This is a genomic window from Mesorhizobium captivum (assembly GCF_033977165.1).
Lineage (GTDB): Bacteria > Pseudomonadota > Alphaproteobacteria > Rhizobiales > Rhizobiaceae > Mesorhizobium > Mesorhizobium captivum.
Genome location: NZ_JAVIJB010000001.1, coordinates 56,282 through 112,027 on the forward strand (window position 1 = coordinate 56,282; position 55,746 = coordinate 112,027).

A 55,746-nucleotide genomic window follows, 5' to 3' on the forward strand; every position below is an offset into this window, starting at 1 on the left:
TCGCCTTCAACCGGTCGGCGCGTTTTCCCCGCCATTACACCATTTGGCAGGTGACGATCATCCTGTGGCTCATTGTGCGCCAGGCCTACACGCTTCTGGTGCCCGACTTCGTCTTTTCCGCCGAGGCGCTGGGCTTCACGGCCGCCGAGATCGCTATCGGCATGCTTTGCATCTACCTGTTGCGGCGCGGCGCCGGCGCCGAGGCCGTTTATGCCAATCCCGAGACCGAACGCCCGCCGCTGCTGGTCTCGCTGCTTGCGGCGCTGCTCGGCATTATCCTCGGCGGCGCCATCGGCGCCTGCGCCGGATTCTTTGCCGGGTCGCTGATCGCCGACGCCACCCATATGAGCTGCTTCGAGGGCGCCTGCGGGTTTTTCGCCGCTTTCATCGGCCTCGCAGGCCTGATCGTCGGAGCCATCGCCGGCGGAATCTTCGCCATCTGGCGGGTCAACCGGCGCAAAACGGCAAAAACAGTCTAACCTCAAAATCACGTGTCGCGATTGCCTGGCGATTGCGCTCGCTCTATGTCGGTTGCGGGGCAAACGGGAGCGTTCCCGGGGAGTGCGTTGGATGTTGCGTTTCATCTTTCGGCTGGCGGCCATGGTTGCATTGTCGATTTCCGTCATCATGGCGGTGATCGACACCACGCGCTCGGTGGCGGCGTCGGCGCTGGTCATGACGCCGCTCAACGCAAGCTGGCTGGCGGTATCGCCCGACACCCGCGCCGCCTTCGAGACCTATGTGCGCGCCAAGGCCAGTCCGCTGGTCTGGGACGGCGCCATCGCCTGGGTGCTCGGCCAGCCTGGGTTCGCGGTGTTCGCCGCGCTGGCGTTCCTGCTCTACGCCCTCGGCTACCGGCGTCGACGCCACGAATTCGCCCCGACCAACTGACGCGGACGTTTCGCTCCGCCCGGAAACGGGCATGTTGGTCGCTTTTTCCAACAGGTCAAAATTCCACGTGAATTTTGTTTCGGGCCGTGCCAGATTGGCCGCCAGCGGGGAGGGGCATACACTTCCTGCCTGACGTCGCGTGCCTGCCGGAGAACCGGGCGGGAATGCGGTGCAACGGAAAAAATAACCGACAGGGTGTGGATCACATGAAACGTATCGTTCTCGGCCTCCTGGCCGCAACCGCAATGGTTCTTCCGGCTTTCGCCGCGGATGTCCAGCCGGCCATCCTCTACGATCTCGGCGGCAAGTTCGACAAATCCTTCAACGAGGCCGCCTTTCACGGCGCCGAGAAATTCAAGACCGAAACCGGTGTGGCTTACGTCGAATTCGAAGTCTCCAACGCCTCGCAGCGCGAGCAGGCTCTGCGCCGCTTCGCCGAGGACGGCCGCAACCCGATCGTGATGGCCGGCTTTGCCTGGGAGGATGCGCTGAAGAAGGTCGCGGCCGAATATACCGACCTCAACTTCGCCATCATCGACGATGCCGTCGACCTGCCCAATGTCCGCTCGCTGGTATTCAAGGAGAACGAAGGCTCCTACCTCGTCGGCATCATGGCCGCGATGGCGTCGAAGTCGAAGAAGGTCGGCTTCGTCGGCGGCATGGACATCCCGCTGATCCGAAAGTTCGAGTGCGGCTATGTCGGCGGCGCCAAGTCGGCCGGCGCCACCGACGTCATCCAGAACATGACCGGCGACACGCCGGCCGCCTGGAACGACCCGGCCAAGGGCGGTGAAATCGCCAAGACGCAGATCGACCAGGGCGCGGACGTGGTCTACGCCGCCGCCGGCGGCACCGGCGTCGGCGTGCTGCAGGCCGCAGCGGATGCCGGCAAGCTCGGCATCGGCGTCGATTCCAATCAGAACGGCCTGCAGCCCGGCAAGGTGCTGACCTCGATGCTGAAGCGCGTCGACGTTGCCGTCTACACCGCCTTCATGGACGGCAAGAACGGCACCTTCAAGGGCGGCGTCCAGAATCTCGGCCTCAAGGAAGGCGGCGTCGATTACGCCATGGACGACAACAACAAGGCGCTGGTGACCGACGAGATGAAGGCGGCGGTCGAAAAGGCCAAGGCCGATATCATCGCCGGCAAGACCGAGGTGCACGACTACACCGCCGACAACAAGTGCCCGTATTGATCGGCAACTGAATCAAGTTTTTGGACCGCCGGGCGAAGTCCCGGCGGTTTCATTTTGGGCGAGCGCGATGCTGCCGATTATCGAAACAATGGCCGAGCGTGACGTCGAGGCCATCGCAAGGCTGCGCCTCGCCGCTTTTTTCGAGGGCACCGGCCGCACGCTCGAAGAGGACATGGCCGGGCTTCGCGGACTGATCGCGAGCGGCGGGTTCGAGGCGGCCTTCGTCGCTCGCCTCGGCGGTTCGCCGATCGGCAGCTGCCTGTTTGTCTGCAACGAGATCGATCCGGCGCATGATCTGACGCCCTGGCTTGCGGGGCTGATCGTGGACCAAAATTATCGGGGTCGGGGTGTCGGCGCGGCGCTTCTCAAGGCCGTTGAGGCCCATGCGGCGTCTGTCGGCGTGGACAAGCTCTATCTCTACACTTGGCAGGCGCGATGCTTCTACCAAGCCCTCGGCTGGACTGCGATCGAGACCTTCGAGCAGGGCGGCGAACCGATGGTGCTGATGGAACGATCTCTATAGGGTACCGGCGAGATAGCCGAGCGCAAACGCCGCCAAGAGCGCCATCGCGATGACAAATCCAAGCCGGCCACCCAGGGAATGCAGGCCGACGCCGTAAGGCTTGCGCTCAAGCCGGTGGATCACGATCGGCTGCGGTTTCGCCTCCCCATTGGTCAAGCCGGCAAGCCGCATCTGCGGCAGTTCGCCGAGGCGGCGCTGGACGAGCTGCCAACGTTGGTCCGAAGCGGCATTCGACGCTCCCGCCGGCTCCAGGGCGCGCATACGTTCGGCGAGCCGCAGCACCGTGTCGCGAAAGGCGGGATCGATCTCAAGGTCGCGCTCGGCGCGGGCGCGCTCCCTTTCGTCCATCAGGCCAAAAACGTAGTCGCCGGCCCTTGCGATGCGTTCTCCTTCACCGGCCATGACCGTTCTCCCTCATGGCTCGCCCCAATGCCCGCTCACCAATGCGGCGGCTTGGTCACCGGCACATCGGGAGCAGCCTGCTCCTCAAGGGCCAGGAACCGGTCGGTCAGGGCAGCGAGCTTGCGTTCCATGCGCTCGATCACCTTCCACTGCTCGGCGATCTGGCCGGACAGCTCCTCGATCGTCTTTTCCTGCTCGGCGGCGCGGATTTCCAGCGTCGTCAGCCGGTCGTCAGATTTGGTCATTCAAAACCCGGGTTCTGTGAATGTGAAGCTCTCGGCCACCTTCGAAATTGACAAGCGCGCGGGGATTTGTCGAGAGTGAATGACGTTCCGTGCCAATTGGCACGGGCGGGGCATCATGCTAGGCACTTTGACCAAGCGATAAAAAAACTGAGTGGGACAGGCTGCATGGCGCTAGCCGCAATCGAGCTCATAGGCATCAACAAGAGTTTTGGCGCCGTGCGCGCCAACCGCGACATCAACCTGGAAGTCGCGCGCGGCACCATCCACGGCATTGTCGGCGAGAACGGCGCCGGCAAGTCGACGCTGATGTCGATCCTCTATGGCTTCTACCAGGCCGACAGCGGCGAGATCCGCGTCGGCGGCAAGCCGGTGTCGATCAACACCTCCAACGACGCCATCGCGCTCGGCATCGGCATGGTGCACCAGCATTTCATGCTGGTCGACAATTTCACGGTGCTGGAAAACGTCATTCTCGGCGCCGAGAGCGACGCGCTGTTGAAGAAAAGCATCGCCAAGGCGCGTTCGGAACTCGAGCGGCTGGAGCGCGAATACGGCCTCGAGGTCGATCCCGACGCCATCATCGAAGAACTGCCGGTCGGCCTGCAGCAGCGCGTCGAAATCCTCAAGGCGCTGTATCGCGGCGCCGAGATCCTGATCCTCGACGAGCCGACCGGGGTTCTGACGCCGGCCGAGGCGGACCATCTGTTCCGCATCCTCAAGCAATTGAAGGAGCAGGGCAAAACGGTGGTGCTGATCACCCACAAGCTGCGCGAGATCATGGCCATCACCGACACCGTCTCGGTCATGCGCCAGGGCACGATGGTGGCAACCAGGGCGACGAAGGAAACCACGGTCGGCGAATTGGCCGAGCTGATGGTCGGCCGGCGCGTGCTCTTGCGGGTCGAGAAGGGCCAGTCGGAAGCCGGCGCCGTGAAGCTCTCGGTCAAGAACCTGACGGTCAAGGATTCACGCGGCGTCACCATGGTCGACGACGTCTCCTTCGACCTGCGCGGCGGCGAGATCGTCGGCATCGCCGGCGTGGCCGGCAACGGCCAGTCGGAGCTGCTCGAGGCGATTTCCGGTATCCGGCACGCCGTCTCGGGTGAAGTCATGCTCGAAGGCAAGCCGGTCGACCTGACCGGCAAGGCCGACCCAGGCGAGTTGCGCGACCGGGGTCTCGCCCATGTGCCGGAGGACCGCCACCATGTCGGGCTGGTGCTCGCCTTCGAAGAGAACGAGAATTCGATCCTCGGCTATCACGACGACGAGCGGTATCTAAAGGGACCGTTCCTCAACGTCGATGCCATCCGCAACGATGCCAAGGACAAGATCGGCAAATACGACATCCGTCCGGCCGACTGCAGGCTGAGGACGGCCAATTTCTCCGGCGGCAACCAGCAGAAGATCGTACTGGCGCGGGAGATGGAGCAGGACCCAGGCGTGCTGATCGTCGGCCAGCCGACGCGCGGCGTCGATGTCGGCGCCATCGAATTCATCCACAAGCGGCTGATCGCCATGCGCGACCAGGGCAAGGCGGTCCTGGTGGTGTCGGTCGAACTCGACGAGATCCGTTCGCTCTCCGACCGCATCCTGGTGATGTTTGCCGGCCGTATCGTCGGCGAACGCGGGCCGGAGGCGACCGAAGGCGAGCTTGGCCTCTTGATGGCCGGTGTCGAACACCAGGAGGCGGCCGAATGAGCACGCCTTACGCAAAACTGCCGGCCTGGGCCGACTACGGACTGATCCCGCTGATCAATCTGTCGGTGGCCTTCATCGTCGCCGGCTTCGTCGTCATGCTGGTCGGCGAAAATCCGTTCCGCGCCGCCGTCATCCTGGTTGAGGGCGCTTTCGGCAAGGGCACGGGCATCGCCTTCACCTTGTTCTACGCCACCACCTTCATCTTCACCGGTCTGTCGGTGGCGGTGGCGGCGCATTGCAGCCTGTTCAACATCGGCACCGAGGGCCAGGCCTATATCGGCGGCCTCGGCATCGCGCTCGTCTGCCTGAGCTTCGACAGCGTGTTGCCCTGGTGGGTGATCTTTCCAATCGCGATCGTTGCCGCGGCGGTGTTCGGCGCGCTCTGGGGTTTCATCCCCGCCTACCTGCAGGCCAAGCGCGGCTCGCACATCGTCATCACCACCATCATGTTCAACTTCATCGCCGCCTCGGTGATGGTCTATCTGCTGGTCGGTCCGCTGAAGCCGGCCGGATCGCAGGCGCCGCAGACGCGTAATTTCCTCGCCGGCGCGGAATTGCCGAAGCTCAACTGGATCATCGAATTGTTCGGCGCCAAGATCCGCTCGGCGCCGCTTAACATCTGCTTCCTGCTGGCGCTGGCGATGGCGTTCCTGGTCTGGCTGCTGATTTGGCGCACCAGGCTCGGCTACGAGATGCGCACCTATGGTCATAGCCCGAAGGCGGCGCGATATGCCGGCATTTCGGAAACCCGCATCATCCTCACCGCGATGATGATCTCGGGCGCGCTGGCCGGCATGATGGCGCTCAATCCGGTGATGGGCGACCAGCACAATGTGGCGATCGATTTCGTCTCGGGCGCCGGCTATGTCGGCATTGCGGTGGCGCTGATGGGCCGGCTACATCCGGTCGGCATCGTGCTGGCGGCGATCCTGTTCGGCATGCTCTACCAGGGCGGCGCCGAGCTTGCCTTCGAGATGCCGGCGATCAGCCGCGACATGATCGTCATCATTCAAGGGTTGGTGATCCTGTTCGCCGGCGCGCTGGAGCATATGTTCAGGCCCTATATTCAGGCGCTGTTCGCCTCGTTCAGCCCGAAATCGGTCGGCATGCAGGCGGTCAAGGGGACGGGGGCCTGAGATGGATAGCTTCAACGCAATCGTCCAGGTTCTGGACTCCACCATCCGCCTCTCGGTGCCGCTGCTGCTTGCCTGTCTCGCCGGCCTCTATTCCGAGCGGGCCGGCATCTTCGACATCGGTCTCGAAGGCAAGATGCTGGTCGGCGCTTTCGCCGGCGCTGCCGCTGCCTCGGTCTTCCATTCGGCCTTCATCGGCCTCGGTATGGCCATCCTGATCTCGGTCGCCTTCGCCATGGTGCACGGCTTCGCCTCGATCACGCATCGCGGCAACCAGATCGTCTCCGGCGTCGCCATCAACTTCGTCGCCGCCGGCTCGACCATCATCCTCGGCCAGGCCTGGTTCCAGCAGGGCGGCCGTACGCCGGCGCTGCAGCCGGGCGAGCGTTTCGAGGCGATCGTCTGGCCCGCTGCCGAAGCCGTCCGCAACGTGCCGATCCTCGGGCCGATCTACGCCGAGCTGATCTCCGGCCATTCGATCCTGGTCTACTTCGCCTTCGCGATGGTGCCGTTCACCTGGTGGGTGCTGTTTCGCACCCGCTTCGGCCTCAGGATGCGCGCCGTGGGCGAAAACCCGGCCGCCGTCGACACCGCCGGCATCTCGGTCGCCTGGCTGCGCTACCGCGCGCTGATCTGCACCGGCATCCTCACCGGCGTCGCCGGCGCGTATCTCTCGATGGTGCAGAATGGCGGCTTCGTGAAGGACATGACCGCGGGCAAGGGCTATATCGCTCTTGCCGCGCTGATCTTCGCCAAATGGAAGCCGGTCAACGCCATGTTCGCCTGCCTGCTGTTCGGCTTCCTCGACGCGGCGTCGATCCGCCTGCAGGGCTCGCCGCTGCCGATCATCGGCAAGGTGCCGGTGCAGTTCATGCAGGCGCTGCCCTATGTGCTGACCGTCATCCTGCTCGCCGGCTTCATCGGCAAGGCGATCCCGCCGCGCGCCGGCGGCGTGCCCTACGTCAAGGAACGCTGAGGCTCGGACAGCTTCGGCAACCGGCATTTGAACAGGATCGTGGGAGAGAAGAACTGAATGTCGCATGATCTGTTCGAGGCGGCGAAGACGGCGATGGCCAAGGCCTATGCGCCCTATTCCAAGTTTCCCGTCGGTGCGGCGCTGCGCACCGAGGACGGCCGTGTCTTCACCGGCGCCAATATCGAGGTGGCCTCCTATCCCGAGGGCTGGTGCGCCGAGACCACGGCGCTCGGCCACTACGTCATGGGCGGCGGCGGCAAGATCACCGAGATCGCGGTGATCGCCGAGCGCATGGCCAAATGCTCGCCCTGCGGCGGCTGCCGACAGCGGCTGGCGGAGTTCTGCCGGCCGGAAACGAAGCTCTATCTCTGCGACAATACCGGCGTGGTCGAGACGGTCACCATGGGCGACATGCTGCCTTACGGCTTCAGGGGCGACATTTTGAAATGAAGAGCGGGTTGAAATGAAGGGCGGGTTGGAATGAAGGAAGCGCTGGATCATCTGGTCGAGAAGCTGGACGGCTTGGCCCCGACCGCGGCGCTCGTGCTGGGCTCCGGCCTCGGCGGGCTCGTCGACCAGGTCGAGGACGCAAGGCGCATCTCCTATGCCGAGTTACCGGGCTTCCCGCGCAGCGGCGTTTCCGGCCATGCCGGCGAGGTCGTGGCAGGGCATTTCGCCGGCACGCCGGTGCTGATGCTTTCCGGCCGCGCGCATTACTACGAGCACGGCAACGCTGCCGCGATGCGCCCGGCGCTGGAGGTGCTTGCCGGCATCGGCATCTCGCATCTCATCCTCACCAACGCCGCCGGCTCCGTCGACCCGGACATGGGGCCTGGCTCGGTGATGCTGATCACCGACCACATCAACTTCTCTGGCTCCAACCCGTTGATCGGCGAGCCGAGCGATCGCCGCTTCGTCGGTCTCACCGAGGCCTATGATGCCGGCCTGCGCAAGGCGATCGAGAAGGCGGCGAACGAGACCGGCACGGCGCTGCACAAAGGCGTCTATATGTGGTTTTCCGGCCCGTGTTTCGAAACGCCGGCCGAGATCCGCATGGCGCGCGTCATGGGCGCCAATGCCGTCGGCATGTCGACGGTGCCGGAAGTCATCCTTGCCCGCTTCCTCGGCCTCAAGGTCGCCGCCTGCTCGGTCATCACCAACCTGGCGGCCGGCATGACCGGGGCGGAACTCTCGCACCAGGAAACCAAGGACATGGCGCCGGTCGGCGGCGCGCGGCTGGCGACGATCCTCGAGCATGTGTTCCGGGAAGGTTTGCCGGATGTCTGAGGCGGTCTTTACCCTCCCCCTTGTGGGGAGGGTCGACGAGCGGACCTTGCGAAGCAAGGTCAGCGAGACGGGGCGGGGGGACTTCATTCGCACCGCCGCTGCCCCCACCCCGCTCCGCTTTGCGGAGCGACCCTCCCCACAAGGGGGAGGGTAGGGTCGTGCTCCCCCAGGAAATCATCCGCCGCAAGCGCGACGGCCACAAGCTCTCGGCGGCCGAGATCGCGGCCTTCATCGAGGGGATAACGGCCGGCACGCTGTCGGAGGGCCAGATCGGCGCCTTCGCGATGGCCGTGTTCCTCAAAGGCATGAGCCGCGAGGAGGCTGTGGCGCTGACCACCGCCATGCGCGATTCCGGCGATGTGCTCGACTGGTCCGACCTGCCGGGTCCGGTCACCGACAAGCACTCGACGGGCGGCGTCGGCGACAACGTCTCGCTGATGCTGGCGCCGATCGTCGCCGCCTGCGGCGCCTATGTGCCGATGATCTCCGGCCGCGGTCTCGGCCATACCGGCGGCACGCTCGACAAGATGGATGCCATCCCCGGCTACACCAGCCAACCGGATGTGGCGCGTTTGCGCAAGACGGTGCTGGAAACCGGCTGCGCCATCATCGGCCAGACCGCCGATCTGGCGCCGGCAGACCGCCGGTTCTATGCGATCCGCGACGTGACGGGGACGGTCGAGTCGGTGCCGCTGATCACGGCCTCGATCCTGTCGAAGAAGCTTGCTGCGGGCTTGGGCTCGCTGGTGCTCGACGTCAAGGTCGGCAACGGCGCCTTCATGGAGAAGTCGCGCGATGCGGTCGCCCTGGCGAACAGCCTGGTCGAGGTCGCCAATGGCGCGGGCCTGAAAGCGTCGGCGCTGGTGACCGGCATGAACGAGCCGTTGGCCTCGGCCGCCGGCAATGCGGTCGAGGTGAAGAACGCCGTCGATTTCCTGACCGGCCGTTTCCGCGGCCGCCGGCTGCAGGACGTGACGCTGGCGCTGGCCGCCGAAATGCTGCAGTCGGCGGGGATTGCCTCGTCCAACCAGGACGGGATCAGGCGCGCCGCCGAGACGCTTGCCGGCGGCCGCGCGGCGGCGGTGTTCGCGCGAATGGTGACGGCGCTCGGCGGTCCCGCCGACTTCGTCGAGAACCCTGAAAAATACCTCCCCGAAGCGGCGGTGGAATTGGCGGTGGACGCGGCGGCGGACGGCTTCGTCGCCGGCATCGCGACGCGTGACATCGGGCTAGCCGTCGTTGCCCTCGGCGGCGGGCGCACCCGTCCGGACGACAGGATCGATCACGCCGTGGGCTTGACCAGTCTGTTGCCGGTCGGTGCCGAGGTGCGGGCGGGCGAGCTGCTTGCGCTGGTCCACGCGCGCACCGAGGCGGACGCCGAGGCCGCCGCCGCCGCGGTGCGTTCCGCCTATTCGATCGGCGCCTCGAAGCCGCCCGCCGAGAAGACGGTGCTCAGGCGGATCCTGCCGCTTTGAGGTGAAGCAATCCTACTGCACCAGCAGCAGCGCGCCGTTCTGGACTTCGTATTTCTGCAGCCGCTGCAGGAAGCTCATGCCGATCAGGTTGGTTTGCAGCGCCCGGTCGTCGAGCACCACCGCTTGGACGTTATCGAGGGAGATCTTGCCGATCTGCAGATGGTCGACGGTCACCACCGCGGCCTTGATGGCGCCGTTCGCGGTGTTCACCTGGTGATTGAAATCCGACTGGTTGAGCGAGATGCCGATCCGGCGCGCCGTCGATGTGTTGATAGCAACCAGCGTCGCGCCGGTGTCGATCATGCCGTCGATCTGACGGCCGTTGAGCTTGAAGGCGGAGGTGAAATGACCGCGTTCGTCGGCATTGACCAGCACCTGGCGGCCGAGCGGCATCGGCGCCGCCGGCTTGGCTGGAACCGAGGCAAGTTTGACGTCCGGCTGGACCTCCGGGGCCGCCGGCTTCGAGGCGACCGCCAATCTCAGCAGGCTTTCGACCATCCGCGGGTTCGACTGATAGACGATCGGGATCGATGCCGAGCTTCCGACAAAGACGCCAAGGAGGAGAAGCTTGCGCAGCATGGATCGACCTTCGTGAAGGTTCGATCCTTAAGCCGACATGGTGTTTTCAGCTTTAACGGGCGCCGGAACCGTGGTCTTTACGTAAACAAGCGGTAAAGAAAACGCTCACTTGGTCCCGTACATGCGGTCGCCGGCGTCGCCAAGGCCAGGCATGATATAGCCCTTTTCGTTCAGCTGGCGATCGATCGAGGCGGTGAAGATCGGGACATCCGGATGTGCCTTGGTGAAGCGCTCGATGCCTTCGGGCGCCGCCAACAGGCAGAGGAAGCGGATGTTGGTGGCACCGCGCCCCTTCAGCTTGTCAATCGCCGCAATCGCGGAATTCGCCGTCGCCAGCATCGGGTCGACGACGATCACCAGCCGGTCGGCAAGGTCGCTCGGCGCCTTGAAGAAATATTCGATCGCTTCCAGCGTCTCGTGGTCGCGGTAGAGGCCGATATGGGCGACGCGCGCCGCCGGCACCAGGTCGAGCAGGCCTTCGAGCAGGCCGTTGCCGGCCCGCAGCACCGAGGCGAAAACCAGCTTCTTGCCCTCCAGCGTCGGCGCTTCCATTTCCTCTATCGGCGTCTCGATGGTGGTTGTGGTCAGCTCGAGATTGCGGGTGACCTCATAGCCCAGAAGCAGCGAGATCTCGCGCAGCAGCCGCCGGAAGCCGGCCGTCGAGGTCTCCTTCTTGCGCATGATGGTCAGCTTGTGCTGGACAAGGGGGTGGTCGACGACGGTGACGCCCTGCATGGTCTGCTCCCGTGACTGGTGAATGGTGAATGGTGAATAGTGAATAGTAAGCGGGTTTGCGAGTCCTGATGGTCGATGATTACCGTTGACAGGCCGAAGCGCGCCGGCAAACCATTCACCATTCACCATTCACCATTCACCATTCACCATTCACCATTCACCATTCACCATTCACCATTCACCATTCACCATTCACCATTCACCGGCCTTTGGCGTCGAGCCGGCTCAGCAGCGCCGCCTTGGTCTTCCGGTCGACGAAGGCCGCCTCGATGGCCGTTCTGGTGACGGCGGTGAGCGCCTTGTCGTCCATCGCGAAATGCTCGGCGGCGATGTCGTATTCGCGCTTCAGCGAGGTCCAGAAATAGGGCGGATCGTCGGAGTTGAGCGTCATCTTGCAGCCGGCGGCGCGCAATGCCGGGAAGGGATGGTCGGCGAAACTCTCGAACACCTTTAGCGCGATATTGGAGCCGGGGCAGCATTCCAGCACCACGCCTTCGGCGGCGATGCGACGAACGAGGTCAGGGTTCTCGATGGCGCGCACGCCATGGCCGATGCGCGACGGGCGGATATGGTCGAGCGCTGCCTTGACACTTTCCCAGCCCATCAGCTCGCCGGCATGTATGGTGATGCCCAGACCTGCCTCGCGCGCGATCTCGAATGCCCGCACATAATCCTCGAAATCGCCGATGCGCTCGTCACCGGCGACGCCGAAACCAGTCACCAGCGGATGGCCGCAGCGCGCCGCGAAGCGCGCAGCCTGCTCGATCGCCTCGACGCCGACATGACGCACGCCGGTGACGATCATGCGTCCCTCGATGCCGGTCCTGGCCTTGGCGCGGACCATGCCTTCGCCAAGCGCGTCCGTGTAGGCCTTTGGCGAGAGACCGGCCTTCTTGGCATGATCCGGCGAGGTGAAGACCTCGGAATAGATGGCGCCGTCGCGGGCGAGGCTGGTCAGATAATGATCGGTCAGCCGGGCGTAGTCCTCCTCGGTGCGGAACAGGTCGGAGGCAAAGTCGTAGGCCGCGAGGAAAGAGCTGAAATCGTGCCAGACGAAGGAGCCGTCCTGGATATAGGGCGAGGGGTCCTTGCCATATCTGCGGGCCTGGCTGACGACGAGGTCGGGCGCCGCTGCCCCTTCGATGTGGCAGTGCAATTCGGCTTTCAAAATCATGCGGCCATCCCGTCCGGTATTTTTGTCCTGACGCCGATTCCGGGCGGAAAATCATGCGAGACCCTGCCCGAACCCGTCTCCAAGGCGCGGCCGAAAACCGCGCCTTGGACAATAGCGCCAGCCCCATCGATCGGCTATGGTCCCGCCGGTTTTATGGCGGATCAAAATAATGTCAGTTGAGAGAACCACGGCCACGGGCGGCATGGAAACCTCCTATGGTTTCAGGAGGGTGGGCGCAGGCGACAAGCAGTCCCTGGTCAACGATGTCTTCCATAAGGTGGCCAATCGATACGACCTCATGAACGATCTGATGTCGGGCGGGTTGCACCGGCTGTGGAAGGACGCGATGGTCGCCTGGCTCAATCCGCCGAAGCGGGCGGGCTGGAAGGTGCTCGACGTCGCCGGTGGCACGGGCGACGTCGCCTTCCGCATCATCGAGGCCAGCCACCGCCACGCGCACGCTACGGTGCTCGACATCAACGGCTCGATGCTCGAAGTCGGCCGCGACAGGGCCGAGAAGAAAAACCTTTCGGAATACACCGATTTCGTCGAGGCCAATGCCGAGGCGCTGCCCTTCGAGGACGACACGTTCGACGCCTATACGATCGCATTCGGTATCCGCAATGTGCCGCGCATCGATGTGGCGCTGAGCGAGGCTTTTCGCGTGCTGAAGCGCGGCGGGCGCTTCCTCTGCCTCGAATTCTCGGAAGTCGACATGCCGCTGCTCGACAAGGCCTACGAGGCCTGGTCGTTCAACGCCATTCCCAAAATTGGCAAGGCGGTGACCGGCGACGGTGAACCCTATTCCTACCTGGTGGAATCGATCCGCAAATTCCCCAATCAGCAGAATTTTGCCTCCATGATCACCCGCGCGGGCTTCGATCGCGTCACTTATCGCAACTATTCGGGCGGCATCGCCGCGCTTCATTCGGGCTGGAAGCTTTGAGGCAAGCGCAGCGATGACTACTGTCGGCGCTGGTTTCAGGCTCGTGCGAGCCGGCTGGGTGCTGGTCCGCGAGGGCGTCGTTGCGGCGCTGCCCGGCGAAGAGCTTTCCGGCATGCCGAAGCTTGGCTGGCGTCTGGCGCGCGTGCTTACCCGCCGTCGCGCCAGGAAGCATCAACGCGGCGACCGGCTGGCGCAGGCGGTGGTGCGGCTGGGGCCGTCCTATGTCAAGCTCGGCCAGTTCCTCGCGACACGGCCCGATGTCGTCGGCAACGACATGGCGGTCGACCTCGCCCTGCTGCAGGACAAGATGCACACTTTCCCGAAAGCGGAGGCGATCGCGGCGATCGAGGCTTCGCTCGGGCGCAGGATCGACGATCTCTATGCCAGCCTCGGCGAGCCGGTGGCGGCCGCCTCGATCGCCCAGGTGCATAGTGCCGAAGTCGTCCGCGACGGAATGATTTCGCGCGTGGCGGTGAAGGTGATCCGGCCGGGCGTGCGTCGCCACTTCTTCCACGATCTCGAAAGCTATTTCCTCGCCGCCCGCCTACAGGAGAAATACATCCCCTCGTCGCGCCGCCTGCGACCGGTCGAGGTGACCGAGACGCTGGCGCAGACCACCAAGATCGAGATGGACATGCGGCTTGAGGCGGCGGCGTTTTCCGAGCTCGGCGAGAACACCAAGGACGATCCGGGCTTCCGCGTGCCCACAGTCGACTGGGAAAGGACCGGCCGCGATGTGCTCACCATGGAGTGGATCGACGGCATCAAGATGAACGATCTCGCCGGCCTTGCCGCCGCCGGTCACGATCTCAAGGCAATTGCCGCCAATCTGATCCAGTCATTTCTTCGGCACACGCTGCGCGACGGCTTTTTCCACGCCGACATGCATCCCGGCAACCTGTTCGTCGAGGCCGACGGCACCGTCGTCGCCGTCGATCTCGGCATTGCCGGTCGGCTCGGCAAGAAGGAGCGCCGCTTCCTCGCCGAGATTCTCTACGGCTTCATCGTGCGCGACTACCGGCGCGTTGCCGAGGTGCATTTCGAGGCCGGCTATGTGCCGCGCCACCATAATGTCTCGGCCTTCGCACAGGCGATCCGCGCCATCGGCGAGCCTATCCACGGCCAGTCGGCCGACACGATTTCCATGGCCAAGCTGCTCACGCTGCTGTTCGAAGTCACCGACCTTTTCGACATGGCGACACGCACAGAACTGGTGCTGCTGCAGAAGACAATGGTGGTGGTCGAAGGCGTCGCCCGCACGCTCGATCCGGCCTTCAACATGTGGAAGACGTCGGAGCCGGTGGTCAGCGACTGGATCGCCAGCAATCTCGGGCCGCGCGGCATGCTCACCGACGCGCGCGACGCCGGCAAGGCGCTGGTGGCGCTGGCAAGACAGGCGCCGGACATTGCTGCCCGCACCGAGCGATTGTCGCGCGAGATCGACCTGATGGCCGAACATGGCCTGCGTTTCGACGAAGCGACCGCGCGCGCCATCGGCAAGGCCGAGGCGCGCCATACCCGCTCGGGCCGCGTGGCGTTGTGGGTGATCGCGCTCACGCTATTCTATATCGCCTGGCGGATTTTCTGACCGACGCTCGCCTTGCTGCGGTTTGATTGCATTGCTATCATTGCTTGCGTCATTTTTGAAGTGTGTGCAATCAGATGGCTAGCATCACGATCCGCAACCTTGACGACGAGGTCAAGGACTTGCTCCGGCAACTCGCGGCCGAAAATGGTTGCTCGATGGAGGAGCAGGCGCGGGCGATGATCCGCGCGGCGGTCGAGGGCAGGGCAGGGCAGGCGGGCCGCATCGACCAGATCGAGAAGACGCTGCGCGCGCTGACAGACCCTGGCCAGAACGCGACGCCCCTCTCAGTTGGATCCAGCAAGCCATCAATTCGGGGAAGGCTTTCCGGCAAACGCATCCTGCTCATCATTGGCGGCGGCATCGCCGCCTACAAATCACTCGACTTGATCCGACGCCTGCGCGAGCGGGGCGCCTCGGTCCGGGCGGTGATGACGGCTGCCGCGCAGGAGTTCGTCACCACGCTGTCGATCGGCGCGCTTTCGGCCGACCACGTGTTCACTGACCTTTTCGATCGCAATGACGAGCATGATGTCGGCCATATAAGGCTGTCGCGCGAGGCAGATCTGATGGTCGTGGCGCCGGCCACCGCCGATCTGATGGCCAAGCTCGCCAACGGCCATGCCAACGACCTTGCCTCGACGGTGCTTTTGGCCACCGACAAGAAGGTGCTGATGGCGCCGGCGATGAACCCGAAAATGTGGTCGCATCCGGCGACGCGCCGCAACCGGGCGACCTTGCAGAAGGACGGCATCGCGTTCGTCGGCCCCGCCAAGGGCGAGATGGCGGAAAGCAACGAGGCCGGCGAGGGCCGCATGGCCGAGCCGCTGGAGATCGTCGCCGCGATCGAGGCCATGCTCGACGAGAGGTCGAAGCCGCTTGCCGGCCGCAGGATCATCGTCACCTCGGGGCCGACGCATGAGCCGATCGACCCGGTGCGCTACATCGCCAACCGCTCCTCCGGCAAGCAGGGCCATGCGATCGCGGCCGCACTTGCGAAGCTCGGCGCCGACGTCCGGCTGGTATCCGGTCCGGTCAATATCGCCGATCCGGCCGGGGTTACGACCACGCATGTCGAGACCGCGGCCGAGATGAAGGAGGTGGTCGAGCACCTTTTGCCGGCGGACGCGGCGGTTTTCGTCGCCGCGGTCGCCGACTGGAGGACGGCGAACGCAGCCGGCGAGAAGATCAAGAAGGTGGCGGGCGAGGGACCACCGTCGCTCAAGATGGCCGAGAATCCCGACATCCTCGCGGGAGTGGGCCATCACAGCCAGCGGCCGGGCCTCGTCATCGGCTTCGCCGCCGAGACGCAGGATCTCATCAGCAACGCCCAGGTGAAGCTGAAGAAAAAGGGCGCCGATTTCATCGTCGCCAACGACGTTTCGCATGAGAGCGGTATCGGCCCGTCCGGCGTGATGGGTGGCGACCGCAACAAGGTGCGCATCGTCTCCCGCTCCGGCGTCGAGGAATGGCCGGAGATGGGCAAGGACGAGGTGGCGGCGCGGCTCGCCGCCTTGATTGCCGAGCGGCTGCGGACGATCGTCGTCTAGCCGATCGCTTGCTGGGGCCGCATGGCCGGCACGGCAATCCTTAGCGCTGCGATGCAGCCCAGGATCCCAAGCGGCACGAAGGCCAGGAACAGCCAGCCGGCGACGCCTGCGGCCGCTTCGAGGCTCAGGCCTTCGGAAAAACCGCTGGCGTTGGCGACGATGCCGGCAAGGGCTGCGCCAACCGCATAGCCGATGCGCTGCATGGTCGGCACGGCGGCCGACGCGATCGTCTGCTCGCCCTCGCGGGCCGAAGCGACGATGACGCGTGTGAGGAACGGCCAGCAGACGCCGAAGCCGCCGCCCTGCAGCAGGGCGCAGAGCAGGATCAGCGGGATCGAGCCTGACGGGATGGTGTAGGCAAAACCGGCGAGGCCGGAGGCGATCATCAGTGCGCCGATGACGATGATCACCCGCTCGCGTTCCAGCGGCGCATTGGCGATGAGGATCGACAGGATCGACCAGGCGATCGATTCGGCGGCGATGATGTAGCCGGTGGTCAATATCGGAATGCCGTGAAGCGTGGTCAGAAGCAGCGGCCCGTAAATGGTGAAGGTGCAGGTGGCCACCGAGAATGCCGCAACCATTGTCATGCCGCTGCCAAGCGGCGAGCGCCATGAAAACAAAGGCGACGGAAAGAGGCGCGAGCGTGGCCTCAGCGCATCGATACGGAAGAACAGCGCCAGGCCGATCAGGCCGACGAGGAGCAGCAGCGACGAGCGCAGCAGGGCAATGTCGACGCCGGCGGCGGCGATCAGCACCACGCTGATGGCGAGACAGGCAAGTGCGGCATAGGAGAAGGGCGGCGCAGTGCCGTTGCCCGCCTGCGGCTTCGTCGCCTCGGGCGTGTCGAGCACGATGAAGCTCGCCAGCGCCATCGCCGCGCCGCCGAAGGTGAAGACGCCGAAGGCCCAGCGCCACGACAGGAACTCGGTCATAACAGCGCCGAGCATCGGTCCGCTGAAGGCGGCGACGCCCCAAATAGCCGACATGATGCCGAAGAGCTGTGGCCAGATGTTGCGTGCAAACAGGCGCTCGACCGAGACAAAGGCCAGCGACACCAGTGCGCCGCCGCCGAGGCCCTCGACCAGGCGCCCGGCGAGGAACAAAGGCATGGAAGGCGCCGTGGCGCAGATCAGCGCCCCAGCCGCGTAGAGGAGGGCGGCGACCATCATGTTGGAGCGCAGCGCGACATAGCTTACGAGCCGGCCTGCGGCGGCGCCGGCGACAATGGCGCCGAGCTCATAGATCGCCAGCGACCAGCCGACCAGTTGCACGCCCGCCAGTTCGCCGACCATGGCGGGCATCACCGTCGCCACCATCGTCTCGTTGGTGGCATGCAGCAGGATGCCGAGGCTGATGAAGCAGAAGCGCGCCAGGTCGCCGCTTGCCCACAGCGCCCGCCAATCCACCTTGTTACGGGCCACCTTGTTGCTGCCTGCTGCCGTCACGTCGATCTCCTGCTTGCCATGTGCAACTTCATTCGCTTTCGAAGAAGGTGCCAGATCCAGTTCGGCAGGGCTTGTAGAACCTCAAGCGCAGTTGAGCTCAAGAGGCTTCTTTCTGCGATATCGCGGCCAGGGACAGAGCCGCGGATTCGTGCACAAGCGATCAGCGCGCCAAAAAACATGCGGCCCGGAACGAGTGTCCCGGGTCGCATCCGTTCTGATCGAACGGCTGATCGAAAGCTTCACTTGTAGGAGTGGACGAGGTCCAGCGAGGCCACGGTGACGGCCAGATTGACGCCGGTCTGCGCCTGCACGCTGAGCGGCTCCAGCATGAAGGCGCCGTCCAGGCCGCCGACCAGGAGATTGGCGCCGCCGCCGGTCACGACGCTTGCCTCGGCGTTGACCCCGTAATAGCTGCCGGCAAGATCGCCCGCGTCATGGCTGCGGGTTGCGGCGAGAACCGCCCAGACGAGCTGGCCCTGATGCGTCTTGCCGACATCGACGCCCAGCTTGGAGATCATGCCCGTATAAATCTCGGCCGGCCCGTGATGGGAAGGGCGGAAGACGCAGGAGACGCCTTTGTTGGAGGTGATGACATAGCCGGTACCACCGTCGATGGTGCAATCGAGCGTGCCGAGCCGGAGCGTGCCGGCATTGACTGGAGAAGCGAGGACCGTGGCGGCAAGCGCGGCGGCGGCACAGGCAAGTGTCTTGATCATTGGAAAGGTCCTTTCGCGAAAATTGGCCTCGGTTAACGGTCGAGGTGCGTGGAGCGTTCCGCCGAAAACTTGGCGCGAGCGTGGCAAGGGATGACGCATTTCGCCGGGCGGTTAACGGATCGCAACCGGCGTCTCAGCGCCGCAACACTGCGATCGCCGGCGACGACCGGGAGCGTGCCGCACACTCAGCGTCAGCCTCCGATCAGCTGGCGCTGCCGGAGGTGCGCGACAGGCCGTCCTTGGCCGGCTGGTAGTTCGGGTCGAGGTGGACAGCTTCACGGTAGGACTTGGCCGCCCTGACCTTGTCGCCACGCCGCTCGTAGATCAGCGCCTGGTTGGCCCAGGCCTCGGCGTTCTTGCCGTCGAGCTTGATGGCCATGTTGAAGTCGGCGAAGGCGTTGTCCTCGTCGCCGGTCGCCAGATAGGAGAGGCCGCGGCCGTTGTAGGGCTCGGCGGCGTCCGGCGCCAGCGAGATCGCGGTCGAGAAATCCTCGATGGCAAACTTGTGCTGGCCCTGGCTCTGATAGATGAGGCCGCGATTGTGGTAGGCACGGGCGTCGGTCGTGTCGAGCTGGATCGCCTTCTGGAAGTCGTTGAAGGCATCCTGGGTGCGGCCACCCTTGCGGTAGAGATTGCCGCGGCCGATATAGGCGGCGTCGTAATTCGCGTTGATCTGGATCGAGCGGTTATAGTCGGCAAGCGCTGCTTGCTGGTTGCCGAGGAAGCGTTGGATGAGCGCTCGGTTCGAATAGGCCTGGTAGAAATTCGGGTTGAGCTGGATGGCCTGGTCGAAATCCTTCAGCGCCGCCTGGTACTGGCCGCCGCGACCATAGGCCGAGCCGCGCACATTGTAGCCTTCGGGATCCTGCGGGTTACGCTGGATGACCGCCGATAGCGAGGAGATGTTCTCGGTCGACCCTTGCGCCTTGTCGATTGAGCTGAATTCGCCAGTCGGGGTCGTCTGGCATGCTGCAAGCGTCAGGCCCGAAAGCAGGGCCGCCGTCAGGGCGAAGCCGCGAAAAGCGGTTCTGCGCTCCACGGTAATTGCGTTCATCTTTGTCCTCACTGCCGCGGCGCCGTCAGTCCGTTCCCTCTCCGAACCGGCTCGAATGCATAAACAAAAAGGTGGCGGCGATTCCGCATCGCGCCACCCTCGGTATCCTTCGAAAAGGACGAAAAATTGGCGTTATGAGCGCGGCGAGCGCGATGCGCCGGCAGCACCAGCCGGAGCCGGGCGCGGGGTCATCGGCAGCAGGCCTTCGCGCTGAGCGCGCTTGCGGGCCAGCTTGCGAGCGCGGCGCACGGCTTCAGCCTTTTCACGGGCACGCTTCTCGGACGGCTTCTCGTAGTGACCGCGCATCTTCATTTCGCGGAAAATACCTTCGCGCTGCATCTTCTTCTTCAGCGCGCGAAGCGCCTGGTCAACGTTGTTGTCGCGGACGAGTACCTGCACGTGCAATCCTGTCTTCGAGTTTGAAATCAATAAGGCAAACGACCATAGCCATTGTGCCTCCGCGGCGGGTTGCACCGCGAATTGTGGCGGCTGATAGCAGAATCAGGCCGTGCTGTCCACCGTTGATTACAGGAAACCGCGATCAGAAGCCGGAGCGCGCCGCGCCTTGCCGGTCTGAGCCCTAAGCCGTCGCCAGATGCAGGCGGGCGAAATCCTCGAAGAACTCGCCGTAATCGCAAGTGATTTCCTCACCGGCCGCGATATCACGAATGGCGGTCGCGCCGCCATATTGCGAGAAATCCGTGTTCGGTCGTTCCGAATGATTCATGAAACGGCCGTTATCGACCTCATAGACCATGAAACCGGGCTTGTCGGGACTCGGATAGGCGTAGCGGTCGAGCAGTTCCTTGAGATGCGGCGGCGCCGTCTCGTATTTCTCCATCGGGATCAGCCGATCGAAATCGGGATCGAGCCGCCAGATCGAGGCGCCCTTCCTGATCGGCTCGGCCGCGAAAACACCAACGCCTTCGATGGCGCTCTGGGCGACGTAGGTTCTGATCAGCAGCATGGTTCCGGTCCGTCCTCCACGAGGAAAACGGAATCGTCAAATCGGGCCGGAATGCAAGGCCGGATCGCAATATTTCAGCGGTTGAGCACATCTGCCCACGGCCAACCGGATCACGTCCGGTTGATCGACACGCCGCCATCGGCAAACAGCGCCGTGCCGGTGGTGAAGCTCGAGGCGTCCGAGGCGAGGTAGAGCGCCGAACGGGCGATCTCTTCGGGCCTGGCCATGCGTTTCAGCGCGTGGATGCCTTCGACGAAGGCGCGAGCCTCCGGGGTGGTTGTCGTTGCGCCGGGCGTGTCCGTGCCGCCCGGCAGCAGCGCGTTGACGCGCAGACCTCTCGGACCGTATTCAGCGGCCAGCACCTGCGTCAGTCCGATCAGGCCGGCCTTGGCCGCGGCATAAGCCGCCATGCCCGGCATGCCGGCGGTATAGCCGACGAAGCTCGAGGTGAAGATCAGCGAACCGCCGCCGCGCTCCAGCATCGCCGGGATCTGGTGCCTGGTGGCGAGGTAGGCACTGGTCAGGTTCGTGTCGATGGTCTCGTGCCAAGTCGCCGGCGCCATGTCCGGCACCGGTCCCATCGCGCCGACGGCGCCGGCATTGTTGAAGGCGATGTCGAGGCCGCCGAACTTTTCGACGGCAAGCTCGACCAGAGCCTTCGCATAGGCTTCGTCCCGGACGTCCCCGGCAAGCGCGGCCGCGCTGCCGCCAGCCTCTTCGATCTCGGCGACGAGCGCGTCGAGTTCAGCTTGGCGGCGTGCTGCGACGGCAAGGCAGGCGCCGTGCTCGGCGAACAGTTTCGCGGTGGCACGGCCGATGCCGGAGCTGGCGCCAGTGACGATGGCGACCTTGCCTGTGAGTGCGAACATTTTCGTCATCCTTCCTCTGTGCCGGGCTTGCCGGCGGTTGGATGCTTGGTCGCAAATCGTCATGGTAGCGGCCACCCGAAACCCGCAAAGACCGCTGTTGCCCTACTGCCGCAACAGCCAACCCAGTCGGTCCAGTGAGAAGGCGTAGCTGAGGGCAATCAGCAGAGCCATGACAATGCCCGCGACCGCATGACCGGCCAGACAGAATCCAATGGCACCGCCGAACAGTATGATAAGTTCGAGCACCAGCCTGACGGCGCCTGGCACCGGCACCGGGGCCCGGCCCGATCGGCTCGGATCATTGAGCACGGCGAAGGTGCCCCACAATACGGCCGCGACGAGTGGCAAGGCCAGGGCGAGAATCCAGCGCCAGAACTCGGCCGGAAAGCTCCAGCCGGCCATGCCTAGGCCAAGCAACGCAGAAAGCTCGAGCAGAAAGCGCAGGGTCAGATTCCACCAGGCGTTACCCATCATCATCCTCTTGCGTCACGCGACAAGAGTGTCGCCGAAGACAGCCACGGAAGCCAGATCGGATGTATCATTTTGACTGCGGCGCAAAACGGCAAGCGCCGTCGCAAACAGCGCAAGGATGGCAGCGCGGTTTCGCTAGTGATACACCTCGCGTGACGGGAGAGGCCCGGACGACATCCGCGATTTTTGGCGCGAGGCTATAACGTGAAGAAATACTCGGTATTCGCCATTGCCCGCGAGGCGATGCGCGGCCACAAGGGCTGGGAAGAACAGTGGACCTCGCCCGAGCCGAAGAAGGAATACGACGTCATCATCGTCGGCGCCGGCGGCCACGGCCTGGCGACGGCCTATTACCTAGCGAGCGAGCACGGCATCACCAATGTCGCGGTGCTGGAAAAGGGCTGGCTCGGCGGCGGCAACACCGGCCGCAACACCACCATCATCCGCTCCAACTATCTCTATGACGAGAGCGCCGGTATCTACGATCATGCGCTGAAGCTGTGGGACGGGCTCAGCCAGGAGCTCAACTACAACGTCATGTATTCGGCGCGCGGCGTCATGATGCTCGCCCACAACGTCCACGACGTCCAGGTGCTGAAGCGCCACGTCCACGCCAATCGCTTGAACGGCATCGACAATGAATGGCTGACGCCGGAACAGGCGAAGGAATTCTGTCCGCCGCTCAACATCGCCAGGGAGGCGCGCTATCCAGTGATGGGCGCAGCACTTCAGCGCCGGGGCGGCACGGCGCGCCACGATGCGGTCGCCTGGGGTTATGCGCGCGGCGCCTCGGCGCGCGGCGTGCATATCATCCAGAACTGCGAGGTCACCGGCATCAAGCGCGCGGCCAATGGCGCGGTCGCCGGCGTCGAGACGTCGCGCGGCTTCATCGGCGCCAAGAAGGTCGGCGTGGTCGCGGCCGGCCATTCCTCCGTCATCATGGACATGGCCGGCGTGCGCATGCCGCTGGAGAGCTATCCGCTGCAGGCGCTGGTGTCGGAGCCGGTCAAGCCGGTGGTGCCCTGCGTGGTGATGTCGAACACCGTGCATGCCTATATCTCGCAGTCCGACAAGGGCGAACTGGTCATCGGCGCCGGCACCGACCAGTATATCTCCTACTCGCAGACCGGCGGCCTGCACATATTGCAGCACACGCTCGACGCCATCTGCGAGATGTTCCCGATCTTCACCCGCATGAAGATGCTGCGCTCCTGGGGCGGCATCGTCGACGTCACGCCAGACCGCTCGCCGATCCTGGCCAAGACACCGGTCAAGGGCCTCTACGTCAATTGCGGCTGGGGCACGGGCGGCTTCAAGGCGACACCCGGCTCGGGCAACGTCTTTGCCCACACCATCGCCAGGGACGACCCGCACCCGATCAACGCGCCCTTCACCCTCGAGCGCTTCCGCACCGGCCGTCTCATCGACGAAGCGGCCGCAGCCGCGGTGGCGCATTGATGATGGCCGAGATGGCCTGCCAGAGGCTTTGCGATCAACCCGCCGGCGCGCGCGTCGGCCATGGCGAATTGTAGGATCAACCCAGATGCTTCTCATCCGCTGTCCCTATTGCGAGGAAGAGCGCCCGGAACTCGAGTTCCGCAATGCCGGCGAGGCGCATATCGCGCGCCCGACCAACATTGCCGCCGAGAGCGACGACGATTTCGAGAAATTCTTCTTCATCCGCTCGAACCCGAAAGGCGTCATTTATGAGCGCTGGCGGCATATCCATGGCTGCGCGCGCTTCTTCAACGCCATGCGCGACACCGTCACCGACAAGTTCGTCATGACCTACAAGGCCGGCGAGCCGAAGCCCGCGAAGTTGCCTGGAGCCTCGAAATGAACGCCGCCTTCCGCATCTCCGGCGCCGGGCGCCTGAAGCAGGCCAAGACCGCCTCCTTCAGCTTCGACGGCAAGTCGTATATCGGCATCGAAGGCGATACGCTCGCCTCGGCGCTGCTTGCCAATGGCGTGCATCTGGTCGGCCGTTCCTTCAAATACCACCGCCCGCGCGGCTTCCTGTCGGCCGGCGCGGAAGAGCCCAACGCGCTGGTTCAGGTCGTGCGCGACGACGCGCGCAAGACGCCGAATGTGCGGGCGACCGTGCAGGAGCTCTATGACGGCCTCACTGCCCATTCGCAGAACCGCTGGCCCTCGCTTGCCTTCGACGTCGGCGCGGTCAACGACATTGCCTCGCCGCTATTTTCGGCCGGCTTCTACTACAAGACCTTCATGTGGCCGAAGTCGGCCTGGAAGAACCTCTACGAGCCGAAGATCCGCGCCGCGGCCGGCCTCGGCGTTTCTCCCGATCGGCCGGACCCCGACCATTATGCCGCGCGCTATGCGCATTGCGAGGTGCTGGTGCTGGGCGGCGGTGCCGCCGGCATCGCCGCTGCTCTCGCCGCGGCCGAGACCGGTGTGCGGGTCATCATCGCCGACGAGCAGGCCGAGTTCGGCGGCAGCCTGCGCTTCGAGAGCGGCGCCAAAATCGACGGCGAGAATGGCTATCCCTGGGCTCAAGGCGCGATCGCCAGGCTCAAGACCATGGACAATGTCCGCGTGCTCCCCCGCACGACTGCTTTTGGGTATTACGCGCAGAACTTCGTCGGGCTTGTCGAGCGGGTCAGCGACCATCTCAAGAGCCCCGGCCGCGAGCTGGCGCGCGAGCGCCTGTGGCAGATCCGCGCCAGCCGAGTCGTGCTGGCGACCGGCGCCATCGAGCGCCACATGGTGTTCGCCAACAATGACCGTCCGGGCGTCATGCTTGCGTCGGCCGCGCGCACCTACCTCAACCACTATGGCGTCGCGGTCGGCAGGAATGTCGGCGTCTACACGGCGAACGACTCGGCTTACGCGGCCGCGATCGACCTGAAGAAGGCCGGCGTCAATGTCGCGGCAATAGTCGACCTGCGCGACAACCCGTCCGGCCCGGTGATCGACGAGGCGAGAAGCCTCGGCATCGAGATCAATTTCGGCCGCGCCGTAGTCCGCGCCGGCGGCAAGCTGCGCGTCTCGTCGATGACCGTGCAGCCGAAGACCGGCGGCGGCGAGCGCACGATTCCCGTCGACGCCATCCTGATGTCGGCGGGCTGGACGCCGTCGGTGCATCTCTTCTCGCAGTCGCGCGGCAAGGTCGCCTTCAACGAAGAGACGCGGCGCTTCGTGCCGGGGACCTACGCGCAGGACTGCGTGTCGGTCGGCGCCTGCAACGGCACGGACGGGCTCTCCGCGACGATCGACGAGGCCTATGCGGCCGGCGCCAAGGCGGCGAAGGAAGCCGGCGGCAAGGGCGGCAAGGGTGCCAAGCCGAAGGTCGACGCCAGCGAAAGCTGGTCGCGCGGCATGCTGGGCGCCGCGCCCGGCGCCGGACCGGACACCACCGTCAAGGCGTTCGTCGATTTCCAGAACGACGTCACTGCCAAGGACATCCGTCAGGCGGTGCATGAAGGCATGCACTCGATCGAGCACGTCAAGCGCTTCACCACCAACGGCATGGCGACCGACCAGGGCAAGACCTCGAACATGCACGGCCTGGCGATTGCGGCCGAGACGCTCGGCAAGCCGATCCCGCAGGTCGGCCTCACCACTTTTCGCGCGCCCTACACGCCTGTCACCTTCGGCTCGATCGTCGGACACGCGCGCGGCGCGCTGTTCGATCCGACCCGCAGGACGGCGACCCATGGCTGGGCAGCCACCCAAGGTGCTGTGTTCGAGGATGTCGGCCAGTGGAAGCGCGCCTGGTATTTCCCCAAGGCCGGCGAGGACATGCATGCCGCCGTCAACCGCGAATGCGTGACGGTGCGCAAAACGGCCGGCCTGTTCGACGCCTCGACGCTCGGCAAGATCGAGGTGGTCGGGCCTGACGCGGCGAAGTTCATGGAGCTGCTCTACACCAACCCGTGGGAGAAATTGGAGCCCGGCCGCTGCCGCTACGGCATCATGCTGCGCGAGGACGGCTTCATCTATGACGATGGCGTGGTCGGCAGGCTGGCGCCGGACCGCTTCCATGTGACGACGACGACAGGCGGCGCGCCGCGCGTCATGCACCACATGGAGGATTACCTCCAGACCGAGTTCCCGCATCTCAATGTCTGGCTGACCTCGATCACCGAGCAATGGGCGGTCATTGCCGTGCAAGGCCCGAGCGCGCGGAAGATTATCGAACCCTTGGTCGAAGGCATCGATATGTCGGACGAGGCGATGCCGCATATGTCGGTGCGCGAGGGCAAGATCTGCGGCGTGCCGACGAGGCTGTTCCGCATGTCCTTCACCGGCGAGCGCGGCTTCGAAGTCAATGTGCCGGCCGATTATGGCGAGGCGGTCTGGGAAGCGCTGTGGGCCGAAGGCCAGAAGCATGGCGCGACCGCTTACGGCACCGAGTCCATGCACGTGCTGCGCGCCGAGAAGGGCTACATCATCGTCGGCCAGGACACCGACGGCACGGTGACGCCGAACGATGCTGGGCTCGACTGGGCGGTCGGCAAGAAGAAGACCGACTTCGTCGGCATCCGCGGCATGGCGCGGGCGGACCTCGTCGCCAAGGGCCGCAAGCAACTCGTCGGCCTGAAGACCAAGGACCCGAAGGTCGTGCTGGAAGAGGGCGCGCAGATCGTCGACGACCCGAAGCAGGCGATCCCGATGAAGATGATCGGCCACGTCACCTCCAGCTACTGGTCGCAGAATTGCGGGCGCTCGATCGCGCTGGCGCTGGTTGCCGGCGGCCGCGACCGCATGGGTAAGACGCTCTACGTACCGATGTCGAACGGTACGATCGAGGTAGAGGTCACCGGCATGGTGTTCGTCGACGAGAAGGGGGAGCGCCTCAATGGCTAAGGCTGCCACCAAGACAAAAGCCGCTGTTGGTTCAGCTTCCGTCGAGCGGCGTCCGGCGCTTGCCGGTCGCGCGCTGTCGGCGCCGGGCGTCAAGGTCGAGATCCTGCCTCCGGCCGAACGCATCTCGCTGCGCGCGCCGCAGGCTTCTGTCGCCGCGCTCTCCAAGGCGCTCGGCGTGACGCTGCCGGCGAAGCCGAAAACCTCGGCCACGAAGGGCGAGCGCACCGCTCTGTGGCTCGGGCCGGACGAGTGGCTGATCATCGACGAGGCCGGCAAGGATCCGCTGGCCGATTGCGCCAAGGTGTCGGCGCTGCACTCGGCGGTCGGCATCTCGCATCGCAATGTCGCGATCTCGGTCGCCGGGCCGGCGGCCGCGGTGACAGTCAATTCGGGCTGCCCGCAGGACCTGTCGCTCGAAGCATTCCCGGTCGGAGCGGCTTCGCGCACCATCCTCGGCAAGTCCGAGATCGTGCTGTTGCGCACCGCGGCGGACGCGTTCCGGGTGGAGTGCTGGCGTTCCTTCTCGGACTATGTCTTTACTTTGCTGTCGGAAGCGGCAGGCGACGCGGCGAACTGATTTTCCTGACCGTCGTTAACTGGAGGCGGCGTCGCAGGAACCATCGCCGATCCGTCCCCGTTGTTTGCGACTAGCGAGGGAGAAGGCCGATGCTATCCAAATCAGCGCCGAAGTCGCCCAAGAAGACCGCGGCAGTCCGTTCACTGGAGCGGGAGCAGCATCACGACATCGAGGATGAGGAACTTGAGGAAGGCCTCGAGGACACATTCCCAGCCAGCGATCCGGTTTCGATCACCAGCACTTCGATTACGGGCGCGCCTGCGAAGCCGGCCAAAGCCAAGACAGTGTCGCGACAGAAACCGCGCAAGAAATAATTCCGTTCACTTCGGGCGCTCGGGAGCGCCGGCATAAACGAAAACGGGCGGCCAAATGCCGCCCGTTTTCGTTTCCGATTTTGCAGTGCTCAGAGGCCGGGCACGAACCACGGGTTCACGTCGATGCCGAGCCGCGGGCCCTTGGTGCTCTGGGTCTTGCTGGCGTCGGCCTTTTCGACCGAACCGGTCGCCGTGCAGTCGAGCGTCACATTGGTGTGGGTCTGAGCGCAGGCCGCGGGAGCGTGCTTGGCCGGCTGGTTCGCGCCGGCGAAAGCGACGCCCGATAAGGCCAGCACGGTGGCGAGAGCGAGGATTGTCTTTTTCATCTTCCGTCTCCAGTAAATCTCTTTTCGTACATGTACGATACGACGTACATATACGGTTAACGGAAGCTGAATTCAAGGGGGAATTTGTACGCGTACGACAAATTTTCTTGAACGTAGGAGTTAACCGTCGCGAATCAAGCGATAGGCGTCCATTGAAATAGGCGCGACAGCCGGTCAGCAGTGGACGGGTGTTTCGGTGAGGGGAGGGATGTCCTGCGCCGACAGGGAGGCCAGCATGAAGTCGCACATCCGCTTCACATAGGCCTGGGGGTCGCCGAACGGATAGAAGGGAAAGGTGATCAGCAGCGAGATCGTGCCGTGGCCGACCGTCCACAGCATGGTGGCGATGGCACGCGGGTCGCCCTTGAGCTTGCCGGCAGCGACGCAGGCCTCGACCCTTTTGATCAGCACCTTCATCGCCGGATTGCCCTCTTCCATCTCCTCGTAGCTGCGGCCTTCCGGCAGCTTGGTCTTCTCGGTCATGAACACGGTGCGATATTCATTGGGGTTGCCGAGCCCGAAGGCGGCATATTCGGTCATCACCGCCCGCAGCGCCTCGATCGGGTCATCGGCGGGATGCTCCTCGATGCGCCGGGCAAGCGTCTCGAAGGCGTCCTCGGCCAGCGCGAACAGGATGTCCTGCTTGTCGGCGAAATAGGAATAGACCGACATCGGCGCGTAGCCGACCCGCTTGGCCAGCTTGCGGATGGTGAGCCCTTCGTAGCCCTCTTCCTGGACGAGCTTGTGGGCCGCGTCGACCAATTCGGAACGAAGCTCGGCCTTTTGTTTCTCGCGGCGTTTCTGAACGCTCAGCGGCAATATCCGCCTGCCTTTATGGTTGGTTGCCTGACGAAATTATATACGCTGTACGGAAACGGACAAGGGAGCTGCCTGGTTCCCTAACGTCTGCCTTAACTCCTTGTTCTGACGCAATTCCCTGACGGAAAGCCGTTGCGCACTTGTCCCGGAACTGCGCTAGATCGCGCCGATGCCGCCGTCGAGCGCCAGCGCGTGGCCGGTCATGAAGGAGTTGCCAGGGTCTGCGAGATAAAGGATGCCGGTCACGATCTCGTCGACCTCGCCGACCCGCTTCATCGGCACGCCGCGGGTGAGCTCCGCGAGCGCGTCTGCTTCCGGCGCTCCGGTGGAGCGCACGAAGCCGTCGACCATCGCCGTCCTGGTATGGGCGGGACAAACGGCGTTGATGCGTATCCCTTTGCTGGCATATTCGACCGCCGCCGACCGTGTCAGTCCCATCACGCCATGCTTGGCGGCAGCGTAGACGGACAGCTTCGGCGCGCCGGAGAGACCGGCGACCGAGGCGACGTTGACGATGGCGCCGCCCTTGCCGCTTTCCCTGAACTGGCGCTCCATCTGCGGGATCTGGTGCTTCATGGCGTAGAAGACGCCGAGCAGATCGACCTCGAGCACCCGGCGCGCTTCCTGCGATGTCACCTGCGGCAATCGCACGAAGGCGTGCACGATCCCGGCATTGTTGACGGCAATGTCCAGCCGGCCGAATTTTTGCACCGCCAGCTTCACCAGATCCTCCGAGAGCTTTTCGTCGGCAATGTTGCCGGCAAGAAGCGCGGTCTCGGCGCCTAGCGTCGCCGCGAAATCGCCGAGCGCCGCTTCGTCGAGATCGGAAAGGACCAGCCGCGCGCCCTCAGTGGCGAAGGCCTTGGCCGCGCCGCTGCCGAGCCCGCCGGTCGCACCGGTTATCAGCACCGTGGCTCCATCGAAACGGCCCATTGCTCAACTCTCCCCGTATTCAAGTCCTGTCGATCAGGTCCACCGCAAGCGCGGCGAGCAGCTTCACCGCCTCGCCATAGGTCCTGGCCTTTTCCGGATTGGAGGCGTTGCCGTCCAGCGCGCGGCGGTAGACACCCTGGCAGATCGCCGCCAGCCGGAAGAAGGAGAAGGCGAGGAAGAAGGTCCAGTTGCCGATACCCTCGATCCGGCGCCTGCGGCAATAGGTGGCGACATAGGCTTCTTCGGAAGGCAGGCCGAGCCCGGCACGATCGACGCCGCCGAGGCCGCGAAAGCCGGAAGCATGCGGCAGCCGCCACTGCATGCACTGATAGGCAAGGTCGGCAAAGGGATGGCCGAGCGTCGATAGCTCCCAGTCGAGCACGGCGATCACTCGCGGCTCGTCCTTGGCGAAAATCATGTTGTCCAGCCGGTAGTCGCCATGCACCAGCGAGACCCGGCCGTCATCGGCCGGCATGTGCGTCTCCAGCCACGCAATCAGCCGATCCATGGCAGCGATCTCTTCCGTTTCGGAGGCGCGATACTGGCTGGTCCAGCGGGCGAACTGGCGCTCGAAATAGCTGCCGGGCTTGCCGAAATCGCTTAAGCCCACGGCCTCGACATCGACGTCGTGCAATGCGGTAAGCGTCGCATTCATGGCGTCGTAGATCGCGGCGCGTTCGTCATTGCCGGACGCGTCCGGCAATGACGGATCCCAGAAGATGCGGCCGTCGAGGAACTCCATGACGTAGAACATGCGGCCGATCGGGGAATCCTCGCCCGAAAGATGCAGCATGCGCGGCACCGGCACGGCGGTCGCGCCAAGCGCCTGCATGACCCGGAATTCGCGATCGACCTGGTGCGCGGATTTCAGCAATTGTCCCGGCGGCTTGGCGCGCAGCACGTAGCGGCCGCCGGCGGCGGTCAGCAGATAGGTCGGGTTCGATTGCCCGGATTTGAATTTCTCGATCGCGGAAAGGCCGGCAAAACCCGGGATATTCGCTTCGAGATATGGCGCAAGCGCTGCCCGATCTAGCGCGTTGGCATCGTCGTTCATGCGGTCTCTGGCTGGCGCTCGATCAGCGTCAGGGTCAGCCAGCGCGCGGTCAGCGCCGGCTTTTTCGATCCTTCGATCTCGATAGTCACGTCATGCGCCGTCTGCACCCAGCCGGACGGCCGCACCTTGACATCGGCCAGCACAAAATGGGTGCGGATGCGCGAGCCCGTCTTGACCGGCGCCAGGAAACGCAGCGTGTCGAAGCCATGATTGACGCCCATCTTGGTGTTTTCGATCGGCGGCATGGTCTCGAAAGTCATCGCCGACAAAAGCGACAGCGACAGAAAACCATGCGCGATGGTGCCGCCGAACGGCGTTTCGCGCGCGGCACGCTCGGGATCGCAATGGATGAACTGGTGGTCGTCGGTGGCGTCGGCGAACTGGTCGATCATGCGCTGCGTGACCGTGCGCCAGGGCGACACGCCGACTTCCTTGCCGACGCTGGCCAGAAGCGTATCGAGACTAATCGGTTCCACGCTGATGTCCTCCGCACCCCCGCCCGGACCGCGATTGCTTGAACCGGACGCCTTATTCCTTGAACAATGTCATCCCGTGCTGCACCGACTGGCCGCCGTCGATCGGCAGGATGGCGCCGGTGACATAGCTTCCGGCACGGCTGCACAAATAGAGCGTTGCGCCGGCAATGTCATCCGGTCCGCCGATACGGCCCAGTGGAACGTGGTTACCGACATGTTTCGCCTGCTCCTCGGTGGCGGTGGCAAACGCCGTCATCCGGCTCTGGAAGGGGCCGGGCGCAAAGGCGTTGACGGTGATGCGGCGCCCCGCGAACTCGATCGCCAACGTGCGCGTAAGGTGATGCACGGCGGCTTTCGAGGCCGTGTAGGAATAGGCATCGTCGGCCAGCGGCTGGGTGCCCATCACCGAGCCCAGATTGATCACGCGGGCAGGATCCTCGTCGCTTGCGGCGGCATCGAGCAGCGGCAAAAGTTCCCGCGTCAGGTGGAAGACGGCGGTGACGTTGACGCCGAAGACCTTCGCCCAGGCGTGGTAGGGGAATTCCTCCAGCGGCGCCCCCCAGGAAATGCCGGCATTGTTGACCAGGACATGCAGCCGGTCCGTCCGCACTTTCACCTCGGCGACCAGAGCTGCGATACCTGTTTCACTGGACACGTCGCCGGCAAAGCCTTCGGCCCGGCCGGCGCCGCCCTGCGCATTGAGCTCGCTGGCGACCCGGACGCAGTCCTCGCCCTTGCGCGAGGCGATCATCACGGTGGCGCCGGCCCGCACCAGCGCGGTCGCGGCCATGCGGCCGATGCCGGTTGCGGCACCGGTCACCAGCGCGGTCTTGCCGGCGACCGAGAACAGCTTGTCGAGATAGCTCATCCAAATTCCTCCCACGTGCCTCGTCCCGGCCGGAACCGAAGGACTCGCGTTGACAAGGCTAGCCGAAGTACGGTCATCCTTGCCACGGGTAAAGATGCATCTGCGAAAGGGCCTGAACCGATGGCGGACATGAATCTCGGCATGACCGAGCGGCTGAAGCCGATCCATCAGCGCGTGGCCGCGATGGTGCGCGACGAGATCGCGCCGCTCGGCGAGGAGTTTCTGGCCGAGGTCGGCAAGAACGGCGACCGCTGGGCCTACACGGCGAGGCAGACCGAGATCCTGGAAGGGCTGAAGCAGACGGCGCGCAAGCGCGGCCTGTGGAATTTCTGGCTGACCGATTCCAAGCGCGGCTACGGCCTGTCGACGGTCGAATACGCCTATCTGGCGGAGGAGATGGGCAAGGCGCATCTCGGCGCCGAGACCTTCAACTGCTCGGCGCCCGACACCGGCAACATGGAAGTGCTGGAGCGCTACGGCTCGGAGGAGCATAAGCAGGAATGGCTCGAGCCGCTGCTCGAAGGAAAAATCCGCTCGGCCTATCTGATGACCGAACCGGACGTCGCCTCATCGGATGCCACAAACATCTCGATGCGCTGCGAGCGGAGCGGCGAGGATTATGTGCTCAACGGCGAGAAATGGTGGGCGTCGGGCGCCGGCGATCCGCGCTGCGCAATCTATATCGTCATGGTCAGGACCGGGTCTGACGACGAGCCGCAGCATCGCCGGCATTCGATGATCCTGGTGCCGGCGCACAGCAAGGGCATCACCAAGTTACGGCCGATGCAGGTCTATGGCGACGACGACGCGCCGCACGGTCATATGCATCTGAGGTTCGAGGACGTGCGGGTACCGGCGGCAAACCTGATCCTCGGCGAGGGCAGGGGGTTCGAGATCGCGCAAGGGAGGCTGGGGGCCGGCCGCATCCATCACTGCATGCGCGCCATCGGGCAGGCCGAGATGGCACTGGAGATGCTGTGCCAGCGCTCGGTGCGGCGCGAGGCCTTCGGCCAGTCGCTGGCCAAGCTCGGCGCCAATTTCGACATCATTGCCGAGTGCCGCATGGAGATCGAGATGGCCAGGCTGCTCTGCCTCAAGGCGGCGTGGATGATCGACCAGGGCGATGCGCGCGCCGCCGCGCCCTGGATCAGCCAGATCAAGGTCGTGGCACCCCGCGTCGCGCTCAAGGTCACCGACGAGGCGGTGCAGATGTTCGGCGCGCAAGGCATCAGCCAGGACACGCCGCTCGCCCGCTCGTGGACGCATTTGAGAACGCTGCGGCTTGCCGACGGGCCGGACGCCGTGCACCGGCGGCAGGTGGCCCGCAGCGAGCTTAGGAAATACACGCAGGAAAGGGTGTGATCGTCATGGCGCTTCCGTCGGAAATGAAGGCCTTGCTGCTTGTCGGCGACGGCTACACCAAAACGCCTTCGGCCGGCGCTTTGGAGGCGATGGAGCCTTATCTTCGGCCGGGCAGCATCGCCGTGCCGGCACCCGGTCCGACGCAGGCGCTGATCAAGGTCAGCCTTGCCTCGATCAACCCTTCCGACATCGCTTTTATCAAGGGACAATACGGCCAGCCGCGTGTGAAGGGCCAGCCCGCAGGCTTCGAGGGCGTCGGCATCGTTGTCGCTACCGGCGACGACCCGTATGCAAGGAGCCTCGAAGGAAAACGCGTCGCCTTTGCCACCGGTGTGTCGAACTGGGGTTCGTGGGCCGACTATGCGGTGGCGGAGGCCGCGTCCTGCATTCCGCTGCTCGACACGGTGCGCGACGAGGACGCCGCGGCGATGATCGTCAATCCGCTGACCGCGCTCGCCATGTTCGACATCGTCAAGCAGGAGAGCGACAAGGCCTTCATCATGACCGCCGGCGCCAGCCAGCTCTGCAAGCTGATCATCGGCCTGGCGAAGGAGGACGGTTTCCGCCCGATCGTCACCGTGCGCCGCGACGAACAGATCCCTCTGCTGAAGGAGCTCGGGGCCGCCCATGTGCTCAACGAGAAGGCGGCGGATTTCGAGGCCAAGCTGCGCGAGGCGATCAAGGCCGAGCAGCCGCGGATCTTCCTCGATGCAGTGACCGGCCCGTTGGCCTCGGCCATCTTCAATAACATGCCGAAGCGCTCGCGCTGGATCGTCTACGGCCGGCTCGACGCCGAGCCGACGGTGATCCGCGAGCCCGGCCAGCTGATCTTCCAGCACAAGCGCATCGAAGGTTTTTGGCTGGCCGAATGGATGCGTGCTTATCGCGACCGGATGGGGCCGGCGGTGCTGGAAGCGCAAAAGCGCTTTTCCGACGGGCGCTGGTCGACCGACGTGACGGCGGTGGTGCCGCTGGACGAGGCGATGGCGCGGCTGCCGGCCGAGTTGGCCAAGCCGAACGGCAAGGTGTTTATCAAGCCGTAAGCGCTACTCCGCCGGCTCGAGATTGGCGTAGGCGGCTTCCTCGAGCTCGCGCTTCAGCCGTGCCTCCTCATGCGCCTTGGGCGTGACGAAGCGGCCGAGCAGAAGGTAGGCGACAGGGGTCAGGAACAGCGTCGAGACGGTGGCCAGCCCGAGGCCGCCGACGATCACCCAGCCGAGAGCGATGCGCGCCTCGGCGCCGGCGCCCGATGCCAGCACCAGCGGCACGCCGCCGAGCACGGTGCAGATCATGGTCATCATCACCGGACGAAGGCGAATGGTGGCGGCCTCCTCGATCGCCTGGCGCACGCCAAACCCGCGGTCGCGGAGCTGGTTGGCGAACTCGACGATCAGGATGCCGTTCTTGGCCATGACGCCGACCAAAAGCACCAGACCGATCTGGCTGTAGGCGTTGAGACTGGTGCCGGAGAGCAGCAGCGCAAAGATGGCGCAGGCCAAGCCCAGCGGCACCGTCGCCATGATGATGACGGCGCTGACGAAGCTTTCGAACTGTGCCGCCAGCACCAGAAGGATGATGACCAGCGCGAAGCTGAAGACGGCGATCATGGCGCTGTTGCTTTCGCCGAGCGTCGCCGCTTCGGCGAGCGGCAGGATACGCGCGCCCGGCGGCAGCAGCGGCGTCGCGATCTCCTCGGCGCGGGTCAGCGCTTCACCGAGCGCGAAGCCGTTGCCGAGATTGGCGGTGATCGCGACCGACGGCTGCTGCTGTTCGCGCGTCAAAGACGGCGGCACGGCGCGTTCGGTCAGCGTGGCGATGGTCGACATCGGCACGAAGCGGCCATCCGACGTTTTCAGGAAGATGTTTTCGAGATCGGTCGGATCGTTGATCGGGTTGGTGGTCGAGACCAGCTTCACGCCATAGCTGCGGTCGGCTATGTAGACGTCGACCACATCGTTGCCGTCGAGCATCGCCTGAAGCGTGTCGGCGAGCCCGGTGATGTCGATGCCGAGGTCGGAAGCGCGCTCGCGGTCGATGGCGACGGCAAGCTGCGGCTGCGTCGGATCGACGGAAAGCCGCGGCGTCTGGAAGCGCGGATCCTGGCGCATCTCGTCGACAATCTTCACCGCCGCCTCTTTCAACGCCTTGCGGTCGTTGCCGACCAGCGCGAATTGCAGGCCGTTGCCGGCGCCGCGGATGCCGAGGCTGTTGGGCTGCACGGGGAAAACGCGCACGCTCGGCACCTGCTTGGTCAGGCGGCTGATGTCGGCCATGATCTCCTGCTGGCTGCGGCTGCGCTCGTCCCATGGCGCCAGCGTCATCACCATGAAGCCGCTGTTATAGGAGCCGTTATTGCCTGCATTCTCGAAGGTGCTGCGGATCTCGCCGGAATCGCGCAGCGGCTGGATCAGCCGCTCGATCTTGCGCATCTGCTCGGTCGTGTAGTCGAGGCTGACGCCTTGCGGGGCGTTGATACGCAACAAGACGACGGCACGGTCCTCGGTCGGCGTCAGCTCCTGGCGGATCGTGCCGAACAGCGTGAAGGCGGTGCCGGCGAAGATGAGCGCGACGAGCACCACGATCCAGGGCGCGCCGAGGCAGGCATGAAGGCACCGCTTGTAAAGGCGATGCAATGCGCCGCCGATACGGGCGCCGATGCCACTGCCGCCGTCGTGATGGAGGGAGGCGCTGGAGAGCATGCGCGAGGCAAGCATCGGGCAAAGCGTCAGCGCCACCACGCAGGAGAGCAGCACCGACATCGCCAGCACGAAGCCGAATTCGCGGAACAGGCCGCCGGTCTGTCCCGGCAGGAAGGAGATCGGCACGAAGACCGCGACCAGCGTCAGGGTCGTGGCGACGACGGCGAAGAACACTTCCTGGGTGCCGAGCACGGCCGCGGCGCGGGGACCCATGCCCTCATTGCGGCGCCGCACGATGTTTTCGAGCACGACGATGGCGTCGTCGACGACCAGGCCTGTCGCCAGCACCAGCGCCAGCAGCGTCAGGATGTTGACGGAAAAGCCGGCGAGATAGATCGCGGCGATGGTGCCGATCATGGCGACAGGCATCGACAGGCCGGGGATCAGCGTCGCGCGCCAGTCGAGCAGGAAGGCATAGATGACGATGAGCACGATCGAGACGGAGAGCACCAGTGCGATCTCGACTTCGTGCACGGCGCCGTTGACGAAGACCGCGTCGTCACTGGTGACTTTGATCGACATGCCTTGCGGCAGGTTCTGCTGCAGCTTCTCGACGGCCGCCCTGACGCCGGTGGAGATATCCAGCGTATTCGATTCCGCCTGGCGGATGATGCCGAGGCCGATGCCGGTCTTGCCGTCGGAGCGCAGCGAGGTCTGGCCGATGTCGGGGCCGAGCGTCACGGTAGCGACGTCGCGGATGCGGGTTGCGCCGCCGATGACGATATTTTCGAATTCCTCCGGCGTGGTGACGTCGGCCGTCGTGCGCACGATGAGGTCCTGGTTGGTCGTCGTGATCGAGCCGGCCGGCGAATCGAAAGCGACCGAAGCGAGCGCTTTGCGCAGATCCGCCACGGTGAAGCCATGGCTCGCCAGCTTGTTCTGGTCGACATCGATGCGGAAGATCTTGTCGCGGTCGCCATAGACCTGGACGTCGGCGACGCCGGGCACGGCGGCGAGCTCATCCTCGATACGATCCTGCACCAGCACCGTCATGTCCTGCACCGACATGGTGTCGGAGGTGACGGCAAGCCGCATCACCGCGTCGGAATTGGCGTCGGCCTTGACGATGCGCGGGGCGTCGGCGGTCTCCGGCAACTGGTTGGTGATACGGCTGACGACGTCGCGCACGTCGGATGCGGCGACATTGAGGTCGACGCCGTCGTTGAACTCGATGGTGACGCGGCTCTGACCGAAGGACGAAGTCGACGAGATCGACTTGACGCCGGAGACGCGCGCGACGGCGCCCTCGATAGCGTCGGTCAGCTCGCGGTCGACGGTTTCGGCGGCGGCGCCCTCGAAGGTGGTGTTGACGGTGATGACGGGGCGGTCGACATCCGGCAGCTCGCGCACCTCGACGCCCCAGAAGGCGGCCAGCCCTGCGACCGCGATCAGCGTGTTCAGCACGAAGGCCGTGACCGGCCTGCGGATGAAGAGCGCCGTCAGGCCCGACCCTGCGGCCGGATCGCCGGCGGCGCTCATGAGCCTTCGGCCCCGGTGGCGCGGTCCTCGCCGGCGATGCGGACGTCGCCGCCTTCGCTGGCGCTCTGGGTGCCTTCGGTCACCACCATGTCGCCGCTTTCGACGGGAGCGTCGATCAGCACGGTCTCGGTGTTGCGCTGGATGATGCGCACCGGCACACGCTTGGCCTTGCCGTTCTCCACAGCCCAGACATAGGCGCCGTCGGTGCCCCACTGGATGGCCAGAGGGCTGACGGCCGGATAGGTGTCGCCGGGGAATTTCATACCGATCTGGAACGACATGCCGGCGCGAAGCGAATCGGCCGGGTTGGCGATGGTCGCCTTGACGAGCAGCGTGCGGCTGTTTTCGTCGATATGGTTGTCTATAGCCGAAACCGTGCCGCTATAGACCTGATTGGGATTGGCAAGCGGCGTGGCCGACAGTTGCGCGCCGACCTTGACCGCGGCGGCGAAGCGTTCAGGAACCCAGAAGTCGACCAGGATGCTCGAGCGATCATCGAGCGTGGCGATCGCCGACTGGCTGGTGACGTAGTTGCCGGCGGCGATGGGCAGGATGCCGACCGTGCCTTCGATCGGCGCCACGATCGAGCGGCGCTCCAGCGCAAGCTCGGCATCGCGCAATGCCAGCTTGGCATTGGCGAGCGCCACCTCGGCATCGGCGACGGCTACCGGCGTCGCGGCGTTGGAGGCCCGCAGCGACTTGACCCGGTCGAGCTTGGCTTGCGCGTCGTCTAGCCCGACCTTGGCACGGTCGCGCGCGATCACTTCGGTTTCGGAATCGAGCATGGCGATGACGTCGCCCTTCTCGACATGGGTGCCGGACCGGACCAGCAATTCGGTAAGGCGGCCGGCGGAATACGGATTGACCGTCACGGTCGCGTTGGCGCGGCCGGTGCCGATCGCCTGCAGCCTGTCGTTGATGGTGGCGGTGCCGGTGGGCGTGGCAACGATGGTCACGATCTGGCCGGCGCGGCTGCGCCCAGCCTGCACGGAGCCATTTGCGGCTCTTTCCGTCGCGGGAGGCGTCGCCGCAATGGCCCAGTCCATTCCCCAGCGCGCCAATACCTCCGGGGCGCCGGAATAGAACCGCGCCCAGGCGACCGCGGCGGCGGCCACGATCACAACGGCAAGTACAATCTGCTTCCAGCTCGGCATCGACACTCCAGCGGCAGGAATCGTCCGCCGGTTCCAAGTGAAGCCAGGCATAGCGACGATACGGGGCTGGGGGCGAAAACCGGCCACGCCACACCCCGATATCAGTGGTTTATGGCAATTATCACGCGATCGTGCACATTAAATCTCGGTAACGTGAAGCCGGATCGCGTGCCGACTTCCGGTTCGGCTTATTTCACGCAATTCCGAACGGAAAACCGCTACACACTTTTCCTGGAATTGCTTTAGCGTAGGCTTTCCAGGTCGCGGATGCGCTTGGCACCGGCGGCTTCGAGCTGCCTGGTGACCGCTCCGATCAGCGTCTCGGCGACGACGAAGAGCGCGGCCGACGAATCCCAGGCGGACGGCACCGCGGTGCGCCCGGCGATCACATGGCGGGCGAAACGGGCAATCGGCGAGAGCCATTGGTCGGTGAAGAGCACGATCTGCACGCCGCGCTGGTGCGCCTTCTCGGCAAAGCGGACCAGGCTCTCCTGGTAGCGCCTGATATCGAAGATCACCAGCACGTCGCGCTTGCCCATGTCGATCAGCCGGTCTCGCCAGATGCTCTCCTGGCCGGCGAGGTGGTAGACGTCCGGCTGGATGATGGCGAGATGGGCGGCCATGTAGCGGGCCAGCGGGTCGGTGAAGCGGCCGCCGATCAGGAAGGTCTTGCCGCGGCGCTCGGCAAGCCTTGTGGCGATATCGGCCAACTGCTTGTCGGAGAGGTGCCGGAACGTCTCGCGCATGTTGTCGAGCGTCGCCTCCAGCATCGGGGATACGGCGCCGCCGCTGGCGGGCGACGCCGGGTTGAGCGTGCGTGATGCCGGCGACTGCAACTGTGCCGCCAGCTCATCCTGCAGCGCCGACTGGAATTCGGGATAATTCTGGAAGCCGAGCCTGGCGACGAAACGCAGGATCGTCGGTGACGAAACCCCCGCTGCGGTCGAGAACTCGGCCACCGTCTTCAGCCCGGTCAGCGGATAATTGGCAATCAGTGTCTGCGCGGCGCGGCGCTCGCCCGCCGGCATGGTGCCGATGCGGTCCGAGATCAGTTCGGCAATGCTGGAGATCATCGTTTTCCCCACCCTTCGACCTGGTCGGCGCCGTTTTCGGAATTCGCGTTTGACAAAGCCGGGCAAACTGTATGAAATCATCCAAAGGGACGCAATGAGGCAAAATACGTAACATAAAATACAGCGCTCCCCAGGGGACGGCAGTATGGAGAAAGCACGGCCCGCCAGCCTTGCACCGTCGGAGACCGTAAGGGTGACCAACCCCGGCGGCTCGAGCCCCTTCGTCTTCACCTGCGACCACGCCTCGAACTTCCTGCCGGCGGAATTCGGCACGCTTGGCTTGGCTGCGGAAGACCTTTCCCGCCATATCGCCTGGGATCCGGGCGCGCTTCCCGTCGCCAGCCGCATGGCCGAGGCGCTCGACGCCACGCTGGTCGAAACCCGCGTCTCGCGCCTGGTGATCGACTGCAACCGGCCGCTCGACGCGCCGGACCTCGTCCCGCCGGTCAGCGAAACGACGGCCATTCCCGGCAACGCCGGCCTTTCGGACAAACAACGTGGCGCGCGGATCGACCTGGCGTGGCGTCCATTCCACGACACGATTGCGCAGATCATCGAACAACGGCTGGCATATGGCCAGGAGACGCGGCTTGTGTCGGTGCATTCCTTCACGCCGGTCTACAAGGGCAAGAGCCGGCCCTGGCATATCGGAATCATCCACGACGACGACCGCAGACTGGCGGCGCCGCTGATAGCGGCGCTGCAGCGGCTTGCCGGCGTCAGCGTCGGCGTCAACGAACCCTATTCGCCGGCCGACCGCGTCTATTTCACGCTGGAACGGCATGCGCGCTCGCGCGGCCTTGCCTGCGCGATGATCGAGATCCGCAACGACGAAATATCCGGCGAGGCCGGGCAGCGGAAATGGGCGGACCTGCTCACAGGCATATTCTCGAATCTGGAGCCCGAGGAGGCCAGGGGCTCCCGACAACGCGTAATGGGAAAGTCAGTACAGTCGGCCAGCTAAGAACCAACAGGGGACTTCCAAATGACAACAAACGACTATTCCGAAGTCGATAAGGCAGAGGACATAAAGGTCCTTCACAACATGGGCTATGCCCAGGAACTCGAGCGGCGCCTCAGCCGCTTCTCGAATTTCGCGGTTTCCTTCTCCATCATCTGCATCCTGTCCGGCGGCATCAACTCGCTGGCGCAGGCAACGTCGGGCGCGGGCGGCATCGGCATCGGCATCGGCTGGCTGGTCGGCTGTTTCGTGTCGCTCACCTTCGCGGTCGCCATGTCGCAGATCAGCTCCGCCTATCCGACGGCCGGCGGCCTCTATCACTGGGGCTCGATCCTCGGCAATCGCGGCACCGGCTGGGTGACGGCCTGGCTCAACCTGCTCGGCCTGATCACCGTGCTCGGCGCCATCAATGTCGGCACCTGGACGTTTTTCATCGGCGCTTTCGGGCCGGCGCTGGGCATCGAGGGAACGCTGACCAACCAGATGATCTTCCTGGTCATCATCACCGGCGCCCAGGCGCTGATCAACCACCTCGGCATCAAGCTGACGGCGAAGCTCACCGACTTCTCGGGCTACCTCATCTTCTTCGGCTCGATCCTGATCGCGGTGGTCTGCCTGCTTTCGGCCGAGACGTGGGACTTCAGCCGTCTCTTCACCTTCCACAACTACTCCGGCGACGCAGGCAACGGTGTGTGGCCATCGGTGTCGAACGCCTGGGTGTTCGCGCTCGGCCTCTTGCTGCCGATCTATACCATCACCGGCTACGACGCGTCCGCGCACACGTCGGAGGAAACCATCAAGGCGGCTTCTTCGGTGCCGCGCGCGATGGTCATGTCGGTCATCTGGTCGGCGCTGTTCGGCTATCTGTTCCTGGCCGCGTTCGTCCTGATGATCCCGAACATGGACGACGCCGCCAAGCAGGGCTGGAACGTGTTCTTCTGGGCCTTCGACCAGCGTGTCGGCACCGGGCTCAAGGAGTTCGTCTACCTCGTCGTGTTCCTGGCGCAGCTCCTGTGTGGTCTCGCCACCGTCACCTCGGCCTCGCGCATGATCTTCGCCTTCTCGCGCGACGGCGGCCTGCCGGGCTCGGCGGCGCTCGCCAAGGTCAGCCCGACCTACCGCACGCCGGTGGCGGCGATCTGGACGGCGTCGATCCTGTCGGTGCTGTTCGTCTGGGGCTCCTCGGTGGTCTCGGTCGCCGGCACTTCGGCCTACACGATCGTGGTGTCGTGCACCGTTATCTTCCTGTTCCTCTCTTTCACCGTGCCGATCGTGCTCGGCATGGCAGCGTGGGGAACGCCGAAGTGGGACAAGATGGGCCCGTGGAACATGGGCCGCGGCCTGTTCATGCTGTTCTCGGTCCTGTCGCTCGTGTCGATGATCCTGATCTTCGTCATCGGCATCCAGCCACCGAACGACTGGGCGCTCTACATCACCGTCGGCTTCTTCATCCTGACGGCGATCGTCTGGTTCGCCTTCGAGCGCAACCGGTTCCAAGGCCCGCCGCTCGGCGACATCATCGCGGCGCGCCAGGCGGCGATCAAGGCGGCCGAACAGGCGGTCGGGGAGACCGGCCACTGATACTTCACCTCATGACCATGGCCGGCATCGTGCCGGCCATGGCTTCGTTTCTTCCTTTCAACCGACAAGTACTGGAGTGCCAAAGGAATGGCCGGGAATTTCTCGTTCGATCAGTTGAAGCAGGCGGTCTCCAACGGCGAGATCGACACGGTGCTGGCCTGCATCGTCGACATGCAGGGACGGCTCGCGGGTAAGCGCTTCCTGGCCCAGTATTTCGTCGATTCCGCGCATGACGAGACGCATGGCTGTAACTATCTGCTGGCCGCCGACATCGATATGGAGCCGGTGCCCGGCTACAAGGCGGCGAGCTGGTCGAAAGGCTATGGCGACTTCGTCATGAAGCCCGATCTTTCGACGCTGCGGCGCATCCCTTGGCTGGAAAAGACGGCGCTGGTCATCTGCGACGTGCTCGATCACCATGATCATGAGGATTTGGCACACTCACCCCGCGCGATCCTGAAGAAACAGGTCCAGCGGCTCAAGGAGCGCGGGTATATCGGCTATTTCGCCTCCGAGCTCGAATTCTACCTGTTCAGCGAAACCTACGATTCCGCGCGCAAGAAGTATTGGCAGGGCCTCGACACCGCTTCGCCCTATATCGGCGACTACCAGATCGGCATCACCACCAAGGAAGAAGGCGTGATGCGCCGGCTGCGCAACGAGATGGAAGCGGCCGGCATTCCGATCGAGAACTCCAAGGGCGAGTGGGGCCCGGGCCAGGAAGAAATCAACGTGCGCTATGCCGAGGCGCTCGAGATGGCCGACCGCCACGTCATCCTGAAGAACGGCGCCAAGGAGATCGCCCACTCCGAGGGCAAGGCCATCTCCTTCATGGCCAAGTACAATTACGGCCTCGCCGGCAATTCCAGCCATATCCACAATTCGCTGTGGAGCGCCGACGGCAAGACGCCGCTGTTCTTCGACAAAAACGCGGAGTGGACGCTGTCGGGCCTCGGCCAGCAATGGGCGGCGGGCCAGCTCAAATACGCCAAGGAGTTCACCTGGTTCCTGGCGCCCTACATCAACTCCTACAAGCGCTTCCAGGCCGGTACCTTCGCGCCGACCAAGATCATGTGGAGCGAGGACAACCGCACCGCCGGCTTCCGGCTCTGCGGCGAAGGCACCAAGGGTATCCGCATGGAGTGCCGCATCGGCGGCGCCGACCTCAATCCCTATCTCGCTTTCGCGGCATTGATCGCCGCCGGCCTTGCCGGCATCGACGAGAAGCTGGAGCTGCAGAAACCCTTCGTCGGCGATGCCTATCAGGCGTCGCAGCTGCCGGAAATCCCGAAGACCCTGCGCGACGCCGCCGAGACGCTGGAGAGCTCCACGATGTTGAAGCAGGCCTTCGGCGAGGAGGTGATCGAGCACTATGTGCACACAGCTCGTTGGGAGCAGTTCGAATACGACCGCCGGATTACGGACTGGGAACTTCACCGGGGGTTTGAACGGTACTAGGGATGGATTGGAGCAAGCGCCATCGCGGCTACGATATGTCGGCAGCGGAGTGGATTGCGCTTGTTCCAAATGAGCTGGCTATCGATGCAGTAGGCCTGTGGCAAGTCATCCCCGTGGGGCGCCATGAATTTGAACTCGTCGATGAAGATCTGGAAGAGTTCACGAAGCAGGCTTTGAACAGCTTGCTCACAAAAGGTGCGATCCCCGTAACGGGTCAGGATCAGAGGTGGGTTGCTGAACAACAGTATGGAACAAAACCCGAAGAGATAATCGAAAACGTCGTCAAGAAGTGGCTGTCAAAGGGAATGCGCGATCCGGATGTTGGAGACGTCTGGTTCGCTACGGCGGACTTTCTTGGGAATTGAATACAGGAGTGTGTAGTTGGAAACCGTAAAACTCAAATCCCCCATCGACGGCTCGATCTATGCCGAGCGGCCGATCGCGACCGACCAAGCTATCAACGCGGCGGTCGAGCGCGCCAAGGCGGCGCAGGAGAAATGGGCCGAGACACCTATCGTCGAGCGCGGCAAGTACATGCTGGCGATGCTGGAAGCGCTGGTCGGCATGAGCGACGAGATCGTGCCGGAGATCGCCTGGCAGATGGGCCGGCCGGTGCGCTATGGCGGCGAGTTCGGCGGCGTCAAGGAACGCACCAGCTACATGGTCGAGATCGCTGAATCTGCGTTGAAGCCGGTCATGGCCTACAACCCGAAGGATGGGTTTAGCCGCTATGTGAAGAAGGTGCCGCTCGGCGTTGTCCTGGTGATCGCGCCCTGGAACTACCCCTATCTCACCGCGGTCAACACGATCGTGCCGGCGCTGATGGCCGGCAGTGCCGTCATCCTCAAGCACGCTGCGCAGACGCTGCTGGTCGGCGAGCGCTTCCAACAGGCCTTCGACAAGGCTGGCCTGCCCAAGGGCCTGTTCCAGAACCTGGTCATGAACCATGGCCAGACTGAGAAGCTGCTCGGTTCGGGCAAGATCGACCATGTCAACTTCACCGGCTCGGTCGCCGGCGGCCGCGCCATCGAGAAGGCGGCGGCCGGCACCTTCATGACGCTCGGCCTCGAGCTCGGCGGCAAGGATCCGGCCTATGTTTTGCCCGACGCCAAGATGGACCATGCGGTCACCAATCTGGTCGACGGCGCCTTCTACAATTCCGGCCAATGCTGCTGCGGCATCGAGCGCGTCTATGTGCATGAGAAGGTCTATGACGAGTTCGTCGAAGGTTTTGTCGCCGAGACGAAGAACTATGTCGTCGGCAATCCGCTGGATGAGGCCACGACCATAGGGCCGATGGCGCAGGCGCGCTTCGCCGACCTGATCCGCGAGCAGAAGGCGGAGGCACTGCGCAAGGGCGCCAGGGCGCATATCAACATGAAGGTCGAGAACGACAGAGCGGGCTCGCCCTATCTGGCACCGGACGTGCTGACCGGGGTCGACCACCAGATGAGCGTCATGCGCGAGGAAAGCTTTGGGCCAATCGTCGGCATCATGAAGGTACGCAGCGACGAGGAGGCGATCGCGCTGATGAACGACAGCCCTTACGGGCTGACGGCTTCGATCTGGACGCGCGACACCGAGCGCGCGGTGGCGATCGGCGACCGCGTCGAGACCGGCACGGTGTTCATGAACCGCTGCGACTATCTCGATCCGGCGCTGGTCTGGACCGGCGTCAAGGATACGGGCAAGGGCGCGGCGCTCTCGGCCATCGGCTACGACAACCTGACCCGCCCGAAATCCTATCACCTGCGCGAAACGATCTGATTTTTCGAAAGACAAGCAATGTCCAAGCTCATCTCCAAATGGAACTACCCCACGACCGTCCGCTTCGGCGCCGGGCGCATCAAGGAACTGCCGGACGCACTGGCTGCGGCCGGCATCAAGCGGCCGCTCTTCGTCACCGACCCTGGGCTGGCGAAACTTCCGGTCGTCGCCTCGACGCTGAAAATTCTCGACGACGCCAAGGTGCCTTACGGGGTGTTTTCGGAGGTGAAGCCGAACCCGGTCGATTCCAACCTGACCGCCGGCATCGCGGTGTTCAAGAAGGGCAAACATGACGGCGTCATCGCCTTCGGCGGCGGTTCGGCGCTCGACCTCGGCAAGCTGATCGCCTTCCAGGCGGGGCAGACGCGCCCGGTTTGGGATTTCGAGGACATCGGCGACTGGTGGACCAGAGCCAATTCGGACGCGATCGCGCCGATCATCGCGGTGCCGACAACGGCCGGCACCGGTTCCGAGGTCGGGCGCGCGGGTGTCATCACCAACGAGGCGACCCACACCAAGAAGGTCATCTTCCATCCGAAGCTTCTGCCGGCGATCGTGATTGCCGATCCGGAGTTGTCGGTCGGCATGCCTGCCTTCATCACCGCCGGCACCGGCATGGACGCGCTCGCCCACTGCCTCGAAGCCTATTGCGCGCCGGGCTATCATCCGATGGCCGACGGCATCGCGGTGGAAGGCATCCGCCTGGTGTTCGAGAACCTGCCCAAGGCCTTCGCCAACGGCAAGGATCTGGTCGCCCGCGCCCATATGATGAGCGCCGCCGCCATGGGTGCGGCCGCCTTCCAGAAGGGGCTTGGCGCCATCCACTCGCTGTCGCACCCGGTCGGCGCGCTCTACGACACCCATCACGGCATGACCAATGCGGTGTTCATGCCCTATGTGCTCGCCTTCAACCGCGAGGCGATCGATGAGCGCATCGCCCGGCTTGCCGCCTATTGCGGCATCAAAGGCGGCTTCGACGGTTTCGCCAAGGCGATCGTCAAGCTGCGCAAGGAACTCAAGGTGCCGCACGCGCTGCCCGGCCTGATCAAGGGCCTCGACATGGACAAGAAGCGCAAGGCACTGATCGCCGACATGGCGGTGGTCGACCCGACCGCCGGCGGCAATCCGGTCAAGCTCACCAAGAAGGCCGCGCTGACGCTGCTCGAAAATGCCATCGCCGGCTCCGTATGAGAGCGGGCTTCGGATGCCGAAAAGTTGAAGAGGACGACACCTGAAAGAAGAGGAGGAGGGGCAAGAGGCAAGGCGCCTAACCATTAGCCGGAAAATTAAGTACGGGCTAATTGCTACAGTCCGTTAAAAAGAGTTAACTTTTTGTGCCGCGGGGCTCGGGTTTCAAAAAGCCTTCATCTGGCTGTCACACGAAAACGATACCCGCATCGCAGGCGCCCAGCGGCGCCAGTTCAACGGAGAGAACACATGTTCAAGTTCACGGGGAAAGTGCTTTCCCTCTCGGCCGCGGCGCTCTTTGCGTCGACGGTGATTTCGTCCGCGGATTCGCTGGACGACCTCGCCAAGGCCGCGAAGGCTGAAGGCCAGCTGACTGTCATCGCGCTTCCGCATGACTGGTGCGGCTACGGGGCGGTCATCGACGCTTTCAAGGCTAAGTATCCGGACATCACGATCAACGAGCTCAACCCCGATGCCGGCTCCGGCGACGAGGTCGAGGCGATCAAGGCCAACAAGGACAACAAGGGCCCGCAGGCGCCCGACGTCATCGACGTCGGCCTGTCCTTCGGTCCGACCGCAAAGAAAGACGGCCTGATCCAGGCTTACAAAGTTTCGACCTGGGATTCGATCCCGGACACCGCCAAGGATGCCGATGGTTTTTGGACCGGCGACTATTACGGCGTGCTGTCCTTCCTGGTGAACAAGGATCTTGTGAAGGAAGCTCCGGCTGACTGGGCTGACCTCTTGAAGTCGGATTATGCCAACACCGTCGCCCTGGCCGGTGATCCGCGCGCCTCGAACCAGGCGATCCAGGCAGTCTACGCCGCCGGCCTGTCCGGTGGTGCCGCTGCTGGTGAAGCAGCCGGCACGGCAGGTCTCGACTTCTTCAAGAAGCTCAATGCCGCTGGCAATTTCGTGCCGGTAATCGGCAAGCCGGCCACGCTGGCCCAAGGCCAGACCCCGATCCTGGTCACCTGGGACTACAACGCGCTTGCCGGCCGCGACACGCTGAAGGGCAACCCGCCCGTCGATGTCATCGTGCCGAAGACCGGCGTCGTCGCCGGCGTTTATGTGCAGGCGATCAGCGCTTATGCGCCGCATCCGAATGCGGCTAAGCTCTGGCTCGAGTATCTCTACTCCGACGAGGGTCAGATCGGCTGGCTGAAGGGTTACTGCCATCCGATCCGCTTCAACGACCTCGCCAAGAACGGCAAGCTCCCGGCCGACGTGATGGCCAAGCTGCCGCCGGCCGAAGCCTATGCATCGGCCGTGTTCCCGACCCTCGATGAGCAGGGCAAGGCCAAGGAAGCGATCACCAAGAACTGGGACGCCACTGTCGGCGCCAACGTGAAGTAGCAGAATGATACGGCCGGGCGGCTCTGGCCGCCCGGCTCTTCTCACAGACGGTAGCCGGCGCATGACCGATCTCTCGCTCTCCAACCAGACAATTGCGGGAAAGACCGCGCCGCCCAGCGAAGCGCGCGCGTTGCGGTTGCCTACGCAATGGATCGGCGTTGCGCCCTTCTTCATCTTCGCAGTCATGTTTCTTATCCTGCCCACGCTCTACCTGATGCTGGGCGCGTTCCAGAACGAGGCTGGTGAGTTCACGCTGGAAAACCTCATCGCCCTGTCGGAGCCAAATATCGTTGCCGCCTACTGGATCTCAATCAAGGTCAGCCTCGCCTCGGCGCTGATCGGCGCCTTCGCAGGGCTGGCGATCGCCATCGCCATCGTGCGCGGCGGCCTGCCGAACTGGATACGCTCGGCGACGCTTACCTTCTCCGGTGTCGCGTCCAATTTCGCCGGCGTGCCTCTGGCGTTCGCCTTCCTCGCCACGCTTGGCCGGCTTGGTCTTGCCACGGTGATCCTGAATACCCTGTTTGGGCTCAACATCTACGCCCATGGCTTCAACATCCTGTCGTTCTGGGGCCTGACGCTGACCTATGTCTATTTCCAGATCCCGCTGATGGTGGTCATCATCACGCCGGCGATCGACGGGCTGAAGAAGGAATGGGGCGAGGCCGCAGCGACGCTGGGCGCGACCACCGCGCAGTACTGGCGCATGGTGGTCATCCCGGTGATCTGGCCGAGCTTCCTCGGCACCGTCATCCTGCTGTTCGCCAACGCTTTCGGCGCGATCGCCACCGCCTATGCGCTGACCGGTTCGTCGCTCAACATCGTGCCGATCCTGCTCTACGCGCAGATCCGCGGCGACGTGCTGCACAATGCCCATCTCGGCTATGCGATCGCCTTCGGCATGATCGTTATCACCGGCCTCGCCAACGTATTCTACATCTGGTTCCGGACACGCTCGGAGAGGTGGCTGAAATGAAGACCGGACGCTTCTGGGCCTGGGTCGTCTTCATCCTCGGCGCGGCCTATTTCTTCATCCCGCTGATCGCGACGGTGGAATTCTCGATGCGCATGCGGCGCGGCGCCTATTCCTTCGACGCTTACCAGATCGTGCTCGGCGACGCCCGCTTCCAGGCGACGTTCGTGTATTCGGTGGTCGCCGCCATCTTCACCATCATTCTCGGTGTGCTGGTGGTCGTGCCGGCCGCCTACTGGATCCGGCTGCGGCTGCCGCAACTTAGGCCGATCGTCGAGTTCATTACGCTGCTGCCGCTGGTCATCCCGGCAATCGTCATCGTCTTCGGCTATATCAGGATGTATGGCTCGAATTCGCCGCTGCCGTTCCTGGCAAACGATACGGCCACCAATGCCCTGCTGGTGATCGGTTATGCGACCTTGGCGCTGCCCTATATGTACCGGGCGGTGGATACAGGCCTTCGCACCATCGACGTGCGCACGCTGACGGAAGCGGCGCAGATCCTCGGGGCGGGCTGGTCCACGATCATTACTCGGGTGATCCTGCCAAACGTGCTGATCGCTGTGCTCTCCGGCGCCTTTCTGACCTTCGCCATCGTCATCGGCGAGTTCACAATGGCCAGCCTGCTCAACCGGCCGGCCTTCGGTCCGTATCTGCAGAATATCGGCGCCAACCGCGCCTATGAGCCGGCCGCGCTTGCCATCATCGCCTTCGCCATAACCTGGGGCTGCATGTCGCTGATCCAGATCCTCTCGCGTTTCGCGCCGAAATCGGCAAACCGCCCGAACTGAAAGAAGAAGCCATGGCCGAGCCGTTCCTCTCCATCCAGCATGTGCGAAAGTCTTTCGGCGCCACCACCGTGGTCGAGGATTTCAACCTTGATGTCGAGCCGGGCGAGTTCGTCTCCTTCCTCGGACCCTCCGGCTGCGGCAAGACAACAGTGCTGCGCATGGTTGCCGGCTTCGAGGAACCGTCTGCCGGCAAGATCGTGGTCAGCGGCAAGGACATCACCAGGCTGAAACCCAACCAGCGCAATGTCGGCATGGTGTTCCAGGCCTACGCGCTGTTCCCCAATCTGACCGTGGCGCAGAATATCGGGTTCGGGCTCAAGGTGGCGGGCATGGCCAAGGCGGCCATCGATTCCCGCGTCGCAGAAATGCTCGACATCATCAAGCTGCCGCAGATGGCCGATCGCTATCCCTACCAACTCTCCGGCGGCCAGCAGCAGCGCATCGCGCTGGCGCGCGCGATCGCGCCGAAGCCGAAGCTTTTGCTCCTCGACGAGCCGCTGTCGGCGCTGGATGCCAAGGTGCGCGTGTCGCTGCGCGAGGAAATCCGCTCGATCCAGAAGAAGCTCGGCATCACCACCATCTTCGTCACGCACGACCAGGAAGAGGCGCTGTCGATCTCCGACCGCATCGCTGTGATGTATGGCGGCAAGGCCGAGCAGGTCGGCACGCCGTTCGAGATCTACAACCGGCCGGCGACCAAGTTTGTCGCCAATTTCGTCGGGACGCTCAACGTGCTCGAAGGCAAGGTCACCGATGCCGCCTCGGGCAAGGTGCAGGTCAACGCGCAAGAGGTCTCGCTCAAGGGCAAGCTCAATGGCTCGAAGTCCGGCGACACGCTGTCGCTGGCGCTACGGCCCGAGGCGATCTCGCTGGCGCGCCAGCCTGGCCATGACACCAGCCTTTCGGGCGAGATCGCCGAAGTGCATTTCCTTGGCTCGGTCATCCGCGTGCGCGTCGGCATCGGCGGCAACACGGTTTCGCTGGACACCTTCAACAACTCCGCGACACCGCCCCCTGTTGTCGGCGAGAAGGCGGATATCTCCTTCTCGTCAGGCGACATGCTGGTGCTGCATTAGGGAGAGGGTGAATGGTGAATAGTGAATGGTAGTCAGCGAAGAGAGCACTTTACGTGCTCGAATTCTTATGATCATTCACCATTCACTTTTCAGTGCCAAACGCCTGGTTCCATCGCTACGATGAGCCATGGCGCTGTTCGAAGTCACCCTTATCCTGCTTTTGATTGCAGTCGCGCTGACGGCGCTGTCACGCTGGCTGGAAGTGCCTTATCCGTCTCTCCTGGCCCTGGCCGGGGCAGGGCTCGCCTTCCTGCCCGGCGCCCCGATGATCGAGATCGACCCGGAACTGGCGCTGGCGCTGTTCATCGCGCCGGTGCTTCTCGATGCCGCCTATGACACATCGCTTCGCGACCTGAAGCGCTACCGGCTGTCGCTGGTGCTGCTGGCGCTCGGCGCTGTCGTCTTCACCACCGTGGTCATTGCCTTCGTCGGCTGGAAGATGGCCGGCCTGCCGATCGCGGCGGCGATCGCGCTCGGCGCCATCGTCGCGCCGCCGGACGCCGTGGCGGCGAGCGCCGTGCTCAATCAGTTCAAGGTGCCGCACCGGCTAACCGCCATCCTGCAGGGCGAGAGCCTGCTCAACGACGCCACGGCGCTGCTGATCTATCGGATCGCAGTTTCGGCGGCCTTGGGCTCGGTCATGTTGAGAGACGCCGTCCCGGTCGTCCTTTTGTCGACGATTGGCAGCGTTGCCGCCGGCTATCTGTTCGGCCGCATCTCGCTGCTGACACTGACACGCATAGAGGACGCGGCAAGCAGCACCGTGGTGCAGTTTGCCGGAACCTTCGCCGTCTGGATCATCGCCGACAGGATCGGCCTCTCCGCCATCATCACCATCGTCGTCTATGCCATCACCATCGCGCGCACCGCACCGCGCCACATGACGGCGAGGCGCCGCGTCAGCACCTATTCAGTTTGGGAGTCGGCGGTGTTCGTGCTCAACGTGCTTGCTTTCGTGCTGATGGGCCTGCAGGCACGTTCGATCGTCGGCCGGCTCTCCGGCGAAGGGCAAGGCGATGCATTTGCCTTCGCCGCAACGGTGCTGGCCCTCGTCATCGTGGCGCGTCTCGTCTGGGTGCTGGCTTATGTCGCCATCATGAGACGATTTGCCCGCTTCGACAGCGAAGAACAAAGGCGGGATGCGCCGACGTTTCGCGGCGCCGTGCTCGTCGGCTGGTGCGGCATGCGCGGACTGGTGACGCTGGTCGCGGCTATTGCCTTGCCGACGGGCTTCCCCGGCCGTGATCCGATCGTGCTTGCCGCCTTCGCTGTCGTGCTCGGCACGCTGGTGCTGCAAGGCATCAGCCTGAAGCCGCTGCTGCGCCGGCTCGATTTCGAGCGGGATACGACGGTGGACCGCGAGGTGGCCCAGGCGCGCGTTGCCATCATGCAAGCCGCGCTCGACGTGCTGAGCCGCAAGACGACGGCCGCAGCCGCGGTCGTGCGCGAGCAGTACGAAGCCCAGCGCTTGGTCGCGGAAAATCCGGAGAACGCGCAGGCCGCGACCGAATACGATCGGCTGCGCCTCTATGCCATCAACCGTCAGCGCGACACGCTGGAGGAGCTGCGCCGCAACGGCACGATCGGCGACGAGGCCTATCACCGGCTGGAAGAAGAGATCGACTGGGCCGAGCTGGCTGCATCGCCGGCCGGACGGTTCCAGCCGCTCACGACTTATTAGAGCAATTCCAGGAAAAGTGCGTAACGGTTTTCCGTCCGGAATTGCGTAAAAACAAATGGTTAGAGCAGTTCAGCGTTTCCGTGAAACGATGGACCGCTCTAGAGATGGGCCGATCCGGTGATTATCGGCTGGACCATTCCGCGTGCCATCACGGTCCATTGCAACGCCATCGGTGAGGCGCTACTTCGGTCACCGGAATTGAGCCGGTTAATCGATGAAGCTGGTCAGCTACAACATCCAGTATGGGTTCGGCAGCGACGGCCGCTATGACCTCGCGCGCGCCGCGCGCCTTGTCGATGGCGCCGACATCATCGCTTTGCAGGAAGTGGAACGGCACTGGCAGCGCAGCAATGGCGACGACCAGCCGGAGATGCTTTCACTGCTGCTGCCCGACTATTACTGGGTCTATGGTCCGGCTTTCGACATGGACGCCAGCGAGCGGCGCGACGGTCGCGTCGTGAACCGCCGGCGGCAGTTCGGCACGATGGTGCTGTCGAAGCTGCCGATCGTCTGGTCGCGGCTGCACGCGCTGCCGCTGCGCCGCACGCTCTGGCCGCTCAACACCCGCAACGCCGCGCTGGAATGCATGATCCGCACGCCGGCGGGACCCGTGCGGGTCTTCTCATTGCATCTCGCCCATATCGCGGCCGAGGAGCGGCTGGAGCAGATCGACTATCTGCTTGCCGAGCATCGCCGCGCGCCGTCCGACGGCGGCCCGTGGAGCGGCGCCGACGACGAGTCGCAACGCAACTGGGCGAATGGCCAGCCGGAACCGGAAAGCCCGCGGGCGGCGATCTGGCTCGGCGATTTCAACATGGAGCCGGGAAGCGCCGAATACCGGCGCATCGTCGGCAGCACCCCCTATCATCGTGGCGCGGCCTATCTCGATGGCTTTGTCGATGCCGCTTCCGTCGCCAGCGAGCCCGTGCGGGACTTCCATACGCACGAAAAGATCATCGACGGCAGGCCGGCGAAACGACGGCTCGACCATTGCTTTGTCGGCGGCATGCTGGCCGGGCGGGTGCGCTCGGTCGGCGCCGACGTCGGCGAGGTGGCTTCGGATCATTTCCCGCTCAGGGTCGATATCGATCTGGAAACGCCAGGCATCGTTCCAGGGTCGACGGGCGGGTGAGGCGGGCATGACGCTGTTCGTCTTCCTCGCGGTGCTCTCGGCGGCAGCCATGCACGCGATCTGGAACGCGCTGGTCAAGGTGCATCTCGACCGCTTCCTGTCGATCACGCTGATGACGCTCGGCATGGGTGCCGCCGCCGTCGTGGTGCTGCCCTTCGTCGAAGTGCCGAAGGCCGAGGTCTGGCCATTCATCCTCGCCTCGGTCTTCTTCCACATGGGCTACCGGACATTCCTGATCGGCGCCTACAAGGCTGGCGATTTCGCCCAGACCTATCCGCTGGCGCGCGGCACCGCGCCGCTGCTGTCCGCCCTCGGCGGCATCGTTCTGCTCGGAGAGGTGCCGGCGCCGCTCGCCATCTTCGGCATCGTGCTTCTGTCGGCCGGCACGCTGGTGATGTCGTTTCGCGGCGGCGCGCATCTGGAAAGGCTCAATCTTCGCGCGGTCAGCTTCGCGCTCGGCACCTCGATCTTCATCGCCAGCTACACGCTCTCCGACGGCAGCGGCGCGCGGCTGGCGGCAACCGCGCAAAGCTATGCAGCCTGGCTGTTCGTCTGCGACGCGGCGTGGGCGCTGGTGCTGTGCGTTGCCTTCCGTGGCCCGCAGTCGCTCCCCATGCTGGCGCGTGACTGGAAGGCAGGGCTTTTCACCGGCGTGCTCAGCGGTGCAGCCTACTGGATCGTGATGTGGGCGATGACCAAGGCGCCGATCGCCTCGGTCGCGTCGCTGCGCGAGACCTCGATCCTGTTCGCCATGCTGATCTCGGTGCTGGCGCTGGGCGAGAAGATGACGGCTTGGCGCGCCGCCGCCGCGCTCGGGATCGTCGCCGGCGTGGTGGCGTTGCGGTTGGGATGAATCCGCAACGTGCCGTCCCGCTTCAGCCGGGAATTTCCAGGTCGAAGACCATCAGCCCATCGGTGCCGCCTTCGAGCGCCGCGACCAGTCGGGCGCCGGCGCGCTGGTGAGCTTCGTGCACCAGATAGGCGTCGCGGGTGGCGACATCGCGGAAATCGATGGTGAAGCCATGAGTAAAGCCGCGCGCGAAGGGCTCGGGGCTGACATTGGCACTGAAGTGGACCTGGCTCATGCCGTCGATCAGCGAATGCAGCGCTTCGAGATCGGCGTGGATCGCCGCACGTTCGCCGGCCGGGACATCGTCGCGGAAGCGGACAAAGACGCAGTGCCTGATCATCGCCCGTCCCTCATGCCGCCTTGTTGCCTTTGAACACGGCCGGCGGCAGCGGCTCGCGGCCGAGGATCAGATCGGCGCCCTTTTCGCCGACCATGATGGTCGGCGCATTGGTGTTGGAGGAGGGGACGCGCGGCATTACGGAGGCATCGCAGACGCGCAGGCCGTCGATGCCGCGCAACCTCAGATCCGGCGCCACCACCGCCATTGCGTCATGACCCATGCGGCAGGTGCCGACCGGATGGTGGTCGGTCTTCGAGGTTCGGCAGGCATAGTCGAAGAGGTCGGCGTCGCTTTGCAGGGCAGGGCCGGGCAGCACCTCGCGCAGCACATAGGGAGCAAGCGCCTTCTGCCGCATGATCTCGCGCGCCAGCCGTAGGCCCTTGATCGACATGTCGCGATCATAGGGGTCCGACCAGTAGTTCGGGTCGATCAGCGGATGGTCGGCCGGGTCGGCGCTCTTCAGCCGCACCGTGCCACGCGAGCGCGGGCGCAGGAAAGCCGAGTTCAGCGTCACGCCAGGGTTCTTCAGTTTTTCGACGCCGGCCTCGATGCCGGAGCCGAGGCCGAGATGGAACTGGATGTCGGGCGAGGCGGCCGTCGGATCGGCGTACCAGAAGCCGCCGGTCTCGAACAGGCTGGAGGCGACCGGCCCCTTCTTCAAAAGCAGATATTGCAGACCCGCCCATAGCGTGCGGTGCAGCTTGGCGT

The 55,746-nt window shown here is 64.5% G+C and carries 56 protein-coding genes (2 of these 56 only partly in view); 33 read left to right on the forward strand and 23 right to left on the reverse strand.

Annotated elements, in window-relative coordinates:
* The 4 genes from RFM40_RS00260 to RFM40_RS00275 all read left to right on the forward strand — a co-directional run.
* Positions 1–479, forward strand: the 3' portion of a protein-coding gene (locus tag RFM40_RS00260) for a hypothetical protein (protein ID WP_320228088.1). It extends 223 nt beyond the left edge of the window; 479 of the gene's 702 nt are visible here — the last part of the coding sequence; its start codon lies off the left edge, out of view; its stop codon occupies positions 477–479.
* 91 nt (positions 480–570) lie between these two features.
* Entirely contained in the window at positions 571–891 is a 321-nt protein-coding gene (locus RFM40_RS00265; RefSeq protein ID WP_320228089.1) for a hypothetical protein, read from the forward strand.
* Between the two features lie 206 nt (positions 892–1,097).
* Positions 1,098–2,087 carry a BMP family lipoprotein gene (locus RFM40_RS00270; protein WP_320228090.1) on the forward strand — a complete coding sequence of 330 codons (990 nt, stop codon included), beginning with the start codon at positions 1,098–1,100 and terminating at the stop codon, positions 2,085–2,087.
* Positions 2,088–2,154: 67 nt separating this feature from the next.
* Positions 2,155–2,610 (forward strand): GNAT family N-acetyltransferase, encoded by a 456-nt coding sequence (locus tag RFM40_RS00275; RefSeq protein ID WP_320228091.1) that lies wholly within the window; start codon positions 2,155–2,157, stop codon positions 2,608–2,610.
* On the opposite strand, the gene RFM40_RS00280 is transcribed toward RFM40_RS00275, so the two are convergent.
* Both RFM40_RS00280 and RFM40_RS00285 read right to left on the reverse strand, forming a co-directional pair.
* The gene (locus tag RFM40_RS00280; RefSeq protein WP_320228092.1) at positions 2,605–3,012 is read right to left on the reverse strand and encodes a hypothetical protein; all 408 of its coding nucleotides are present in this window, start codon (positions 3,010–3,012) and stop codon (positions 2,605–2,607) included. The two genes, RFM40_RS00275 and RFM40_RS00280, sit on opposite strands and share 6 nt — an antisense overlap.
* Before the next feature lie 35 nt (positions 3,013–3,047).
* Positions 3,048–3,257 carry a SlyX family protein gene (locus tag RFM40_RS00285; protein WP_320223718.1) on the reverse strand — a complete coding sequence of 70 codons (210 nt, stop codon included), beginning with the start codon at positions 3,255–3,257 and terminating at the stop codon, positions 3,048–3,050.
* Positions 3,258–3,422: 165 nt separating this feature from the next.
* Between RFM40_RS00285 and RFM40_RS00290 the strand changes: the two genes are divergently transcribed.
* The 6 genes from RFM40_RS00290 (at position 3,423) to deoA (ending at position 9,826) form a co-directional block, all read left to right on the forward strand.
* Positions 3,423–4,955: an ABC transporter ATP-binding protein gene (locus RFM40_RS00290; protein ID WP_320223717.1), complete on the forward strand. Its 1,533-nt coding sequence runs from the start codon at positions 3,423–3,425 to the stop codon at positions 4,953–4,955.
* Positions 4,952–6,091, forward strand: a complete 1,140-nt coding sequence (locus tag RFM40_RS00295) for an ABC transporter permease (RefSeq protein ID WP_320228093.1) — start codon at positions 4,952–4,954, stop codon at positions 6,089–6,091. Before RFM40_RS00290 ends, RFM40_RS00295 begins: the two co-directional genes overlap by 4 nt.
* A gap of 1 nt (position 6,092) precedes the next feature.
* The gene (locus RFM40_RS00300) at positions 6,093–7,064 is read left to right on the forward strand and encodes an ABC transporter permease (RefSeq protein WP_320228094.1); all 972 of its coding nucleotides are present in this window, start codon (positions 6,093–6,095) and stop codon (positions 7,062–7,064) included.
* A 57-nt stretch (positions 7,065–7,121) separates the two neighbouring features.
* Entirely contained in the window at positions 7,122–7,514 is a 393-nt protein-coding gene (cdd, locus tag RFM40_RS00305; protein WP_292299740.1) for a cytidine deaminase, read from the forward strand.
* A 30-nt stretch (positions 7,515–7,544) separates the two neighbouring features.
* On the forward strand, positions 7,545–8,351 hold the full coding sequence (locus tag RFM40_RS00310) for a purine-nucleoside phosphorylase (RefSeq protein ID WP_320228095.1): 807 nt from the start codon (positions 7,545–7,547) through the stop codon (positions 8,349–8,351).
* Between the two features lie 158 nt (positions 8,352–8,509).
* Positions 8,510–9,826, forward strand: coding sequence for a thymidine phosphorylase (gene deoA / locus RFM40_RS00315; protein WP_320228096.1), 1,317 nt, complete (start codon positions 8,510–8,512; stop codon positions 9,824–9,826).
* Between the two features lie 12 nt (positions 9,827–9,838).
* Here deoA and RFM40_RS00320 read toward each other — a convergent pair whose 3' ends face one another.
* The 3 genes from RFM40_RS00320 to RFM40_RS00330 all read right to left on the reverse strand — a co-directional run bounded on the left by RFM40_RS00320 (position 9,839) and on the right by RFM40_RS00330 (position 12,314).
* Positions 9,839–10,405 (reverse strand): TIGR02281 family clan AA aspartic protease, encoded by a 567-nt coding sequence (locus RFM40_RS00320; protein ID WP_320228097.1) that lies wholly within the window; start codon positions 10,403–10,405, stop codon positions 9,839–9,841.
* Positions 10,406–10,510: 105 nt separating this feature from the next.
* Positions 10,511–11,140, reverse strand: a complete 630-nt coding sequence (gene upp, locus RFM40_RS00325) for a uracil phosphoribosyltransferase (RefSeq protein WP_059184513.1) — start codon at positions 11,138–11,140, stop codon at positions 10,511–10,513.
* Between the two features lie 199 nt (positions 11,141–11,339).
* A complete protein-coding gene (locus tag RFM40_RS00330) occupies positions 11,340–12,314 on the reverse strand; it encodes an adenosine deaminase (RefSeq protein WP_320224727.1) in 975 nt (324 codons plus the stop codon).
* A gap of 169 nt (positions 12,315–12,483) precedes the next feature.
* Here RFM40_RS00330 and ubiE point away from each other — a divergent pair, with 169 nt between their 5' ends.
* The 3 genes from ubiE to coaBC all read left to right on the forward strand — a co-directional run bounded on the left by ubiE (position 12,484) and on the right by coaBC (position 16,395).
* The gene (gene ubiE / locus RFM40_RS00335) at positions 12,484–13,260 is read left to right on the forward strand and encodes a bifunctional demethylmenaquinone methyltransferase/2-methoxy-6-polyprenyl-1,4-benzoquinol methylase UbiE (RefSeq protein WP_320224728.1); all 777 of its coding nucleotides are present in this window, start codon (positions 12,484–12,486) and stop codon (positions 13,258–13,260) included.
* A 13-nt stretch (positions 13,261–13,273) separates the two neighbouring features.
* On the forward strand, positions 13,274–14,848 hold the full coding sequence (gene ubiB / locus RFM40_RS00340; RefSeq protein ID WP_320224729.1) for a 2-polyprenylphenol 6-hydroxylase: 1,575 nt from the start codon (positions 13,274–13,276) through the stop codon (positions 14,846–14,848).
* A gap of 74 nt (positions 14,849–14,922) precedes the next feature.
* Entirely contained in the window at positions 14,923–16,395 is a 1,473-nt protein-coding gene (coaBC, locus tag RFM40_RS00345; RefSeq protein ID WP_320224730.1) for a bifunctional phosphopantothenoylcysteine decarboxylase/phosphopantothenate--cysteine ligase CoaBC, read from the forward strand.
* On the opposite strand, the gene RFM40_RS00350 is transcribed toward coaBC, so the two are convergent.
* From RFM40_RS00350 to RFM40_RS00380, 7 genes are all read right to left on the reverse strand, one after another.
* Positions 16,392–17,843, reverse strand: coding sequence for an MFS transporter (locus RFM40_RS00350; RefSeq protein WP_320224731.1), 1,452 nt, complete (start codon positions 17,841–17,843; stop codon positions 16,392–16,394). The genes coaBC and RFM40_RS00350 overlap by 4 nt on opposite strands.
* Positions 17,844–18,082: 239 nt before the next feature.
* Positions 18,083–18,559 carry a DUF992 domain-containing protein gene (locus RFM40_RS00355; protein WP_320219529.1) on the reverse strand — a complete coding sequence of 159 codons (477 nt, stop codon included), beginning with the start codon at positions 18,557–18,559 and terminating at the stop codon, positions 18,083–18,085.
* 202 nt (positions 18,560–18,761) lie between these two features.
* A complete protein-coding gene (locus tag RFM40_RS00360) occupies positions 18,762–19,613 on the reverse strand; it encodes a tetratricopeptide repeat protein (RefSeq protein ID WP_320224732.1) in 852 nt (283 codons plus the stop codon).
* Between the two features lie 132 nt (positions 19,614–19,745).
* The gene (rpsU, locus tag RFM40_RS00365; protein ID WP_027165252.1) at positions 19,746–20,012 is read right to left on the reverse strand and encodes a 30S ribosomal protein S21; all 267 of its coding nucleotides are present in this window, start codon (positions 20,010–20,012) and stop codon (positions 19,746–19,748) included.
* Positions 20,013–20,193: 181 nt separating this feature from the next.
* Entirely contained in the window at positions 20,194–20,580 is a 387-nt protein-coding gene (locus RFM40_RS00370) for an SET domain-containing protein (RefSeq protein WP_320224733.1), read from the reverse strand.
* A 110-nt stretch (positions 20,581–20,690) separates the two neighbouring features.
* A complete protein-coding gene (locus RFM40_RS00375) occupies positions 20,691–21,449 on the reverse strand; it encodes an SDR family oxidoreductase (protein ID WP_320224734.1) in 759 nt (252 codons plus the stop codon).
* 102 nt (positions 21,450–21,551) lie between these two features.
* Entirely contained in the window at positions 21,552–21,920 is a 369-nt protein-coding gene (locus RFM40_RS00380; protein WP_320224735.1) for a DUF2568 domain-containing protein, read from the reverse strand.
* 204 nt (positions 21,921–22,124) lie between these two features.
* Between RFM40_RS00380 and RFM40_RS00385 the strand changes: the two genes are divergently transcribed.
* The 5 genes from RFM40_RS00385 to RFM40_RS00405 all read left to right on the forward strand — a co-directional run bounded on the left by RFM40_RS00385 (position 22,125) and on the right by RFM40_RS00405 (position 27,641).
* Positions 22,125–23,378, forward strand: coding sequence for a sarcosine oxidase subunit beta (locus tag RFM40_RS00385; RefSeq protein WP_320224736.1), 1,254 nt, complete (start codon positions 22,125–22,127; stop codon positions 23,376–23,378).
* 85 nt (positions 23,379–23,463) lie between these two features.
* Positions 23,464–23,760 (forward strand): sarcosine oxidase subunit delta, encoded by a 297-nt coding sequence (locus RFM40_RS00390; protein ID WP_320224737.1) that lies wholly within the window; start codon positions 23,464–23,466, stop codon positions 23,758–23,760.
* Positions 23,757–26,750 (forward strand): sarcosine oxidase subunit alpha, encoded by a 2,994-nt coding sequence (locus tag RFM40_RS00395; RefSeq protein ID WP_320224738.1) that lies wholly within the window; start codon positions 23,757–23,759, stop codon positions 26,748–26,750. Before RFM40_RS00390 ends, RFM40_RS00395 begins: the two co-directional genes overlap by 4 nt.
* Positions 26,743–27,327 (forward strand): sarcosine oxidase subunit gamma, encoded by a 585-nt coding sequence (locus RFM40_RS00400; RefSeq protein WP_320224739.1) that lies wholly within the window; start codon positions 26,743–26,745, stop codon positions 27,325–27,327. Before RFM40_RS00395 ends, RFM40_RS00400 begins: the two co-directional genes overlap by 8 nt.
* 89 nt (positions 27,328–27,416) lie before the next feature.
* Complete coding sequence (locus RFM40_RS00405) at positions 27,417–27,641, forward strand: hypothetical protein (RefSeq protein ID WP_320224740.1); 225 nt, start codon at positions 27,417–27,419, stop codon at positions 27,639–27,641.
* 89 nt (positions 27,642–27,730) lie between these two features.
* Here the strand turns inward: RFM40_RS00405 and RFM40_RS00410 are convergent, their stop codons facing one another.
* From RFM40_RS00410 to RFM40_RS00435, 6 genes are all read right to left on the reverse strand, one after another.
* Positions 27,731–27,967 carry a DUF680 domain-containing protein gene (locus RFM40_RS00410; protein WP_320224741.1) on the reverse strand — a complete coding sequence of 79 codons (237 nt, stop codon included), beginning with the start codon at positions 27,965–27,967 and terminating at the stop codon, positions 27,731–27,733.
* A gap of 174 nt (positions 27,968–28,141) precedes the next feature.
* Positions 28,142–28,786 carry a TetR/AcrR family transcriptional regulator gene (locus RFM40_RS00415; protein ID WP_320224742.1) on the reverse strand — a complete coding sequence of 215 codons (645 nt, stop codon included), beginning with the start codon at positions 28,784–28,786 and terminating at the stop codon, positions 28,142–28,144.
* Between the two features lie 156 nt (positions 28,787–28,942).
* Positions 28,943–29,719 (reverse strand): SDR family NAD(P)-dependent oxidoreductase, encoded by a 777-nt coding sequence (locus RFM40_RS00420; RefSeq protein ID WP_320224743.1) that lies wholly within the window; start codon positions 29,717–29,719, stop codon positions 28,943–28,945.
* A 19-nt stretch (positions 29,720–29,738) separates the two neighbouring features.
* A complete protein-coding gene (locus RFM40_RS00425) occupies positions 29,739–30,773 on the reverse strand; it encodes a phosphotransferase (RefSeq protein WP_320224744.1) in 1,035 nt (344 codons plus the stop codon).
* A complete protein-coding gene (locus tag RFM40_RS00430) occupies positions 30,770–31,255 on the reverse strand; it encodes a MaoC family dehydratase (RefSeq protein ID WP_277816115.1) in 486 nt (161 codons plus the stop codon). The genes RFM40_RS00425 and RFM40_RS00430 overlap by 4 nt, the downstream gene beginning before the upstream one ends.
* A 46-nt stretch (positions 31,256–31,301) precedes the next feature.
* A complete protein-coding gene (locus RFM40_RS00435; RefSeq protein ID WP_320224745.1) occupies positions 31,302–32,117 on the reverse strand; it encodes an SDR family oxidoreductase in 816 nt (271 codons plus the stop codon).
* 120 nt (positions 32,118–32,237) lie between these two features.
* Between RFM40_RS00435 and RFM40_RS00440 the strand changes: the two genes are divergently transcribed.
* Positions 32,238–33,479, forward strand: coding sequence for an acyl-CoA dehydrogenase family protein (locus tag RFM40_RS00440; RefSeq protein ID WP_320224746.1), 1,242 nt, complete (start codon positions 32,238–32,240; stop codon positions 33,477–33,479).
* Between the two features lie 5 nt (positions 33,480–33,484).
* Positions 33,485–34,522, forward strand: a complete 1,038-nt coding sequence (locus RFM40_RS00445; RefSeq protein WP_320224747.1) for a zinc-binding dehydrogenase — start codon at positions 33,485–33,487, stop codon at positions 34,520–34,522.
* A 3-nt stretch (positions 34,523–34,525) separates the two neighbouring features.
* Here RFM40_RS00445 and RFM40_RS00450 read toward each other — a convergent pair whose 3' ends face one another.
* From RFM40_RS00450 to RFM40_RS00460, 3 genes are all read right to left on the reverse strand, one after another.
* Positions 34,526–37,657 (reverse strand): efflux RND transporter permease subunit, encoded by a 3,132-nt coding sequence (locus RFM40_RS00450; protein ID WP_320276959.1) that lies wholly within the window; start codon positions 37,655–37,657, stop codon positions 34,526–34,528.
* A complete protein-coding gene (locus tag RFM40_RS00455; protein WP_320224749.1) occupies positions 37,654–38,811 on the reverse strand; it encodes an efflux RND transporter periplasmic adaptor subunit in 1,158 nt (385 codons plus the stop codon). The genes RFM40_RS00450 and RFM40_RS00455 overlap by 4 nt, the downstream gene beginning before the upstream one ends.
* A 242-nt stretch (positions 38,812–39,053) precedes the next feature.
* Positions 39,054–39,884: a MurR/RpiR family transcriptional regulator gene (locus RFM40_RS00460; RefSeq protein ID WP_320224750.1), complete on the reverse strand. Its 831-nt coding sequence runs from the start codon at positions 39,882–39,884 to the stop codon at positions 39,054–39,056.
* A gap of 145 nt (positions 39,885–40,029) precedes the next feature.
* On the opposite strand from RFM40_RS00460, the gene RFM40_RS00465 reads away from it, so the two are divergent.
* The 13 genes from RFM40_RS00465 to RFM40_RS00525 all read left to right on the forward strand — a co-directional run bounded on the left by RFM40_RS00465 (position 40,030) and on the right by RFM40_RS00525 (position 54,701).
* A complete protein-coding gene (locus RFM40_RS00465; protein ID WP_320224751.1) occupies positions 40,030–40,848 on the forward strand; it encodes an N-formylglutamate amidohydrolase in 819 nt (272 codons plus the stop codon).
* Positions 40,849–40,869: 21 nt separating this feature from the next.
* Complete coding sequence (locus tag RFM40_RS00470) at positions 40,870–42,426, forward strand: amino acid permease (RefSeq protein WP_320224752.1); 1,557 nt, start codon at positions 40,870–40,872, stop codon at positions 42,424–42,426.
* An 87-nt stretch (positions 42,427–42,513) separates the two neighbouring features.
* Positions 42,514–43,884, forward strand: a complete 1,371-nt coding sequence (locus RFM40_RS00475) for a glutamine synthetase family protein (RefSeq protein ID WP_320276960.1) — start codon at positions 42,514–42,516, stop codon at positions 43,882–43,884.
* A gap of 2 nt (positions 43,885–43,886) precedes the next feature.
* Positions 43,887–44,249, forward strand: a complete 363-nt coding sequence (locus RFM40_RS00480; RefSeq protein WP_320276961.1) for a hypothetical protein — start codon at positions 43,887–43,889, stop codon at positions 44,247–44,249.
* 16 nt (positions 44,250–44,265) lie between these two features.
* Positions 44,266–45,651 carry an aldehyde dehydrogenase family protein gene (locus RFM40_RS00485; protein ID WP_320224755.1) on the forward strand — a complete coding sequence of 462 codons (1,386 nt, stop codon included), beginning with the start codon at positions 44,266–44,268 and terminating at the stop codon, positions 45,649–45,651.
* Positions 45,652–45,669: 18 nt separating this feature from the next.
* Positions 45,670–46,842, forward strand: coding sequence for an iron-containing alcohol dehydrogenase (locus RFM40_RS00490; RefSeq protein WP_320224756.1), 1,173 nt, complete (start codon positions 45,670–45,672; stop codon positions 46,840–46,842).
* Positions 46,843–47,088: 246 nt separating this feature from the next.
* A complete protein-coding gene (locus tag RFM40_RS00495; protein WP_320224757.1) occupies positions 47,089–48,195 on the forward strand; it encodes an ABC transporter substrate-binding protein in 1,107 nt (368 codons plus the stop codon).
* 61 nt (positions 48,196–48,256) lie between these two features.
* Entirely contained in the window at positions 48,257–49,171 is a 915-nt protein-coding gene (locus RFM40_RS00500) for an ABC transporter permease (RefSeq protein ID WP_320276962.1), read from the forward strand.
* Entirely contained in the window at positions 49,168–49,959 is a 792-nt protein-coding gene (locus RFM40_RS00505) for an ABC transporter permease (protein WP_320276963.1), read from the forward strand. Before RFM40_RS00500 ends, RFM40_RS00505 begins: the two co-directional genes overlap by 4 nt.
* An 11-nt stretch (positions 49,960–49,970) precedes the next feature.
* Positions 49,971–51,035, forward strand: a complete 1,065-nt coding sequence (locus RFM40_RS00510) for an ABC transporter ATP-binding protein (protein ID WP_320276964.1) — start codon at positions 49,971–49,973, stop codon at positions 51,033–51,035.
* A 127-nt stretch (positions 51,036–51,162) separates the two neighbouring features.
* The gene (locus RFM40_RS00515) at positions 51,163–52,716 is read left to right on the forward strand and encodes a cation:proton antiporter (RefSeq protein WP_320276965.1); all 1,554 of its coding nucleotides are present in this window, start codon (positions 51,163–51,165) and stop codon (positions 52,714–52,716) included.
* Between the two features lie 214 nt (positions 52,717–52,930).
* A complete protein-coding gene (locus RFM40_RS00520) occupies positions 52,931–53,848 on the forward strand; it encodes an endonuclease/exonuclease/phosphatase family protein (RefSeq protein WP_320276966.1) in 918 nt (305 codons plus the stop codon).
* A gap of 7 nt (positions 53,849–53,855) precedes the next feature.
* The gene (locus RFM40_RS00525; RefSeq protein ID WP_320276967.1) at positions 53,856–54,701 is read left to right on the forward strand and encodes an EamA family transporter; all 846 of its coding nucleotides are present in this window, start codon (positions 53,856–53,858) and stop codon (positions 54,699–54,701) included.
* A 22-nt stretch (positions 54,702–54,723) separates the two neighbouring features.
* On the opposite strand, the gene RFM40_RS00530 is transcribed toward RFM40_RS00525, so the two are convergent.
* Together RFM40_RS00530 and RFM40_RS00535 are read right to left on the reverse strand one after the other, a co-directional pair.
* Positions 54,724–55,038 (reverse strand): Dabb family protein, encoded by a 315-nt coding sequence (locus tag RFM40_RS00530; RefSeq protein ID WP_320224764.1) that lies wholly within the window; start codon positions 55,036–55,038, stop codon positions 54,724–54,726.
* Between the two features lie 10 nt (positions 55,039–55,048).
* Positions 55,049–55,746: the end of a GMC family oxidoreductase gene (locus RFM40_RS00535; RefSeq protein ID WP_320219562.1), read on the reverse strand. It continues 931 nt past the right edge of the window; the window shows 698 of its 1,629 coding nt (coding positions 932–1,629); its start codon lies beyond the right edge, outside the window; the stop codon is at positions 55,049–55,051.

What these genes read in the sequence shown, in the direction of transcription:
- RFM40_RS00265 (WP_320228089.1), top strand. Translation starts at nt 571, where the DNA reads ATGTTGCGTTTCATCTTTCGGCTGGCGGCCATGGTTGCATTGTCGATT.
- RFM40_RS00270 (WP_320228090.1), top strand. Translation starts at nt 1,098, where the DNA reads ATGAAACGTATCGTTCTCGGCCTCCTGGCCGCAACCGCAATGGTTCTT.
- RFM40_RS00275 (WP_320228091.1), top strand. Translation starts at nt 2,155, where the DNA reads ATGCTGCCGATTATCGAAACAATGGCCGAGCGTGACGTCGAGGCCATC.
- RFM40_RS00280 (WP_320228092.1), bottom strand. Translation starts at nt 3,012, where the DNA reads ATGGCCGGTGAAGGAGAACGCATCGCAAGGGCCGGCGACTACGTTTTT.
- RFM40_RS00285 (WP_320223718.1), bottom strand. Translation starts at nt 3,257, where the DNA reads ATGACCAAATCTGACGACCGGCTGACGACGCTGGAAATCCGCGCCGCC.
- RFM40_RS00290 (WP_320223717.1), top strand. Translation starts at nt 3,423, where the DNA reads ATGGCGCTAGCCGCAATCGAGCTCATAGGCATCAACAAGAGTTTTGGC.
- RFM40_RS00295 (WP_320228093.1), top strand. Translation starts at nt 4,952, where the DNA reads ATGAGCACGCCTTACGCAAAACTGCCGGCCTGGGCCGACTACGGACTG.
- RFM40_RS00300 (WP_320228094.1), top strand. Translation starts at nt 6,093, where the DNA reads ATGGATAGCTTCAACGCAATCGTCCAGGTTCTGGACTCCACCATCCGC.
- cdd (WP_292299740.1), top strand. Translation starts at nt 7,122, where the DNA reads ATGTCGCATGATCTGTTCGAGGCGGCGAAGACGGCGATGGCCAAGGCC.
- RFM40_RS00310 (WP_320228095.1), top strand. Translation starts at nt 7,545, where the DNA reads ATGAAGGAAGCGCTGGATCATCTGGTCGAGAAGCTGGACGGCTTGGCC.
- RFM40_RS00320 (WP_320228097.1), bottom strand. Translation starts at nt 10,405, where the DNA reads ATGCTGCGCAAGCTTCTCCTCCTTGGCGTCTTTGTCGGAAGCTCGGCA.
- upp (WP_059184513.1), bottom strand. Translation starts at nt 11,140, where the DNA reads ATGCAGGGCGTCACCGTCGTCGACCACCCCCTTGTCCAGCACAAGCTG.
- RFM40_RS00330 (WP_320224727.1), bottom strand. Translation starts at nt 12,314, where the DNA reads ATGATTTTGAAAGCCGAATTGCACTGCCACATCGAAGGGGCAGCGGCG.
- ubiE (WP_320224728.1), top strand. Translation starts at nt 12,484, where the DNA reads ATGTCAGTTGAGAGAACCACGGCCACGGGCGGCATGGAAACCTCCTAT.
- ubiB (WP_320224729.1), top strand. Translation starts at nt 13,274, where the DNA reads ATGACTACTGTCGGCGCTGGTTTCAGGCTCGTGCGAGCCGGCTGGGTG.
- coaBC (WP_320224730.1), top strand. Translation starts at nt 14,923, where the DNA reads ATGGCTAGCATCACGATCCGCAACCTTGACGACGAGGTCAAGGACTTG.
- RFM40_RS00355 (WP_320219529.1), bottom strand. Translation starts at nt 18,559, where the DNA reads ATGATCAAGACACTTGCCTGTGCCGCCGCCGCGCTTGCCGCCACGGTC.
- RFM40_RS00360 (WP_320224732.1), bottom strand. Translation starts at nt 19,613, where the DNA reads ATGAACGCAATTACCGTGGAGCGCAGAACCGCTTTTCGCGGCTTCGCC.
- RFM40_RS00370 (WP_320224733.1), bottom strand. Translation starts at nt 20,580, where the DNA reads ATGCTGCTGATCAGAACCTACGTCGCCCAGAGCGCCATCGAAGGCGTT.
- RFM40_RS00375 (WP_320224734.1), bottom strand. Translation starts at nt 21,449, where the DNA reads ATGTTCGCACTCACAGGCAAGGTCGCCATCGTCACTGGCGCCAGCTCC.
- RFM40_RS00380 (WP_320224735.1), bottom strand. Translation starts at nt 21,920, where the DNA reads ATGGGTAACGCCTGGTGGAATCTGACCCTGCGCTTTCTGCTCGAGCTT.
- RFM40_RS00390 (WP_320224737.1), top strand. Translation starts at nt 23,464, where the DNA reads ATGCTTCTCATCCGCTGTCCCTATTGCGAGGAAGAGCGCCCGGAACTC.
- RFM40_RS00395 (WP_320224738.1), top strand. Translation starts at nt 23,757, where the DNA reads ATGAACGCCGCCTTCCGCATCTCCGGCGCCGGGCGCCTGAAGCAGGCC.
- RFM40_RS00400 (WP_320224739.1), top strand. Translation starts at nt 26,743, where the DNA reads ATGGCTAAGGCTGCCACCAAGACAAAAGCCGCTGTTGGTTCAGCTTCC.
- RFM40_RS00405 (WP_320224740.1), top strand. Translation starts at nt 27,417, where the DNA reads ATGCTATCCAAATCAGCGCCGAAGTCGCCCAAGAAGACCGCGGCAGTC.
- RFM40_RS00410 (WP_320224741.1), bottom strand. Translation starts at nt 27,967, where the DNA reads ATGAAAAAGACAATCCTCGCTCTCGCCACCGTGCTGGCCTTATCGGGC.
- RFM40_RS00420 (WP_320224743.1), bottom strand. Translation starts at nt 29,719, where the DNA reads ATGGGCCGTTTCGATGGAGCCACGGTGCTGATAACCGGTGCGACCGGC.
- RFM40_RS00425 (WP_320224744.1), bottom strand. Translation starts at nt 30,773, where the DNA reads ATGAACGACGATGCCAACGCGCTAGATCGGGCAGCGCTTGCGCCATAT.
- RFM40_RS00435 (WP_320224745.1), bottom strand. Translation starts at nt 32,117, where the DNA reads ATGAGCTATCTCGACAAGCTGTTCTCGGTCGCCGGCAAGACCGCGCTG.
- RFM40_RS00440 (WP_320224746.1), top strand. Translation starts at nt 32,238, where the DNA reads ATGGCGGACATGAATCTCGGCATGACCGAGCGGCTGAAGCCGATCCAT.
- RFM40_RS00445 (WP_320224747.1), top strand. Translation starts at nt 33,485, where the DNA reads ATGGCGCTTCCGTCGGAAATGAAGGCCTTGCTGCTTGTCGGCGACGGC.
- RFM40_RS00450 (WP_320276959.1), bottom strand. Translation starts at nt 37,657, where the DNA reads ATGAGCGCCGCCGGCGATCCGGCCGCAGGGTCGGGCCTGACGGCGCTC.
- RFM40_RS00455 (WP_320224749.1), bottom strand. Translation starts at nt 38,811, where the DNA reads ATGCCGAGCTGGAAGCAGATTGTACTTGCCGTTGTGATCGTGGCCGCC.
- RFM40_RS00460 (WP_320224750.1), bottom strand. Translation starts at nt 39,884, where the DNA reads ATGATCTCCAGCATTGCCGAACTGATCTCGGACCGCATCGGCACCATG.
- RFM40_RS00465 (WP_320224751.1), top strand. Translation starts at nt 40,030, where the DNA reads ATGGAGAAAGCACGGCCCGCCAGCCTTGCACCGTCGGAGACCGTAAGG.
- RFM40_RS00470 (WP_320224752.1), top strand. Translation starts at nt 40,870, where the DNA reads ATGACAACAAACGACTATTCCGAAGTCGATAAGGCAGAGGACATAAAG.
- RFM40_RS00475 (WP_320276960.1), top strand. Translation starts at nt 42,514, where the DNA reads ATGGCCGGGAATTTCTCGTTCGATCAGTTGAAGCAGGCGGTCTCCAAC.
- RFM40_RS00480 (WP_320276961.1), top strand. Translation starts at nt 43,887, where the DNA reads ATGGATTGGAGCAAGCGCCATCGCGGCTACGATATGTCGGCAGCGGAG.
- RFM40_RS00490 (WP_320224756.1), top strand. Translation starts at nt 45,670, where the DNA reads ATGTCCAAGCTCATCTCCAAATGGAACTACCCCACGACCGTCCGCTTC.
- RFM40_RS00495 (WP_320224757.1), top strand. Translation starts at nt 47,089, where the DNA reads ATGTTCAAGTTCACGGGGAAAGTGCTTTCCCTCTCGGCCGCGGCGCTC.
- RFM40_RS00500 (WP_320276962.1), top strand. Translation starts at nt 48,257, where the DNA reads ATGACCGATCTCTCGCTCTCCAACCAGACAATTGCGGGAAAGACCGCG.
- RFM40_RS00505 (WP_320276963.1), top strand. Translation starts at nt 49,168, where the DNA reads ATGAAGACCGGACGCTTCTGGGCCTGGGTCGTCTTCATCCTCGGCGCG.
- RFM40_RS00510 (WP_320276964.1), top strand. Translation starts at nt 49,971, where the DNA reads ATGGCCGAGCCGTTCCTCTCCATCCAGCATGTGCGAAAGTCTTTCGGC.
- RFM40_RS00515 (WP_320276965.1), top strand. Translation starts at nt 51,163, where the DNA reads ATGGCGCTGTTCGAAGTCACCCTTATCCTGCTTTTGATTGCAGTCGCG.
- RFM40_RS00520 (WP_320276966.1), top strand. Translation starts at nt 52,931, where the DNA reads ATGAAGCTGGTCAGCTACAACATCCAGTATGGGTTCGGCAGCGACGGC.
- RFM40_RS00525 (WP_320276967.1), top strand. Translation starts at nt 53,856, where the DNA reads ATGACGCTGTTCGTCTTCCTCGCGGTGCTCTCGGCGGCAGCCATGCAC.
- RFM40_RS00530 (WP_320224764.1), bottom strand. Translation starts at nt 55,038, where the DNA reads ATGATCAGGCACTGCGTCTTTGTCCGCTTCCGCGACGATGTCCCGGCC.